The 55897-nt window shown below is 71.1% G+C and carries 55 protein-coding genes and 1 pseudogene (1 of these 56 running past the window's edge); 15 read left to right on the forward strand and 41 right to left on the reverse strand.

Annotated features, from left to right (window positions below; translation table 11 throughout):
* The 12 genes in view from nuoL to ACZ60X_RS32295 are tightly spaced (at most 15 nt apart) and all read right to left on the reverse strand, a layout consistent with a single transcriptional unit that may run on beyond the window.
* Positions 1-575: the beginning of an NADH-quinone oxidoreductase subunit L gene (gene nuoL / locus ACZ60X_RS32240; protein WP_469606048.1), read on the reverse strand. The gene continues 1372 nt to the left of window position 1, outside the view; only the first 575 of its 1947 coding nucleotides appear in the window; the start codon lies at positions 573-575; its stop codon lies off the left edge, out of view.
* A 15-nt stretch (positions 576-590) separates the two neighbouring features.
* On the reverse strand, positions 591-890 hold the full coding sequence (nuoK, locus tag ACZ60X_RS32245) for an NADH-quinone oxidoreductase subunit NuoK (protein ID WP_023547474.1): 300 nt from the start codon (positions 888-890) through the stop codon (positions 591-593).
* Entirely contained in the window at positions 887-1729 is an 843-nt protein-coding gene (locus ACZ60X_RS32250) for an NADH-quinone oxidoreductase subunit J (protein ID WP_469606051.1), read from the reverse strand. Before ACZ60X_RS32250 ends, nuoK begins: the two co-directional genes overlap by 4 nt.
* Entirely contained in the window at positions 1726-2367 is a 642-nt protein-coding gene (nuoI, locus tag ACZ60X_RS32255) for an NADH-quinone oxidoreductase subunit NuoI (protein WP_469606054.1), read from the reverse strand. Before nuoI ends, ACZ60X_RS32250 begins: the two co-directional genes overlap by 4 nt.
* Positions 2360-3727: an NADH-quinone oxidoreductase subunit NuoH gene (gene nuoH, locus ACZ60X_RS32260; protein WP_469606056.1), complete on the reverse strand. Its 1368-nt coding sequence runs from the start codon at positions 3725-3727 to the stop codon at positions 2360-2362. Before nuoH ends, nuoI begins: the two co-directional genes overlap by 8 nt.
* A complete protein-coding gene (locus ACZ60X_RS32265) occupies positions 3724-6228 on the reverse strand; it encodes an NADH-quinone oxidoreductase subunit G (protein WP_469606059.1) in 2505 nt (834 codons plus the stop codon). The genes nuoH and ACZ60X_RS32265 overlap by 4 nt, the downstream gene beginning before the upstream one ends.
* On the reverse strand, positions 6225-7574 hold the full coding sequence (gene nuoF, locus ACZ60X_RS32270) for an NADH-quinone oxidoreductase subunit NuoF (RefSeq protein WP_469606061.1): 1350 nt from the start codon (positions 7572-7574) through the stop codon (positions 6225-6227). Before nuoF ends, ACZ60X_RS32265 begins: the two co-directional genes overlap by 4 nt.
* Entirely contained in the window at positions 7571-8437 is an 867-nt protein-coding gene (nuoE, locus tag ACZ60X_RS32275; protein WP_469606063.1) for an NADH-quinone oxidoreductase subunit NuoE, read from the reverse strand. Before nuoE ends, nuoF begins: the two co-directional genes overlap by 4 nt.
* On the reverse strand, positions 8434-9774 hold the full coding sequence (locus ACZ60X_RS32280; protein WP_469606066.1) for an NADH-quinone oxidoreductase subunit D: 1341 nt from the start codon (positions 9772-9774) through the stop codon (positions 8434-8436). Before ACZ60X_RS32280 ends, nuoE begins: the two co-directional genes overlap by 4 nt.
* Positions 9771-10541 (reverse strand): NADH-quinone oxidoreductase subunit C, encoded by a 771-nt coding sequence (locus ACZ60X_RS32285; RefSeq protein ID WP_469606068.1) that lies wholly within the window; start codon positions 10539-10541, stop codon positions 9771-9773. The genes ACZ60X_RS32280 and ACZ60X_RS32285 overlap by 4 nt, the downstream gene beginning before the upstream one ends.
* Positions 10538-11092, reverse strand: coding sequence for a NuoB/complex I 20 kDa subunit family protein (locus ACZ60X_RS32290; protein ID WP_126885586.1), 555 nt, complete (start codon positions 11090-11092; stop codon positions 10538-10540). The genes ACZ60X_RS32285 and ACZ60X_RS32290 overlap by 4 nt, the downstream gene beginning before the upstream one ends.
* Positions 11093-11107: 15 nt before the next feature.
* Positions 11108-11467, reverse strand: a complete 360-nt coding sequence (locus ACZ60X_RS32295) for an NADH-quinone oxidoreductase subunit A (protein ID WP_003992243.1) — start codon at positions 11465-11467, stop codon at positions 11108-11110.
* 744 nt (positions 11468-12211) lie between these two features.
* Between ACZ60X_RS32295 and ACZ60X_RS32300 the strand changes: the two genes are divergently transcribed.
* Positions 12212-13033, forward strand: coding sequence for a C40 family peptidase (locus tag ACZ60X_RS32300; RefSeq protein WP_469606072.1), 822 nt, complete (start codon positions 12212-12214; stop codon positions 13031-13033).
* A 151-nt stretch (positions 13034-13184) separates the two neighbouring features.
* The gene (gene def / locus ACZ60X_RS32305; protein ID WP_469606075.1) at positions 13185-13811 is read left to right on the forward strand and encodes a peptide deformylase; all 627 of its coding nucleotides are present in this window, start codon (positions 13185-13187) and stop codon (positions 13809-13811) included.
* A gap of 6 nt (positions 13812-13817) precedes the next feature.
* Here the strand turns inward: def and ACZ60X_RS32310 are convergent, their stop codons facing one another.
* Positions 13818-15152: a geranylgeranyl reductase family protein gene (locus tag ACZ60X_RS32310; protein ID WP_469606077.1), complete on the reverse strand. Its 1335-nt coding sequence runs from the start codon at positions 15150-15152 to the stop codon at positions 13818-13820.
* Between the two features lie 47 nt (positions 15153-15199).
* Here ACZ60X_RS32310 and ACZ60X_RS32315 point away from each other — a divergent pair, with 47 nt between their 5' ends.
* Together ACZ60X_RS32315 and ACZ60X_RS32320 are read left to right on the forward strand one after the other, a co-directional pair.
* Positions 15200-15754, forward strand: coding sequence for a GNAT family N-acetyltransferase (locus tag ACZ60X_RS32315; RefSeq protein ID WP_469606080.1), 555 nt, complete (start codon positions 15200-15202; stop codon positions 15752-15754).
* Between the two features lie 109 nt (positions 15755-15863).
* On the forward strand, positions 15864-16172 hold the full coding sequence (locus tag ACZ60X_RS32320; RefSeq protein ID WP_469606083.1) for a PASTA domain-containing protein: 309 nt from the start codon (positions 15864-15866) through the stop codon (positions 16170-16172).
* A gap of 16 nt (positions 16173-16188) precedes the next feature.
* On the opposite strand, the gene ACZ60X_RS32325 is transcribed toward ACZ60X_RS32320, so the two are convergent.
* The 5 genes from ACZ60X_RS32325 to ACZ60X_RS32345 all read right to left on the reverse strand — a co-directional run bounded on the left by ACZ60X_RS32325 (position 16189) and on the right by ACZ60X_RS32345 (position 20830).
* A complete protein-coding gene (locus ACZ60X_RS32325) occupies positions 16189-16884 on the reverse strand; it encodes a demethylmenaquinone methyltransferase (protein ID WP_469606085.1) in 696 nt (231 codons plus the stop codon).
* 195 nt (positions 16885-17079) lie between these two features.
* Complete coding sequence (locus ACZ60X_RS32330) at positions 17080-17730, reverse strand: amidohydrolase family protein (RefSeq protein ID WP_469606088.1); 651 nt, start codon at positions 17728-17730, stop codon at positions 17080-17082.
* Positions 17731-17791: 61 nt separating this feature from the next.
* Entirely contained in the window at positions 17792-19006 is a 1215-nt protein-coding gene (mqnC, locus tag ACZ60X_RS32335) for a cyclic dehypoxanthinyl futalosine synthase (protein ID WP_469606092.1), read from the reverse strand.
* 78 nt (positions 19007-19084) lie between these two features.
* Positions 19085-19855, reverse strand: coding sequence for a prepilin peptidase (locus tag ACZ60X_RS32340; protein ID WP_469606095.1), 771 nt, complete (start codon positions 19853-19855; stop codon positions 19085-19087).
* A gap of 126 nt (positions 19856-19981) precedes the next feature.
* Positions 19982-20830, reverse strand: a complete 849-nt coding sequence (locus tag ACZ60X_RS32345; protein WP_469606098.1) for a menaquinone biosynthetic enzyme MqnA/MqnD family protein — start codon at positions 20828-20830, stop codon at positions 19982-19984.
* 287 nt (positions 20831-21117) lie between these two features.
* Between ACZ60X_RS32345 and ACZ60X_RS32350 the strand changes: the two genes are divergently transcribed.
* Both ACZ60X_RS32350 and ACZ60X_RS32355 read left to right on the forward strand, forming a co-directional pair.
* Positions 21118-21321, forward strand: a complete 204-nt coding sequence (locus ACZ60X_RS32350) for a cold-shock protein (RefSeq protein ID WP_004984723.1) — start codon at positions 21118-21120, stop codon at positions 21319-21321.
* A gap of 305 nt (positions 21322-21626) precedes the next feature.
* Positions 21627-22277, forward strand: coding sequence for a class I SAM-dependent DNA methyltransferase (locus ACZ60X_RS32355; RefSeq protein WP_469606101.1), 651 nt, complete (start codon positions 21627-21629; stop codon positions 22275-22277).
* Positions 22278-22501: 224 nt separating this feature from the next.
* Here the strand turns inward: ACZ60X_RS32355 and ACZ60X_RS32360 are convergent, their stop codons facing one another.
* On the reverse strand, positions 22502-23407 hold the full coding sequence (locus ACZ60X_RS32360) for a LysR family transcriptional regulator (protein ID WP_469606104.1): 906 nt from the start codon (positions 23405-23407) through the stop codon (positions 22502-22504).
* Between the two features lie 173 nt (positions 23408-23580).
* Positions 23581-25533 (reverse strand): AMP-dependent synthetase/ligase, encoded by a 1953-nt coding sequence (locus ACZ60X_RS32365; RefSeq protein WP_469606107.1) that lies wholly within the window; start codon positions 25531-25533, stop codon positions 23581-23583.
* 220 nt (positions 25534-25753) lie between these two features.
* Here ACZ60X_RS32365 and ACZ60X_RS32370 point away from each other — a divergent pair, with 220 nt between their 5' ends.
* Positions 25754-26638, forward strand: coding sequence for a MaoC/PaaZ C-terminal domain-containing protein (locus tag ACZ60X_RS32370; RefSeq protein WP_469606109.1), 885 nt, complete (start codon positions 25754-25756; stop codon positions 26636-26638).
* A gap of 182 nt (positions 26639-26820) precedes the next feature.
* Here the strand turns inward: ACZ60X_RS32370 and ACZ60X_RS32375 are convergent, their stop codons facing one another.
* The 8 genes from ACZ60X_RS32375 to ACZ60X_RS32410 form a co-directional block, all read right to left on the reverse strand.
* Positions 26821-27471, reverse strand: a complete 651-nt coding sequence (locus ACZ60X_RS32375) for a TetR/AcrR family transcriptional regulator (protein WP_469606112.1) — start codon at positions 27469-27471, stop codon at positions 26821-26823.
* Positions 27472-27680: 209 nt separating this feature from the next.
* A complete protein-coding gene (locus ACZ60X_RS32380) occupies positions 27681-27989 on the reverse strand; it encodes a DUF4229 domain-containing protein (RefSeq protein ID WP_469606114.1) in 309 nt (102 codons plus the stop codon).
* Positions 27990-28100: 111 nt separating this feature from the next.
* The gene (locus ACZ60X_RS32385; protein WP_469606117.1) at positions 28101-28625 is read right to left on the reverse strand and encodes a GNAT family N-acetyltransferase; all 525 of its coding nucleotides are present in this window, start codon (positions 28623-28625) and stop codon (positions 28101-28103) included.
* A gap of 83 nt (positions 28626-28708) precedes the next feature.
* On the reverse strand, positions 28709-29872 hold the full coding sequence (mqnE, locus tag ACZ60X_RS32390) for an aminofutalosine synthase MqnE (RefSeq protein ID WP_469606119.1): 1164 nt from the start codon (positions 29870-29872) through the stop codon (positions 28709-28711).
* 41 nt (positions 29873-29913) lie between these two features.
* Positions 29914-30369: an Lrp/AsnC family transcriptional regulator gene (locus ACZ60X_RS32395; protein WP_059251851.1), complete on the reverse strand. Its 456-nt coding sequence runs from the start codon at positions 30367-30369 to the stop codon at positions 29914-29916.
* A gap of 55 nt (positions 30370-30424) precedes the next feature.
* Positions 30425-31096, reverse strand: coding sequence for a UbiX family flavin prenyltransferase (locus tag ACZ60X_RS32400; protein ID WP_469606121.1), 672 nt, complete (start codon positions 31094-31096; stop codon positions 30425-30427).
* A gap of 72 nt (positions 31097-31168) precedes the next feature.
* Positions 31169-32071, reverse strand: coding sequence for a menaquinone biosynthesis prenyltransferase MqnP (mqnP, locus tag ACZ60X_RS32405; RefSeq protein ID WP_469606123.1), 903 nt, complete (start codon positions 32069-32071; stop codon positions 31169-31171).
* Positions 32068-33519 carry a menaquinone biosynthesis decarboxylase gene (locus ACZ60X_RS32410; protein WP_469606126.1) on the reverse strand — a complete coding sequence of 484 codons (1452 nt, stop codon included), beginning with the start codon at positions 33517-33519 and terminating at the stop codon, positions 32068-32070. Before ACZ60X_RS32410 ends, mqnP begins: the two co-directional genes overlap by 4 nt.
* A gap of 76 nt (positions 33520-33595) precedes the next feature.
* On the opposite strand from ACZ60X_RS32410, the gene ACZ60X_RS32415 reads away from it, so the two are divergent.
* The 3 genes from ACZ60X_RS32415 (at position 33596) to ACZ60X_RS32425 (ending at position 35028) form a co-directional block, all read left to right on the forward strand.
* A complete protein-coding gene (locus tag ACZ60X_RS32415; protein ID WP_469606129.1) occupies positions 33596-33898 on the forward strand; it encodes a PLDc N-terminal domain-containing protein in 303 nt (100 codons plus the stop codon).
* A 96-nt stretch (positions 33899-33994) separates the two neighbouring features.
* Complete coding sequence (locus ACZ60X_RS32420) at positions 33995-34678, forward strand: DUF6232 family protein (protein ID WP_469606131.1); 684 nt, start codon at positions 33995-33997, stop codon at positions 34676-34678.
* Complete coding sequence (locus tag ACZ60X_RS32425; RefSeq protein ID WP_469606134.1) at positions 34675-35028, forward strand: hypothetical protein; 354 nt, start codon at positions 34675-34677, stop codon at positions 35026-35028. Before ACZ60X_RS32420 ends, ACZ60X_RS32425 begins: the two co-directional genes overlap by 4 nt.
* A 29-nt stretch (positions 35029-35057) precedes the next feature.
* On the opposite strand, the gene ACZ60X_RS32430 is transcribed toward ACZ60X_RS32425, so the two are convergent.
* Positions 35058-36950, reverse strand: a complete 1893-nt coding sequence (locus tag ACZ60X_RS32430; RefSeq protein ID WP_469606137.1) for a serine/threonine-protein kinase — start codon at positions 36948-36950, stop codon at positions 35058-35060.
* 42 nt (positions 36951-36992) lie between these two features.
* The gene (locus tag ACZ60X_RS32435; protein WP_469606139.1) at positions 36993-37589 is read right to left on the reverse strand and encodes an LppU/SCO3897 family protein; all 597 of its coding nucleotides are present in this window, start codon (positions 37587-37589) and stop codon (positions 36993-36995) included.
* 83 nt (positions 37590-37672) lie between these two features.
* On the opposite strand from ACZ60X_RS32435, the gene ACZ60X_RS32440 reads away from it, so the two are divergent.
* From ACZ60X_RS32440 to ACZ60X_RS32455, 4 genes are all read left to right on the forward strand, one after another.
* Positions 37673-38275 carry a TetR/AcrR family transcriptional regulator gene (locus tag ACZ60X_RS32440; protein WP_469606143.1) on the forward strand — a complete coding sequence of 201 codons (603 nt, stop codon included), beginning with the start codon at positions 37673-37675 and terminating at the stop codon, positions 38273-38275.
* Positions 38276-38447: 172 nt separating this feature from the next.
* On the forward strand, positions 38448-39860 hold the full coding sequence (locus tag ACZ60X_RS32445; RefSeq protein ID WP_469606145.1) for a condensation domain-containing protein: 1413 nt from the start codon (positions 38448-38450) through the stop codon (positions 39858-39860).
* A gap of 112 nt (positions 39861-39972) precedes the next feature.
* Positions 39973-42075: a hypothetical protein gene (locus tag ACZ60X_RS32450; RefSeq protein ID WP_469606147.1), complete on the forward strand. Its 2103-nt coding sequence runs from the start codon at positions 39973-39975 to the stop codon at positions 42073-42075.
* Positions 42075-43631 carry a hypothetical protein gene (locus ACZ60X_RS32455; RefSeq protein WP_469606150.1) on the forward strand — a complete coding sequence of 519 codons (1557 nt, stop codon included), beginning with the start codon at positions 42075-42077 and terminating at the stop codon, positions 43629-43631. The genes ACZ60X_RS32450 and ACZ60X_RS32455 overlap by 1 nt, the downstream gene beginning before the upstream one ends.
* Before the next feature lie 10 nt (positions 43632-43641).
* Here ACZ60X_RS32455 and ACZ60X_RS32460 read toward each other — a convergent pair whose 3' ends face one another.
* The 8 genes from ACZ60X_RS32460 to hemL all read right to left on the reverse strand — a co-directional run bounded on the left by ACZ60X_RS32460 (position 43642) and on the right by hemL (position 51802).
* On the reverse strand, positions 43642-44043 hold the full coding sequence (locus ACZ60X_RS32460) for an SRPBCC family protein (protein ID WP_469606154.1): 402 nt from the start codon (positions 44041-44043) through the stop codon (positions 43642-43644).
* Between the two features lie 25 nt (positions 44044-44068).
* Entirely contained in the window at positions 44069-45169 is a 1101-nt protein-coding gene (ccsB, locus tag ACZ60X_RS32465; RefSeq protein ID WP_469606156.1) for a c-type cytochrome biogenesis protein CcsB, read from the reverse strand.
* Positions 45170-45172: 3 nt separating this feature from the next.
* On the reverse strand, positions 45173-46870 hold the full coding sequence (resB, locus tag ACZ60X_RS32470; protein WP_469606159.1) for a cytochrome c biogenesis protein ResB: 1698 nt from the start codon (positions 46868-46870) through the stop codon (positions 45173-45175).
* A 3-nt stretch (positions 46871-46873) separates the two neighbouring features.
* On the reverse strand, positions 46874-47644 hold the full coding sequence (locus tag ACZ60X_RS32475) for a cytochrome c biogenesis CcdA family protein (protein ID WP_469606162.1): 771 nt from the start codon (positions 47642-47644) through the stop codon (positions 46874-46876).
* Between the two features lies 1 nt (position 47645).
* A complete protein-coding gene (locus ACZ60X_RS32480) occupies positions 47646-48236 on the reverse strand; it encodes a TlpA family protein disulfide reductase (RefSeq protein WP_469606165.1) in 591 nt (196 codons plus the stop codon).
* A gap of 128 nt (positions 48237-48364) precedes the next feature.
* Positions 48365-49624 carry a polysaccharide deacetylase family protein gene (locus tag ACZ60X_RS32485; protein WP_469606168.1) on the reverse strand — a complete coding sequence of 420 codons (1260 nt, stop codon included), beginning with the start codon at positions 49622-49624 and terminating at the stop codon, positions 48365-48367.
* Positions 49625-49781: 157 nt separating this feature from the next.
* Positions 49782-50441, reverse strand: a complete 660-nt coding sequence (locus ACZ60X_RS32490; protein WP_469606385.1) for a histidine phosphatase family protein — start codon at positions 50439-50441, stop codon at positions 49782-49784.
* 44 nt (positions 50442-50485) lie between these two features.
* Entirely contained in the window at positions 50486-51802 is a 1317-nt protein-coding gene (hemL, locus tag ACZ60X_RS32495) for a glutamate-1-semialdehyde 2,1-aminomutase (RefSeq protein ID WP_469606387.1), read from the reverse strand.
* 559 nt (positions 51803-52361) lie between these two features.
* On the opposite strand from hemL, the gene ACZ60X_RS32500 reads away from it, so the two are divergent.
* Positions 52362-52799: a hypothetical protein gene (locus ACZ60X_RS32500; protein WP_003974483.1), complete on the forward strand. Its 438-nt coding sequence runs from the start codon at positions 52362-52364 to the stop codon at positions 52797-52799.
* A 152-nt stretch (positions 52800-52951) separates the two neighbouring features.
* Here ACZ60X_RS32500 and ACZ60X_RS32505 read toward each other — a convergent pair.
* The 3 genes and pseudogenes from ACZ60X_RS32505 to ACZ60X_RS32515 form a co-directional block, all read right to left on the reverse strand.
* Positions 52952-53074 (reverse strand): annotated as a pseudogene (locus tag ACZ60X_RS32505) (LmrA/YxaF family transcription factor); the annotation flags it as partial.
* Positions 53075-53532: 458 nt separating this feature from the next.
* Positions 53533-54162, reverse strand: a complete 630-nt coding sequence (locus tag ACZ60X_RS32510; protein WP_469606172.1) for a hypothetical protein — start codon at positions 54160-54162, stop codon at positions 53533-53535.
* 37 nt (positions 54163-54199) lie between these two features.
* The gene (locus ACZ60X_RS32515) at positions 54200-55633 is read right to left on the reverse strand and encodes an alkaline phosphatase family protein (protein WP_469606175.1); all 1434 of its coding nucleotides are present in this window, start codon (positions 55631-55633) and stop codon (positions 54200-54202) included.
* Positions 55634-55897 lie beyond the last annotated feature (264 nt).

Genomic DNA, 55897 nt, shown 5'->3' on the forward strand with positions numbered 1-55897 from the left:
GCGAACATCAGCATGATCGCGATCGACAGGCCCATGTCGCCGACGCGGTTGACCAGGAAGGCCTTCTTCGCGGCTGTCGCGGCGCTGGGCTTGTGCTGCCAGAAGCCGATCAGCAGGTACGAGGCGAGACCGACGCCCTCCCAGCCGACGTACAGCAGAAGGTAGTTGTCGGCGAGGACGAGCAGCAGCATCGCCGCGAGGAACAGGTTCAGATAGCCGAAGAAGCGGCGACGGCGCTCGTCATGCTCCATGTATCCGACCGAGTACAGGTGGATCAGGGAGCCGACGCCCGTGATGAGCAGCACGAACGTCATCGACAGCTGGTCGAGGCGGAGGGTGGCGTCGGCCTGGAAGCCGGCCACCGGGACCCAGCTGAACAGGTGCTTGATCAGAGTGCGGTGTTCCGCGTTCTTGCCGAGCAGGTCGGCGAAGAGGATCACACCGAACACGAAGGAGGCGGCCGACAACAGCGTGCCGATCCAGTGGCCGACGCGGTCCAGGCGCCGGCCACCGGTCAGCAGGACGGCCGCTCCGAGCAGGGGCGCCGCGATGAGCAGCGCGATCAGGTTCTCCACGATTCTTCCGACCCCTTACAGCTTCATCAGGCTGGCGTCGTCGACCGAGGCCGAGTGGCGGGTGCGGAACAGCGACACGATGATCGCGAGGCCCACCACGACCTCCGCGGCGGCGACGACCATCGTGAAGAAGGCGATGATCTGGCCGTCGAGGTTGCCGTGCATCCGGGAGAAGGTGACGAACGCGAGGTTGCAGGCGTTCAGCATCAGCTCGATGCACATGAAGACCACGATGGCGTTGCGCCGGATCAGGACGCCGGTCGCGCCGATCGTGAACAACAGGGCGGCGAGATAGAGGTAGTTGACCGGATTCACTTCGACGCCTCCTCGGACCGCTTGAACGTCGTCGGTTCGATCGCCGTGCGCTCCAGGCGCTCCTTCGCGCGCTGCTCCAGCGCCCGCAGGTCGTTCAGCGCCTCCGCCGACACGTCACGGATCTGACCGCGCTCGCGCAGCGTCTTGCTGACGGTCAGTTCCGACGGGGTGCCGTCGGGCAGCAGACCGGCGATGTCCACCGCGTTGTGCCGGGCGTAGACACCGGGGGCGGGCAGCGGCGGGACGTGCTTGCCCTCGCGGACACGCTGTTCGGCCAGCTCGCGCTGGGTCTTGGCCCGCTCGGTGCGCTCTCGGTGCGTGAGCACCATCGCGCCGACGGCGGCCGTGATCAGCAGGGCGCCGGTGATCTCGAAGGCGAAGACGTACTTGGTGAAGATGAGGGAGGCGAGGCCCTCCACGTTGCCGTTCGCGTTCGCCCGGCCCGTGCCGTCGAACTCCTTCAGGGAGGCGTTGCCGATGCCGGTGAGCAGCAGGACGCCGAAGCCGGCCCCGCAGGCGAGGGCCAGCCAGCGCTGCCCCTTGATGGTCTCCCGCAGCGAGTCCGCCGCCGTCACGCCGACGAGCATCACCACGAACAGGAAGAGCATCATGATCGCGCCCGTGTAGACGACGATCTGCACGATCCCGAGGAAGTAGGCGCCGTTGGCGAGGTAGAACACCGCCAGGACGATCATGGTCCCGGCGAGGCAGAGCGCGCTGTGCACGGCCTTCTTCATGAAGACGGTGCACAGGGCGCCGATCACCGCGACCGTGCCGAGCACCCAGAACTGGAAAGCCTCACCGGTGGAGGTGGTGTAGGCGGCGAGCTGTGCGGTCATCGGTCGATCACCTTCTCCGAGGCAGGCTCTTCCTCGCCGAAGGTCGAGGCGGCCTCCTGCGGGACCTCCCCCTTGGAGAGCGCGACCTGCCGGACCGTGCCGGGCGCGGCCTGCGTCACCAGGCCCCGGTAGTAGTCCTGTTCGTCCGTCCCGGGAAAGATCGCGTGGGGCGTGTCGACCATGCCCTCTTCCAGCCCGGCGAGCAGCTGCTCCTTGGTGTAGATGAGGTCGGCCCGGCTGGAGTCGGCCAGCTCGAACTCGTTGGTCATCGTCAGCGCGCGCGTAGGGCACGCCTCGATGCACAGCCCGCACAGGATGCAGCGGGCGTAGTTGATCTGGTAGACGCGGCCGTACCGCTCGCCCGGCGAGTAGCGCTCCTCGTCGGTGTTGTCGGCGCCCTCGACGTAGATCGCGTCGGCGGGGCAGGCCCAGGCGCACAGCTCGCAGCCGACGCACTTCTCCAGGCCGTCCGGATGACGGTTGAGCTGGTGCCGTCCGTGGAACCGCGGGGCCGTGGTCTTCTTCTGCTCCGGGTACTGCTCGGTCAGCCGCTTCTTGAACATGGCCTTGAAGGTCACGCCGAAGCCGGCCACGGGGTTCAGGAAACCGGGCTTGGTCTCCTTCGGCTCCTCAGCCATCGGACGCCTCCTTTCCCTCCGACGATCCGTCACTGACAGTGTCCGGCCCGCCACTGACAATCAGTTCCCGCTCGCCCCACCGCGGCCGGCGCCTCGGCACCGGCGGCAGCTGCTGTCCGGGCAGCGGCGGGACCGGGAACCCACCCGCCATCGGGTCGAATCCGGCCTCCTGTTCGGCGGGCTGCTCGGCCGTCTTCGCCTTCTCGCGGAACATGTCGGCGACGAAGGAGAGCAGGAGCAGCGCAAGGACGCCTCCGCCGACGTAGAGGGCGATGTCGGCGAAGTCGTAGTGCTCGTTGCGCAGGGCCCGTACGGTCGCCACCAGCATCAGCCAGGTCACGGAGACCGGGATGAGGACCTTCCAGCCGAGCCTCATCAACTGGTCGTAGCGGACCCGCGGGAGCGTGCCGCGCAGCCAGATGAAGAAGAACAGCAGCAGCTGGACCTTGATCACGAACCAGAGCAGCGGCCACCAGCCGTGGTTGGCGCCCTCCCAGAAGGCGCTGATGGGCCAGGGAGCGCGCCACCCGCCGAGGAACAGGGTGGTGGAGACCGCCGAGACCGTCACCATGTTCACGTACTCGGCGAGCATGAACATCGCGAACTTGATCGACGAGTACTCGGTGTTGAAGCCGCCGACCAGGTCGCCCTCGGACTCCGGCATGTCGAACGGGGCACGGTTGGTCTCGCCGACCATCGTGACGATGTAGAGGATGAACGAGACCGGAAGCAGCAGGATGTACCAGCGGTCGTGCTGCTGTTCCACGATCCTGGACGTCGACATCGAGCCCGAATAGAGGAACACGGAGGCGAACGCGGCGCCCATGGCGATCTCGTAGGAGATCATCTGGGCGCAGGACCGCAGGCCGCCGAGGAGCGGGTAGGTGGAGCCGGAACTCCACCCCGCCAGCACGATGCCGTAGATGCCGACGGAGGCGACCGCGAGGATGTAGAGCATCGCGATCGGCAGGTCGGTGAGCTGCATCGTGGTGCGGTGGCCGAAGACCGAGATCTCGTTGTCGGCCGGGCCGAAGGGGATCACCGCGATCGCCATGAAGGCCGGGATGGCCGCGACGATCGGTGCGAGGACGTAGACCACCTTGTCCGCGCGCTTGACGATGACGTCTTCCTTGAGCATCAGCTTCACGCCGTCGGCGAGCGACTGGAGCATGCCCCAGGGGCCGTGCCGGTTGGGGCCGATGCGCAGCTGCATCCAGGCGACGACCTTGCGCTCCCAGACGATGGAGAACAGCACGGTCACCATCAGGAAGGCGAAGCAGAAGACGGCCTTGACGACGACCAGCCACCAGGGGTCGCGGCCGAACATCGAGAGGTCTTCAGCGGCGAGGTACGGGCTCATGCCTCCACCTCCTTGGGGGCCTCTTCGGCGGCGGTCGCCGGGCCGATGCGGACGAGGGAGCCGGGCTGTGCCCCGGTGTCGGAGGCGACACCGGCGCCGGCGGAGTTCAGCGGGAGCCAGACCACCCGGTCGGGCATCTCGGTGATCCGGAGCGGGAGTTCGACGGTTCCGGCGGGGCCGGTGACGGCGAGGAGGTCGCCGTCCGCCACACCCGACTCCGCGGCCGTCGCCGCCGACACGCGCGCGTGGGCGGCGTGCCGGGTGCCGGCGAGCGCTTCGTCGCCCTGCTGCAGGACGCCCTGGTCGAGCAGCAGCCGGTGCCCGGCGAGCACGGCCTCTCCGGCGGCCGGACGCGGCAGCACGCCCGAGGACTCCTGGGGCTCGGTGGCGCGCGGGCCGTCCCAGGAACCGAGCCGGTCGATCTCCGCGCGCGTGGTGCGCAGATCCGGCAGGCCCAGGTGGACGTCCATGGCGTCGGCGAGCATCTGCAGCACGCGCGCGTCGGTCGGCGCGGGGCGACGGGTCATCTGGTCGGGCTTGAGCGCGGCCTCGAACAGCCGCACCCTGCCCTCCCAGTTGAGGAAGGTGCCCGCCTTCTCGGCGACCGCGGCGACCGGCAGGACGACGTCGGCGCGCTCGGTGACCTCGCTGGGCCGCAGCTCCAGCGAGACCAGGAACCCGACGCTGTCCAGCGCCTCACGCGCGCGTGCCGGATCGGGCAGGTCGGCGACCTCCACTCCGGCGACGACCAACGCGGACAGTTCACCGGTCGCGGCGGCTTCCAGGATGTGGTGGGTGTCGCGGCCGTAGCGCAGCGGGAGTTCGGCGAGCCCCCAGGCGGCGGCGACCTCCTCCCGCGCGCGCGGGTCCGTCGCCGGACGGCCGCCGGGCAGCAGCGACGGCAGCGCGCCCACCTCGACGGCACCGCGTTCACCGGCCCGGCGCGGGATCCACACCAGCTTCGCGCCGGTCGCGGTGGCGGCACGTACGGCGGCGGTGAGTCCGCCTTCGGCCGAGGCGAGCCGCTCACCGACGACGATGACCGCTCCCTCGCCGCGCAGCGCCTCCGCGGCGCGCGTGCCGGGCTCTTCCAGGCCGACGCCGCTCGCGAGGGCGTCCAGCCACTCGGTCTCGGTGCCGGGCGCGGCCGGCAGCAGGGTGCCGCCCGCCTTCTCCAGCCCGCGCGTGGCGTGCGTGGCCAGCGCGAACACCTTCTGCTTGCGCCGCCGCCAGGCCTTGCGCAACCGGAGGAAGACCCCGGGCGCCTCCTCCTCGGCCTCGAAGCCGACGAGCAGGACGGCGGGCGCCTTCTCCAGCAGGGTGTACGTGACGCCCGTACCGTCGAGGTCACGGCCGCGGCCGGCCACCTGGGACGCCAGGAAGTCGGCCTCCTCGCCGCTGTGCACGCGCGCGCGGAAGTCGATGTCGTTGGTGTCGAGCGCCACGCGCGCGAACTTGCTGTACGCGTAGGCGTCCTCGACGGTGAGCCGGCCGCCGGTGAGGACGCCCGCGCGGGAGCGGGCGGCGGCGAGGCCGCGTGCGGCCGCCTCCAGCGCCTGCGGCCAGGACGCGGGCTCCAGGACGCCGTCCGCACCCCGGACCAGCGGGGTGTCGAGGCGGTCCCTCGCTTGCGCGTACCGGAACGCGAAGCGTCCCTTGTCGCAGATCCACTCCTCGTTGACCTCGGGGTCGTTCTCCGCGAGCCGCCGCATGACCTTGCCGCGCCGGTGGTCGGTGCGGGTGGCGCAACCGCCGGAGCAGTGCTCGCACACGGACGGCGAGGAGATGAGGTCGAAGGGGCGGGAGCGGAACCGGTAGGCCGCCGAGGTCAGCGCGCCGACCGGGCAGATCTGGATGGTGTTGCCGGAGAAGTAGGACTCGAAGGGGTCGCCCTCGCCGGTGCCTACCTGCTGGAGCGCGCCGCGTTCGAGCAGTTCGATCATCGGGTCGCCCGCGATCTGGTTGGAGAACCGGGTGCAGCGCGCGCACAGCACGCACCGCTCGCGGTCCAGCAGCACCTGGGTGGAGATCGGTACCGGCTTCTCGTAGGTGCGCTTCTTGCCGTCGAAGCGGGACTCGGCGTTGCCGTGCGACATGGCCTGGTTCTGCAGCGGGCACTCGCCGCCCTTGTCGCACACCGGGCAGTCCAGCGGGTGGTTGATGAGCAGCAGCTCCATCACGCCGTGCTGGGCCTTCTCGGCGGCCGGGGAGGTGAGCTGGGTCTTCACCACCATGCCGTCGGTGCAGGTGATGGTGCAGGACGCCATCGGCTTGCGCTGGCCCTCGACCTCGACGATGCACTGGCGGCAGGCGCCGGCGGGGTCGAGGAGGGGGTGGTCGCAGAACCGGGGGATCTCGATGCCGAGCTGTTCGGCGGCCCGGATGACCAGGGTGCCCTTGGGCACGCTGATCTCGATGCCGTCGATCGTCAGCGTGACGAGGTCCTCCGGCGGGACCGCCGCCTGGCCCCCGCCCGCGGGGGCACTCGTGGTCACGGTCATGCGTTCACCTCCGGGCGGTCCGCCCAGGCCGTCGACTTGGCCGGGTCGAAGGGGCAGCCCCGGCCCGTGATGTGCTGCTCGTACTCCTCGCGGAAGTACTTCAGGGAGGAGAAGATCGGGGACGCGGCGCCGTCACCGAGGGCGCAGAACGACTTGCCGTTGATGTTGTCGGCGATGTCGGCGAGCTTGTCGAGGTCGGACCTGGTGCCCTTGCCGGCCTCGATGTCCCGCAGCAACTGCACCAGCCAGTACGTCCCTTCGCGGCAGGGCGTGCACTTGCCGCAGGACTCGTGGGCGTAGAACTCGGTCCAGCGGGTCACCGCCCGCACCACGCAGGTCGTCTCGTCGAAGCACTGCAGCGCCTTCGTGCCGAGCATGGAACCGGCGGCGCCCACTCCTTCGTAGTCGAGGGGGACGTCGAGGTGCTCGTCGGTGAACATCGGCGTCGAGGAGCCGCCCGGCGTCCAGAACTTCAGGCGGTGGCCGGGCCGCATCCCGCCGCTCATGTCGAGGAGCTGCCGGAGCGTGATCCCGAGCGGGGCCTCGTACTGTCCGGGACTCGCGACGTGGCCGCTGAGCGAGTACAGCGTGAAGCCCGGGGACTTCTCGCTGCCCATCGACCTGAACCAGTCCTTGCCGTTTTTCAGGATGGCGGGAACCGACGCGATCGACTCGACGTTGTTCACAACAGTCGGGCAGGCATAGAGCCCTTCGACGGCAGGGAAAGGAGGACGCAGCCGCGGTTGACCACGGCGGCCTTCGAGCGAGTCCAGCAGCGCGGTCTCCTCGCCGCAGATGTACGCGCCCGCGCCCGCGTGCACGGTGAGCTGAAGGTCGAGCCCGCTGCCCAGGATGTTCTCGCCGAGGTAGCCCGCCGCGTAGGCCTCGCGCACGGCCTCGTGCAACCGCCGCAGAACGGGGACGACTTCACCACGCAGATAGATGAAGGCATGCGACGACCTGATGGCATAACACGCGATCACAATGCCCTCGATGAGGCTGTGCGGGTTCGCGAAGAGGAGCGGGATGTCCTTGCAGGTCCCGGGCTCCGACTCGTCGGCGTTGACAACTAGATAGTGCGGTTTCCCATCTCCCTGCGGAATGAACTGCCACTTCATCCCGGTCGGGAACCCCGCGCCGCCGCGCCCGCGCAGACCGGAGTCCTTGACGTACGCGATCAGGTCGTCCGGCGACATGGCGAGCGCCTTGCGCAGTCCCTCGTACCCCTCGTGCCTCCGGTAGACGTCCAGAGTCCAGGACCGGTCGTCGTCCCAGAAGGCCGACAGCACGGGTGCGAGCAGCTTCTCGGGGCTGCTGTCCTTGAGTTCGGCTGCCACGGTCATCACTCCCCTCCCTCTGCGGTAGGCCCTGCCGGGTGGGACGGATCGGAGGCCGATGTCTCCTGCGGCGCGTCATGGGAGCTGAGGTGCTCGGCCGGCGAGGGCTCGTGCACCCTGCCCTGCGGTTCCTCATGCGGACCTCCGCGCGGATGGACCACGCGCGCGGGTGCGGCCTCTCCCCTGGCCAGGCGGAGGCCCACCAGCGACGCGGGTCCCGCACTGCCGCCCTCCTCGACGGCCCCGGGCCGCTCGTCGGGGAAACCGGCCAGAATCCGCGCGGTCTCCTTGAAGGTGCACAGCCGCGCCCCGCGCGTGGGCTGCACGGGGCGCCCCGCGCGCAGATCGTCGACCAGCCGCTTGGCGCTGCCGGGCGTCTGGTTGTCGAAGAACTCCCAGTTGACCATCACGACCGGTGCGAAGTCGCAGGCCGCGTTGCACTCGATGTGCTCCAGGGTGACCTTGCCGTCGTCGGTGGTCTCGCCGTTGCCGACACCCAGATGTTCCTGGAGGGTCTCGAAGATCTCGTCGCCGCCCATCACCGCGCACAGCGTGTTGGTGCACACGCCGACCTGGTAGTCACCGGAGGGCCGCCGCCGGTACATGGTGTAGAAGGTGGCGACGGCGGTGACCTCGGCCGTGGTCAGGCCGAGCATGTCCGCGCAGAACTGCATGCCGGTGCGTGTCACATGGCCCTCCTGCGACTGCACGAGGTGGAGCAGCGGCAGCAGCGCGGAGCGGGAGTCCGGGTAGCGCGCGATGACCTCGCGCGCGTCCGCCTCCAGCCGGGTCCGGACGTCGTCCGGGTACGCGGGCGCGGGCAGTTCGGGCATGCCCAGGCTGACGCCCCGCTCCGAAGAAGAGGTGGTCACCGGTCGACGCCTCCCATCACGGGGTCGATGGACGCGACGGCGACGATCACGTCGGCGACCTGGCCGCCTTCGCACATCGCCGCCATGGCCTGCAGGTTGGTGAAGGACGGGTCGCGGAAGTGGACCCGGTAGGGACGGGTGCCGCCGTCGGAGACGGCGTGCACGCCCAGCTCGCCCTTGGGTGACTCGACAGCCGCGTAGGCCTGTCCCGGCGGGACGCGGAAGCCCTCGGTGACGAGCTTGAAGTGGTGGATCAGGGCCTCCATGGAGGTGCCCATGATCTTCTTGATGTGGTCCAGGGAGTTGCCGAGTCCGTCCGGTCCCAGGGCGAGCTGGGCGGGCCAGGCGATCTTCTTGTCGGCGACCATGACCGGTCCGGGCTGGAGCCGGTCCAGGCACTGCTCGACGATCCCGAGCGACTGGCGCATCTCCTCCAGACGGACGAGGAAGCGGCCGTAGGCGTCGCAGGTGTCGGCCGTCGGGATCTCGAAGTCGTACGTCTCGTAGCCGCAGTACGGCTGTGCCTTGCGCAGGTCGTGCGGCAGCCCGGCGGAGCGCAGGATCGGGCCGGTGGCGCCGAGGGCCATGCAGCCGGCCAGGTCGAGGTAGCCGATGTCCTGCATGCGGGCCTTGAAGATGGGGTTCCCGGTGGCGAGCTTGTCGTACTCCGGGAGGTTCTTCTTCATCTTCTTCACGAACTCGCGGATCTGGTCCACCGCGCCGGGCGGCAGGTCCTGGGCGAGTCCGCCGGGGCGGATGTACGCGTGGTTCATCCGCAGGCCCGTGATGAGTTCGTAGAGGTCGAGAATCATTTCACGATCACGGAATCCGTAGATCATGATCGTGGTGGCGCCCAGCTCCATGCCGCCGGTGGCGATGCACACCAGGTGGGAGGAGAGCCGGTTCAGCTCCATCAGGAGCACCCGGATGATCTTGGCGCGCTCGGTGATGTCGTCCTCGATGCCGAGGAGTTTCTCGACGGCGAGGCAGTAGGCGGTCTCGTTGAAGAAGGACGTCAGGTAGTCCATGCGCGTGACGAAGGTGGTGCCCTGCGTCCACGTGCGGAACTCGAGGTTCTTCTCGATGCCGGTGTGCAGATAGCCGATGCCGCAGCGGGCCTCGGTGACGGTCTCGCCCTCGATCTCCAGGATCAGCCGGAGCACTCCATGGGTGGACGGGTGCTGGGGACCCATGTTGACGACGATGCGTTCGTCGTCGGCGCGGGTCGCGGACTGGACGATCTCGTCCCAGTCGCCGCCGGTGACCGTATATACGGTGCCCTCGGTGGTCTCGCGCACCGATGCGGCGTCGGCCGCGGATGTGGACTGCGTGCTCACGAGTACGACCTCCGCTGGTCCGGAGCCGGGATCTGGGCGCCCTTGTACTCGACGGGGATGCCGCCGAGGGGGTAGTCCTTGCGCTGCGGGTGGCCCTGCCAGTCGTCGGGCATCATGATCCGGGTCAGGGCCGGGTGGCCGTCGAAGACGAGGCCGAAGAAGTCGTAGGTCTCGCGCTCGTGCCAGTCGTTGGTCGGGTAGACCGAGACCAGGGACGGGATGTGCGGGTCGGCGTCGGGGGCGCTGACTTCGAGGCGGATCAGCCGGTTGTGGGTGATCGAGCGCAGGTGGTAGACGGCGTGCAGCTCGCGGCCCTTGTCGTTCGGGTAGTGGACGCCGCTGACGCCGGTGCACAGCTCGAAGCGCAGGGCCGGATCGTCGCGCAGGGTGCGGGCGACGCGGACCAGGTGTTCGCGTTCGATGTGGAAGGTCAGCTCGCCGCGGTCGACGACCGTCTTCTCGATGGCGTTGCCGGGGAGGAGTCCCTGTTCCTCCAGGGCGCCCTCCAGTTCGTCGGCGACCTCGTCGAACCAACCGCCGTAGGGGCGACTCGCCGGTCCCGGGAGTCGGACCGAGCGCACCAGACCGCCGTAGCCGGAGGTGTCGCCGCCGTTGTTGGCGCCGAACATGCCGCGCTGGACGCGGATCTCCTCGCCGCCCTGGCCGCGCCGGCCGGGAAGGTTGGCGGCCGAGAGGTCCTTCTCGGGGTTCACCCCGTTCGCGGAGCCGTTCACACCGCTCGTGCCGTTGCCGGTCGCGTCGCTCACCGCAGCAGCCCCTTCATCTCGATCGTGGGCAGGGCCTTGAGCGCCGCCTCCTCCGCCTCGCGGGCCGCCTCCCGTGCGTTGACGCCGAGCTTGGAGGACTGGATCTTCTGGTGGAGCTTGAGGATCGCGTCCATCAGCATCTCGGGACGGGGCGGGCAGCCCGGCAGGTAGATGTCGACCGGGACGATGTGGTCGACGCCCTGGACGATCGCGTAGTTGTTGAACATGCCGCCCGAGGAGGCGCAGACGCCCATGGAGATCACCCACTTGGGGTTGGGCATCTGGTCGTAGACCTGCCGCAGCACCGGCGCCATCTTCTGGCTGACCCGGCCGGCGACGATCATCAGGTCGGCCTGGCGCGGTGAGCCGCGGAAGACCTCCATGCCGAAGCGCGCCAGGTCGTAACGACCGGCGCCGGTGGTCATCATCTCGATGGCACAGCAGGCGAGGCCGAAGGTGGCGGGGAAGACGGACGCCTTGCGCACCCAGCCCGCGGCCTGTTCGACGGTGGTCAGCAGGAAGCCGCTCGGCAGCTTTTCTTCGAGTCCCATGTCTGTTGAGGCCCCTCAGTCCCATTCCAGGCCGCCGCGCCGCCATACGTACGCGTACGCGACGAAGACGGTGAGCACGAAGAGCAGCATCTCCACGAGCCCGAAAATCCCCAGGGCGTCGAAGGTGACGGCCCAGGGGTAGAGGAAGACGATCTCGATGTCGAAGACGATGAAGAGCATCGCCGTCAGGTAGTACTTGATGGGGAAGCGCCCGCCGCCGGCCGGCGTGGGGGTCGGCTCGATACCGCACTCGTAGGCCTCGAGCTTGGCGCGGTTGTACCGCTTCGGACCGATCAGCGTGGCCATGACCACGGAGAAGATCGCAAAGCCTGCCCCGAGGGCTCCCAGTACGAGGATGGGCGCATAAGCGTTCACCGCTCCTCGCTCCTCTCAGTCGGCGCTGACTGCTGGCGGTTGCACAGGGCTCACAAGCGCCTCACCGGTCCCACGAGCCCCGCTCGTCCCGGGCGAAGATCGAGAACATGTGAAGCAGGTCACAAGCCCAACTGCCTCGCATCTTATGCCCGCCACTCTGTGATCTGCGACACGGGGTATTCCACAAGCTTTGTGATCTCCACCACCTGACGAAGGATCATGAAGTCGGATGATGAGTGATCTTCATACGCGAAGCGTTCACTTGATCACTAGAAGTGACAATCCCGCCTGTCACCGCAGGCCGGAGAGGGCGTCTCCATATCAAGAGACTTCACTTGCATGCAAATTGGCGCTGGGCGTGCGCCCCTGATAGTGGGCTCCGTTCACACATCAGAGGGAGCGGCGGGTGTGATGTGGACGAGGAGCCGGGTGCGTGCACGCGTTCACGAGCGCCGCGCGCACGGGACGCCCCCTTTCCGGTAACCGCTCCGTGACCTCCACCACATTCGTGAGAGGCCTCTGAGAACAGGACTTGGCCAACCATCTCAAGCAGTGGTAGGCGAGGGGCAATTCGGGCGTAATGATCAAAGACCGTGATCAAGGGCTTGATCATCGACGCCCGTAATGTCCGTTACGGCGTCAATAAAGAGCGACACGCCCGGGATTCATGGTCTCGATTGAGCAACTGTGGCGCAGCACACGTTTCTTGAAGATATGAAGGAGCCCCTGGTACCCGTTGTCCTCATGTCCCACACCGCTCACATACGCAGCCACCGGAAGCCCCGCCGCAGCGCGTCGACCCTCGCGATGCGGGCCGGAGTTGCCGGTGGCGTCCTCGGTACCCTGGCCGTCGCCGGGGCGTCCGGCTCGGCGAACGCGGCCGAGCCGGTGACGCAGACGCTCGAACTGCCCACCCTGACGGCCGACCTGGCCGCCCAGGCGGCCCAGTCCGCGGACGCCACGCAGCAGGCCGCGGCGAACTACCAGCTGCAGGCCGAGCGTGACGCGGCCGCCGCGCATGCCGCGAAGCAGGCCGACGCGGACCTCGCCGCGGCCAAGCAGAAGGCCGCGGAGGCCAAGAAGAAGGCCGACGAGGAGGCCCGCAAGGAGGCCGCCGCGCGTGCCTCGCGCAACGCGGAGCGCACGACGCTCTCCGCCTCGTCGAGCACCGACGTCTCCGTCTCCACCTCCACCGGCTCCTCCACGGCGACCGGTTCGGCCGCGGCCGTCGTCTCCTTCGTGGAGGCGCAGATCGGCAAGGCGTACGTCTCCGGCGCCACCGGCCCCTCCGCCTACGACTGCTCCGGTCTGGTGCAGACGGCCTTCAAGCAGGTGGGCATCAGCCTGCCGCGCGTCTCCCAGGACCAGTCGACGGCCGGCACCCAGGTCTCGCTGAGCAACCTCCAGCCGGGCGACATCCTGTACTGGGGCAGCGCGGGCAGCGCGTACCACGTCGCGGTGTACGTGGGCGACGGCATGTTCGTCGGCGCGCAGAACCCCTCCAGCGGCGTCGGGGAGCACCCGCTGTCGTACGACCCGCCGACCGGCGCCGTACGGGTGCTCTGAGAGCGTCCAGCACGTCTCCACGCGCGTAGGGCCGCAGCCGCTCGGGGGCAGCGGCCCTTGCGCCGTTGACCCCACCCAGGGCTGATCTTCCTGAGATGCTCGGCTCGGGCCGTCGTACGGCGGCCCGTCCACGAGCGAAGGAGACAGTGCGATGCCACGCGTGTTCGTGCAGGGGAACCCCGCCGACTACTACCCGCGTCACGCCCCCGAGGCCCGACGTGGTGCGGTGCGCCGTATCACCGAGGTCGGTGAAGAGGTGCTGCACAAGCCGTGCCGGGACGTCACGGAGTTCGGACCCGACCTCGCCGCGCTCATCGACGACATGTTCCTCACCATGTACGCCGCCGACGGGGCGGGGCTGGCGGCGAACCAAGTCGGGGTGGATCTGCGCCTTTTCGTGTACGACTGCCCCGATGACGACGGAGTCCGGCATGTCGGACACGTCGTCAATCCGGTGCTGGAGACGCCGTCGAGTGGGCGGCGGCTGTTGGACGAGTCCGAGGCCTGCCTGTCGGTACCGGGTGCCGTGATGGCGCTGCCGCGGCCGGACCGGGCCGTCGTGCGCGGACAGGACAAGGACGGCAACCCCGTCGTCATCGCGGGCACGGGCTACTTCGCGCGCTGCCTGGCGCACGAGACGGACCACACCCACGGGCACGTCTACCTGGACCGGCTCTCCCAGCGGGAGAAGAAGGACGCGCTGCGGCAGATGGCGGCCCGGCGGGACGAGGTGTTCGCCCGCCGGGCCGCCCGTGCCGAAGAGCTGAGCCGCGGCTAGGGGAGGCTACGCCTTCGGCGCGACCTTGCTCAGGCCGTTGATGACCCGGTCCATCGCGTCGCCGCCCGTGGGGTCGGTGAGGTTCGCGAGGAGCTTGAGGGTGAACTTCATCAGCATCGGGTGCGTGAGGCCGCGCTGGGCGGCGATCTGCATGACCTTCGGGTTGCCGATGAGCTTCACGAAGGCGCGGCCGAGGGTGTAGTAGCCGCCGTAGGTGTCCTTCAGCACGCGCGGGTAGCGCTGCAGGGCGATCTCGCGCTGGGCGGGCGTGGCCCGCGCGTGTGCCTGGACGATGACGTCGGCGGCGATCTGGCCGGACTCCATGGCGTAGGCGATGCCCTCGCCGTTGAAGGGGTTCACCAGGCCGCCGGCGTCGCCGACGAGCAGCAGTCCGCGCGTGTAGTGCGGCTGGCGGTTGAAGGCCATCGGGAGGGCCGCGCCGCGGATCGGGCCGGTCATGTTGTCGGGGGTGTAGCCCCAGTCCTCGGGCATGGAGGCGCACCAGGCCTTGAGGATCTCGCGCCAGTCCAGCTCCTTGAAGGAGTTGGAGGTGTTGAGGACGCCGAGGCCCACGTTGGAGGTGCCGTCGCCCATGCCGAAGATCCAGCCGTAGCCGGGCAGGAGGCGGTCCTGGGGGCCGCGCCGGTCCCACAGTTCCAGCCAGGACTCCAGGTAGTCGTCGTCGTGCCGGGGCGAGGTGAAGTACGTGCGGACCGCGACACCCATCGGGCGGTCCTCGCGGCGGTGCAGCCCCATCGCGAGGGACAGGCGGGTGGAGTTGCCGTCGGCGGCGACGACGAGCGGCGCGTGGAAGGTGACCTCGCGCTTCTCCTCGCCGAGCCGGGCCGTGACGCCGGTGATGCGGCCGGTGCGGTCGTCGACGACGGGGCCGTTGACGTTGCAGCGCTCGTACAACCGGGCCCCCGCCTTCTGGGCGTTGCGGGCGAGCTGCTCGTCGAAGTCGTCGCGCTTGCGGACGAGTCCGTAGTTCGGGTAGGCGGCGAGTTCCGGCCAGTCCAGCTGGAGGCGGGTGCCGCCGCCGATGATGCGCAGCCCCTTGTTGCGCAGCCAGCCGGCCTCCTCGGAGATGTCGATGCCCATGGCGACGAGCTGCTTCACCGCGCGCGGGGTGAGGCCGTCACCGCACACCTTCTCGCGCGGGAACTCGGTCTTCTCCAGGAGCAGGACGTCGAGACCGGCCTTGGCGAGGTGGTACGCGGTCGTGGAGCCGGCTGGCCCCGCGCCGACGACGATCACATCGGCGGTGTGGTCGGAGAGGGGCTCGGTCACGGCGGGATCTCCCCAAGGTTCGAAATCTGCGTGCCGACGGGCACTGGACATGGGCAGTCTATTCAGCGGTACTGATCACCCGGCTGAAGGGCTGCCCTGTGAACCGACCTCTCCCCGCGGTACGGCTGCGCGTCCCCACGCACGAGGACGCGGTCGCCTGGCACCGGGTCTTCGACGATCCCGAGGTCATGCGGTTCTACGGCGGCAGGCCGGCCGCGCTGTCGGTCTACGAGGAACTCACCGCGCGCCAGCGGCGGCACGACGCCGAGCACGGCTTCTGCCTGTGGACACTGCTGGACGAGGCGGGCGAGGTCATCGGCTTCACCGGCGCCCAGCCCTGGCGGCCGGACTGGGGGCCGGTCGGCGAGACAGAGATCGGCTGGCGGCTCGGCCGCGCGCACTGGGGCCGGGGGTACGTCACGGCGGCGGCGCACGAGACGCTGCGGCGGGTGGGCGCGGCCGGGGTGAAGGAGGTCGTGGCGGTGGTCCGGCCCGGCAACGAGCGGTCGGTCGCGGTGACGCGGCGGCTCGGCATGCGGCCGGCGGAGACCTATCCGCATCCCACGCTGGACGAGGAGGCCCTCTGCTTCCGGCTGCGCCTCGATCGGGAGAACCCCCTCGGTCAGCCCCGCCCAGCCGGACACGCAGAGTAGTCGTCTATCACAGAACGACACCGGCGCCTTCCGGCCGGGGGGCGCGGGAGTTACCCTGCCAGTACCGCTGGGGGTGACATCTGTGCGCATAACACCCAAAACACCTGAAGTGCGCGTGCCACGGCTGGTCGGAATGATGGCCGTGGACGCGCGCGAAACGGCCCGGGCGCAGGGCCTGTCCCTCAACGCGCCGGACCGCCCCGACTTCCACCTCGCGGTCGTCGACTACGTCGTACGCCAGTACCCGCAGCCCGGCGCCGAGGTGCCGCGGGACTCGATGGTGTACGTGTGGTTCGACTTCGGTGAGGGCGAGGGTGGCGGAGGCATGCGCGAACCGCGCGTGCCACGGCCGCCCACCGGTGGTCTGCGACGCGAACTCGGGGAACCCGGCGACGCCTTCGAGATGACCAACCGCTGAAACCCGCCGGAGGCCCTCAGCTCTCCTTGAAGCCCCGGTGCAGCGCCACCACACCGCCGGTGAGGTTGCGCCACGCGACCTTCGACCAGCCCGCCTTGCGCAGCCGTTCGGCGAGGGCCGGCTGGTCGGGCCAGGCGCGGATGGACTCGGCGAGATAGACGTAGGCGTCGGGGTTCGAGGACACCGCGCGCGCGACCGGCGGCAGCGCCCGCATCAGGTACTCGGTGTAGACGGTGCGGAACGGCGCCCAGGTCGGCGTCGAGAACTCGCAGATCACCACGCGGCCGCCGGGGCGGGTCACCCGGTACATCTCCCGCAGCCCCGCGTCGAAGTCCTGGACGTTGCGCAGCCCGAAGGAGATCGTCACCGCGTCGAAGGTGTCGTCCTTGAACGGCAGCCTCGTCGCGTCCCCGGCGGTGAACGGCAGCCAGGTGTGCTTCTTCTTGCCGACCTGGAGCATCCCGACGGAGAAGTCGCAGGGGACGACGTACGCGCCGGTCCGCGCGAACGGCAGCGAGGAGGTGGCCGTACCGGCCGCGAGGTCGAGGACCTTCTGGGCGGGGCGCGCGTCGACCGCCTTCGCCACCTCCTTGCGCCAGCGCCGGTCCTGGCCGAGCGACAGCACGTCGTTCGTCAGGTCGTACCGTTCCGCCACGTCGTCGAACATCGAGGCGACTTCGTGCGGCTGCTTGTTCAGGGAAGCGCGGGTCACCCGCCCATTGTTGCAGCCCGCCCGTCCGGGACGAGTCGCGGCTTCCTCCCGGCCGTGCCGCACCAGGCCCAGCCGACGGTGTGGCAGGTCACCACCTGATCAGGGGCGCCGCCCAGCGCTGCGCGCACCGTTGTCCAGCGCGACCGGCCGCCCGCGTTCTCCCGGCGGTCCCACCGCGGGCCGAGGCCGGCGGGGTCAGCGGCGGCGGTACAGCAGGCGGCCGCCGAGCACCGTCGCCACGCACGTGGCGGCTCCGCGCGAGACGAGGGCGGCCTCGTCGGGGACGTCGAAGACGGCGAAGGCCGCGTGCGCCTGCGCGTACGCCGTCATCGGCAGCGGGATCGCCTCGGTCAGGGACCGGCGTCCGGCCAGCGGGTCGAGGGACGGCGGGCCCGCGGGCTCCTCGAAGCGCTCCTCGCAGGTCAGCCCGGAGCGGTGCACGGCGTCGGCCACCGCGGGCCGCCGCAGCGCCCCGGCCACCGCGACCGTCCCGTGCGCGAGCATCCGCTGCACTCCGCGCCGGGCGCTCGCACCCCACCGGGCGTCGGTCATGTCCAGGGCGGCCAGCGCGTCGCCCGTGAGCGGTTCGGTGCCGAGTTCGGCGGCCTCGCGCGGATCGGGATGGTAGGCCCGCTCCAGGAGTTCGGGACCGTACGGGTTGAGCAGGCCCGGCGCGATGAGGCCGGGCCAGCGGCGCACCCGGGCCGAGGGGCGGGCGGCCGCCAGCTCCTCGTACGGGCCGACGGACGCGATCACCCCGCCCTCGACGAGGATCGCGCCCCCGGGCACCGGCGACCGCCGCGGATCCCCGGTGAGGAGCAGGTCGGCGGTGTGGATCGTCAGCACGGAAAGCCCTGTCGGCTGGTGGGGCCCGGTCGGCGCGCGCGGCTCGGTGGACGGGTCCGGCTCAGTCGGACGCCAGCAGCTTCAGCTCGGGGTGGGCCGTGCCGCCCTCGATGGCCGTGGAGGAGATGTGGGAGACCACGCGGTCGTCGACGGGGTCGTTCGCCGGGTCGTCGTGGACGACCAGGTGCTCGTACGTCGTCGCGCGCTGCGCAGGGACGCGGCCCGCCTTGCGGATCAGGTCGATGATCTCCAGGCGGTTGGAGCGGTGCTTGGCGCCGGCCGAGGAGACGACGTTCTCCTCCAGCATGATCGAGCCGAGGTCGTCCGCGCCGTAGTGCAGCGACAGCTGGCCGACCTCCTTGCCCGTGGTCAGCCACGAGCCCTGGATGTGCCGGACGTTGTCGAGGAACAGGCGGGCGATCGCGATCATCCGCAGGTACTCGAAGAGGGTGGCCTGGGTACGGCCCTTCAGGTGGTTGTTCTCAGGCTGGTAGGTGTACGGGATGAACGCGCGGAAGCCGCCCGTGCGGTCCTGGACGTCCCGGATCATGCGCAGGTGCTCGATGCGCTCGGCGTTCGTCTCGCCCGTGCCCATCAGCATGGTCGAGGTCGACTCCACGCCCAGCCGGTGCGCGGTCTCCATGATCTCCAGCCAGCGCTCGCCGGACTCCTTCAGGGGCGCGATGGCCTTGCGGGGGCGCTCGGGCAGCAGCTCCGCGCCCGCGCCCGCGAAGGAGTCGAGGCCCGCCTCGTGGATCCGGGTGATGGCCTCCTCGACGGAGACCCCGCTGATCCGGGCCATGTGCTCGACCTCGGACGCGCCCAGCGAGTGGATCACCAGCTGCGGGAAGGCTTCCTTGATGGCCCGGAAGTGCTTCTCGTAGTACTCGACGCCGTAGTCCGGGTGGTGGCCGCCCTGGAACATGATCTGGGTGCCGCCCAGCTCGACCGTCTCCGCGCAGCGGCGCAGGATGTCGTCGAGGTCGCGGGTCCAGCCCTTCTCCGTGTCCTTGGGGGCCGCGTAGAAGGCGCAGAACTTGCATGCCGTGACGCACACGTTCGTGTAGTTGATGTTGCGCTCGATGATGTACGTCGCGATGTGCTCGGTCCCGGCGTACATGCGGCGGCGTACGGCGTCGGCGGCGGCGCCCAGCGCGTGCAGCGGGGCGTCCCGGTAGAGGGCGAGCGCCTCTTCGGGGGTGATCCGCCCACCGGCGGCGGCACGGTCGAGGACGGCTGTGACATCCATGGAGGTGAGGTCGGCCTTCTCGGTCACCGGGCGCCCCTTCGCAAGGTTCGTAAGGGTTGTGGACGGACCGGAACAGCCTACGCCAGCCGCCTTCCGCCGCCGTCGTCAGGCCGCGTACGCGCCGATCAGCAGCCCGGCGAGCGCTCCGGCCAGCAGGAAGGGACCGAACGGGATCGCCGTCCGGCGCCCCGCCCGCCGGGCCACGACGAGCGCACCGCCGTAGAGCGCGCCCAGCAGGAAGCCGGCGAAGGCGCCGAGCAGCACAACGGACCAGCCGTACCAGCCGAGTACGGCGCCCATGCCCACGGCCAGCTTCACATCACCGAATCCCATGCCTGCGGGGTTGGCGAGGAACAGCACGGCATAGCCGGCGCCCAGCGCGAGGGCCCCGTACAGCGCGGTGGGCCAGTGGCCGGCGTGGCCGGGCAGCAGGGCGGCGACGCCGAGCAGGGCGAGGGCGGCCGGGGCGAGCGGCAGGGTCAGCGGGTCGGGCAGCCGCCGTACCCGGACGTCCACCACGGCCAGCAGCACGCCCACGGGCGCGAGCAGCAGCCAGACCGCCAGCTCGGGGCGGGCGCCGGTGGCGGCGGCGAGCGCGGCGCAGATCAGGGCGGTGAGCACGGCGCAGGTGACGGCGGTGACCGACGGCGCGCGGGAGCCCCGACCCGTCTCTTCCGTCCGCGGCCTGCCCGCGCAGGTGCCGCACACCGCGGTGCCGATCCAGCCCCGGACCGGGTGCCCGGCCGGGCACCGGTCCCGCCAGGGCTCGTCGTGCGGTGCGGCGAAGCGGTGCGCGGCGCGCGGCAGCAGGGCGCCGGCCAGCGCGCCCCACAGCGCGGCCGGTACGGCGCCCGCCGCCACCGCTCCCGCGCTCACCCGCGCACGCTCCGCCACCCGCGCCGACCGCGCCGCCCGCATCGCACCATGGCCGCTTCCTACCCCGCCCGGACGGCGGGCATGGCGCGGATCCCCGGAGGTCGACAGGGCGCGGCGGCCGGTCTCTTACGGCGTCAGCAGGTCGACCGTCACATCGGCCGGGAAGCCGGTGGTGGGGCCGACACGGCGGGCGAACTCGGTGACGGCCGTCAGCTGCGGGGCGCCGAAGCTGAAGTCGAGGGTGGTGAAGTACTGGGCCAGGGTCGCCTCGTCGAAGTTCTCCCAGCGGGCGGCCTGTTCGGCGACCTTGCCGACCTCTTCCAGCGAGAGGTTGCGGGAGTCGAGGAAGGCCTCGTGGACCTGGCGGGTGATGAGCGGCTCGCGCTCCAGGTACTCCCTGCGGGCCGCCCAGACCGCGAAGACGAACGGCAGGCCGGTCCAGTCCTTCCACATCTGGCCGAGGTCGTGCACGGTCAGGCCGTAGCGCGGGCCGTCGAGGAGGTTGGCGCGCAGCGCGGCGTCCCCGATCAGGACGGCGGCGTCGGCCTCCTGCATCATCAGGCTGAGGTCGGGCGGGCAGGTGTAGTACTCGGGCTGGACGCCGTAGCGCTCGGCGAGCAGCAGCTGGGCGAGCCGGACCGAGGTGCGGGAGGTCGAGCCGAGGGCGACCCGGGCGCCGTCGAGGCGGTCGAGGGGGACCTGCGAGACGATCACGCAGGACATGACGGGGCCGTCGCAGCCGACGGCGATGTCGGGAAAGGCGACGAGGTCGTCGGCGTTGCGCAGGAACTCGACGAGGGTGATCGGACCGATGTCGAGATCGCCGCGCACGAGCTGCTCGCTGAGCTTCTCCGGGGTGTCCTTGGTCAGCTCGAAGTCGAGGAGCGTGCCGGTTCTCGCGAGCCCCCAGTACAGGGGCAGGCAGTTCAGGAACTGGATGTGGCCGACGCGCGGCCGGGTGCGAGAATTGTCCACATCGCGAGACTAGACCCCGTGCGGTACGGTGCTTGGACCGACCCCGCCGTCGAACGGACTAACAGCCGTTCAAACATCCGGGTGAAGTGATCTTGACCTCTATTGCTTTCGGGTGCCCGCATGCTAGGCTCGCCGCAAGTTGCAGTTTGGTTTCCCTTGCAGTACAGAGCCTGCGGAGCATGTGACCGCGGGCTCTCGTCGTTTTCAGACGAATGCAGTTGTGCAGCACCGTTTCGCACGTGCAGGTTCTGGAGCAGGGCAACCCTTTGTGAGCCCAAGGAGGGCTTATGGCTACCGGAACCGTTAAGTGGTTCAACGCCGAAAAGGGCTTTGGCTTCATCGCCCAGGAGGGCGGCGGCCCCGACGTCTTCGTTCACTACTCCGCGATCAACGCCACCGGCTTCCGCTCCCTCGAGGAGAACCAGCAGGTGTCGTTCGACGTGACCCAGGGCCCGAAGGGTCCGCAGGCGGAGAACGTCACCCCCGTCTGATCACTGCCTGATCGCAGAACCTGAGTGCAGTACCCAAGGAGCCCCGCGCCGTAAGGCGACGGGGCTCCTGCCTTTTCCGGCCGCGCGGCCGAATTGTCATTTCCCGTTCACTCGTGCCGCATGTTCAGGACGAACGCCCGGGAGCCGGTTGCCCGGGGCGCGTCTCCTCACCGGCGAGGCGGTCGCCTCCTGCCGGCGAACAGGCCGGGTCCTGAGATCCAGAACGCCCCGCGCCGCCGCGCCGGACCGGGGAGGGTGCCGTACGCCCCGCCGGTTGTCCGTGGGGGCCGGTACGGTCCCTGCCCATGACCGACACCCAGGACTTCCTGACCGCGACCCGGAGCTTCTACGACGCCATCGCCGACGACTACGCCGAGCACTTCCAGGGGGAGCTGACGCATCGGCCGCTGGAAAAGGCGCTGCTCAGGCTGTACGCCGAGCTGGTGGGGCCGGGCGGGGCGGTGGCGGATCTCGGGTGCGGGCCCGGGCGGACCACCGCACGGCTCGCCTCGCACGGCCTCGACGTCTTCGGGCTCGACCTGTCCGCGTCGATGCTCGCGGTCGCCCGGCGCGAGAATCCCGGGCTGCGCTTCGAACAGGGCTCGATGCTGGATCTCGACGTCCCGGACGGCTCCCTCGCCGGAGTCGTGTCCTGGTACTCCTCCATCCACACCCCCGACGGACAACTCCCATCCCTCTTCGCCGAGTTCCGGCGCGTGCTCGCACCCGGCGGCCATCTGCTGCTCGCCTTCCAGGCCGGCCGGGAGCCGCGCCGGCTGGAGCGTCCCTTCGGGCACCCGGTGACGCTGGACTTCCTGCGCCGGGACCCGGACGACATGGCCGAGCTGCTCACGGCCGCCGGTTTCACCCTCAGCTCCCGCGCCGTCCGCGAGCCCGAGGAGCGCCTCGCCGAGAACGTCCCGCAGGCCTTCCTGTTCGCCCGCAAGGACGCCTGAGCCCCGGCCGAGAAGGCGCTGCGGCCCGCTCGGGAGCGGCCGATGACCCGACACCCACCGTGTCGGCGAAGGCCCGGGCGGGCGCAGCGCGTCCCAGCCGCGCACCGCCCAACCCACCGGCAGCAACCGCAGCCGCAGCCGCCGGCGGGCACACGCTACCGATCCACACCCGCACGCCCCGGGGCCGGACGCCCACCGCGGCGACAAAGGCCCAGGCAAGCGGGCTAACGATCCGCTGCCGGGCCGGCCGATGATCCGACACCCACCGTGTCGGCGAAGGCCCGGGCGGGCGGGCTCAGGGCGTCCCAGCGGCGTACCGCCCAGCCGACCGGCAACGGGCGCAGGCCGGGCAGCGGGATCAGCCGCAGGGGACCCTCGCCGGGCACGGGCAGCCCGGGTACGGCGGGCACGACGGCACGGCCCGCGCCCAGTTCGGCGAGCAGCAGCGCGGTGTCCCAGTCGGCGACGGAGGCGTCGTAGGCGAAGCGGACGCCCGACTCGGCGCAGGCGGCGTCCAGGTGGGCGGCCGAGGCGGAGTTGGGCGGCAGCCGGATGAGCGGGACGTCGGCCAGCTCGGCCGGATCGAGCCGGGACCGGTCGGTCAGCGGGTCGTCACCCGGCACGGCGAGCACCCACGGCAGCTCGACCACGGTGCGCTGCTCGATGCCCCGCACCGGAGGCCCGAGGGTGATCCAGGCGAGGTCGAGGGTGCCGTCGGCGAGCGCGTCGAAGGTGCCCCGGCCCGAACTGACCGTGCGGAACTCCAGGTTGACCTTGGGGTGCCGGCGGCGGAAGGCGACGACGGCGTCGGACATGAAGTGCCGCACGGTGGTGGCACCGGTGGCCACGCGGACGTGCCCGCTGTGCCCGTCGAGCAGATCGCGCAGCTGCCGTACGGCGGAGTCGAGCCCGGATATGCCCTCGGCGGCCGCGGCTTCCAGGATCCGCCCGGCCTGCGTCGGCACGACCCCGCGCGGCTGGCGCTCCAGCAGGGCGAGGCCGGTCTCCCGCTCCAGCCGTTTGACGTGCTGGCTGACGGCGGACTGGGTGCAGCCCAGGTCGCGGGCGACGGAGCTGAGGCTGCCGGCCCGGCACACGGCCACGAACACGCGAAGGTCCTCCAGGGTCACAACCCCCAAGCTAACACTGGGGTTTGCGGAGGAATCCCAAGGATTGACTCAGCCCCGGGCGCGATACGAGGATCGGTACCGGGCCGCGACCGACCCAGGCGGCAACCCGCTCTCCGCAGCACCCGGGCGTCCGGACGTGCGGCGTGCGCCGGCCGGGGAGCGGGTGCCGACCCTCACCGGGAGGCCGCGTACAGCGCCTCCACCTCCTGCGCGAAGTCCCGCGCGATCTGCTCGCGGCGCAGCTTCATCGAGGGCGTGAGATGGCCGTCGGCCTCGGTGAAGTCCCTCGGCAGCACGGCGAAGCGGCGGATGGACTCGGGCCGGGAGACCATCTTGTTGGCCTCGTCGATCGCGCGCTGCAGGACCGCCTCCAGCTCGGGGTCGCCGACGAGCAGTTCCGGCGGCACCGGGTGCTTGCCGAGCATCTGGCGCCAGTGGGTGGTGCCGTCGGGGTCGAGGGTGATCAGCGCGGAGACGAAGGGGCGGCCGTCGCCGACCAGCATGACCTGGGAGATCAGCGGGTGCTGGCGCAGCCAGTTCTCCAGCGGGGCCGGGGCCACCGACTTGCCGCCCGCCGTGATCAGCAGCTCCTTCTTGCGGCCGGTGATGGTGAGGTAGCCGTCGTCGTCCAGCTCGCCGATGTCGCCGGTCGCGAGCCAGCCGTCGCGCGTCGCGGGCACGACACCGCCGGCCTGCGGGTCCCAGTAGCCGCGCAGGACGTGGTCGCCGGCGACGAGGATCTCGCCGTCGGCGGCGATCCGGACGCGCGTCCCCGGCAGCGGCCAGCCGACCGTCCCCAGCCGGGGCCTGAGCGGCGGGGTGCAGGTGGTGGCGGCGGTGGTCTCCGTCAGGCCGTACCCCTCGAAGATCTCGATGCCGGCACCGGCGTAGAAGGCGGCGAGGCGCCGGCCGAGCGGGGAGCCGCCGCAGATGATGTACCGGACCCGGCCGCCCATCCCGGCCCGGATCTTGCGGTAGACGAGCGGGTCGTAGAAGGTGCGGGCCGTCTTCAGCGAGCGGCCCGGGCCGCCGCCGGCCCCGGTCTGCCGGGCCTCCAGCGCCTCCCCGTAGCGGACCGCCACGGCCGCCGCCCGGTCGAAGACGGCGACCCGGCCGCCCGACTCGGCCTTCGCGCGGGCCGAGTTGTAGAGCTTCTCCAGCATGTAGGGGATGGTCAGCAGGGCGGTCGGCTTGAAGGCGGCCAGGTCCGGCAGCAGGTCCTCGGCGGCGAGACTCGGCGCGTGCCCGAGCCGGACCCGCGCCCGGACGCAGGCGACGGCCACCATCCGTCCGAACACATGGGACATCGGCAGGAACAGCAGTACCGACGGGTCCTCGTCCCGTGCCTTGAAGACCGGGTAGAGCAGTTCGACGGCGTTGTCGACCTCGGCGAAGAAGTTGCCGTGCGACAGCGCGCAGCCCTTGGGCCGGCCGGTGGTGCCGGAGGTGTAGATGAGCGTGGCGAGGGTGTCCGGGCCCAGCATGCCCCGGCGCACCGCGACCTCGCCGTCGGGCACCTGAGCGCCCGCCTCCGCCAGCCGGTCCACATGCTCCTTGTCCATCACCCACACATGGCGCAGGTCGGGCAGGTGCGGCAGCTCGGGCCCGAGGGCGGCGGCCTGCCCGGCGGTCTCGGTGACGAGTGCGCGGGCGCCGGAGTCGTGCAGGATCCACCGGGTCTGGAAGACGGAGGAGGTCGGGTAGACGGGCACGGTGACGAGCCCGGCCGCCCAGGCGGCGAAGTCGAGCAGGGACCACTCGTACCGGGTCCGCGCCATGACGGCGATCCGGTCCCCCGGCACCAGCCCCTCGGCGATCAGCCCCTTGGCCACCGCGAGCACCTGCCCGGCGAAGTCGGCGGCCGTCACCTCCGTCCAACCGCCGTCCGGCATACGGCGGCTGAGCGCGATCGCGTCGGGAGCGGCCTCGGCGTTGTCGAACGGCAGGTCCGCGAGCGAGCCATGGGTGACCGGGGGTACGAACGGCGGTACGTGCACCTCGCGTACGGCACCGTCCAGCCGCTGGATCCAGGGTTCGACGAGGACGGGCTTGCCGTCGTAGTCGACGGCGGAGACGGCGGGGGAGGCGGAGGAGGAGACGGGGGTGTTCGGGTACGGGGTGGACACGGGCGGCTCCTCTGGCGTGCAGACACCTGCGGTGGGCCTCGGCAGAAAGGAGTTACCGCTGGTTAGGCAGGTGATCGTACGGGCCCGCTGTGAGGGGGTTGTGCGGGTTCGGGGGTGGTCCGGGGTCGGGGATGTGCAACCTCGGGGGGTTTTGCGACAGGGGCTCACGTTAGACTTACCGGCGGTAACCTTACTCCTGAGTAAGCGCTGGGGGCTGGACATGACAGGCGAGTTGCTGCATCTCATAACGGGCGCCCTGCGCTCGCCGTTCAAACGCCCCTCCCCCGAGGCCGGACTTCCGCGCACCCGGCTCGTGCTGCCGGGCGTCCGCGTCGACCTGGCCCGCCTGGCCGCGTACGAGCGGATCTGCGGCTTCCCCACCGGCGAGACCGGCCTGCCCGTGACGTACCCGCACGTCCTCGGCTTCCCGCTGGCCATGCGGCTGATGAGCGACCGCGCCTTCCCGTTGCCGCTGCTGGGCCTGGTCCACACCTCCGTCGACATCGTCCGGCACGCCGACGTACCGGCGACGGAGGAGTACCGACTCGCCGTGCACGTCGACGGGTTGGCCCCGCACCACCGCGGCACCCAGGCCACGGTGGTGACGCGGCTGTCCGCGGGCGGCTCCGACAGCCCGGACGGCTCGGACGGGGACGTGCTCTGGGAGTCCCGCAGCACCTATCTGGCCCGGCACCGTACGGAGGCGCCCGCCGCGCCCCGGGAGCGGGAGCCGGTGCCGCCGTTGCCGGTCGTCGACGAGTGGCGGCTCGCCGAGGACGTCGGCCGCCGCTACGGCGCGGTCTCCGGCGACCGCAACCCCATCCACCTCCACCCCCTCACCGCCCGCCTCTTCGGCTTCCCGAGGGCCATCGCGCACGGCATGTGGACGGTGGCCCGCTGCGTCGCCGCGCACGGCGTGCCGCCGGGCAGGGCCGCGCTCGCGGCGCGCTTCAGGTCACCGGTGCTGCTGCCGGGGGCGGTGGCCTACGGCGCGGACGCCTCCGGCCGGTTCGAGCTGCGGGACCGGGGCGGGGAGCGGCTTCACCTGAGCGGGGAGGTGCGTCAGGCGGCACAGCCGCACATCGGCCCAGACCCGCGCCCCTAGGGGTGTGTCGTCCGATCATCCCGGCGTCGCGGGGCCCTGGCACGCGCGTCTGCGGCGTTGACTCGCCGACCGCGCGGGGACCCCCTCGCGCCGACTTCCCCACCGCCTCGCATCCGCACGCACCAGACCCCGCTCGGGTCCGCCAGGCCGCACCCTTCGCCCCGGCCGGCCTGATCCGAACGTCACCCCTGTCCGGCCGGCGGCGTCCACCGGCGGCCGGCCATCAGACTGCCCAGCCCCGACCACGCGAAGTTCATCAGCGTCACCGCGCTCTGGCGGGCGGTGGCCCCGGGGGTGCTGTTGGCCCACGCGGCCAGCGATTCCGCGGCGCCCACCAGGGCCTGCGCCAGACCCGCGACCTCGTCCTCCGGCAGGTCGGGGGCCCCGTGGGCCTCCCGGGCCGCGACGGCGACCAGGCGGGTGACGAAGGCGACGATCTCCGCGCGCATCGCCGCGACCTCGGAGGCGAAGGGCTCGCCATGGGTTCGGGCCTGGAGGTGGAGGACGGACCAGGCGTCCGGGTGCTCGGCGGTGTGCGCGAAGAAGGCCAGCAGGCCGTCCCACATCTGGCGGTCGGCGGGCAGGTCCGGGCGGACCCCGGCGCGCACCGCCCGCGTCAGCGCGGCGGCCTCCCGGCGGATGCAGGCGGTGAAGAGGTCTTCCTTGGAGTTCAGGTAGAGGTAGACCAACGGCTTGGAGACGCCCGCCAGTTCGGCTATCTCGTCCATCGACGCGGCCATGTAGCCCCGTCGGCCGAAGATCCGCACGGCGGCGTCGAGCATCTGCTGCTCCCGCACCGCGCGCGGCATCCGCTTGGTCCTCGCCCCACCCATGGGGCCAGACTAGTCGGCGGCTAGTGCCCGGGCAGGCAGCGTTCGCCCCGTCGCGACGCCCGGCACGCTCCCCCGCTGCGCGGGAGGTGCCCCCACTCGCCGCACCGGCCGAAAGCCCACGTACGCCCAGTACGAGGACTTCCGGCCGCCACGCCGACAGCACGCACCGGACACCGCTCCCTGACGGGCAGACGTCGCCTGCCGGGGCACTAGTTGGAGGTCGCCGCCTCGCCCCGCGCGCGGGCGGTGTCGTCGGCGATGTCCTCCTGGCTGCGGTTGGCGTCCAGGTTGGCCTTCATCCGGTCGACCTTGTTCACGATCTGCACCGAGGCCCGTTCCCGCTCCCTGCGCAGCACGACCCAGCTGATCGGCGCCGAGAGGACCAGGGAGAGCAGCAGCACCCACAGGAAGTTCGAGTCGCCGAAACCGCGCGGGAAGATGCCGGAGTAGACGGCTCCCCAGACGACCACGAGGCAGCCGGCGAAGATGCCGAGGCGCATCAGCGTGTAGCGGAGCATCTCAATCCACTCGTCCGATTCCAAAAGGGTCAGCGTCCAGTGAAGCACGACCGGAGGGCGATCTTGCAAGGGGGGCGCGGGCGGGCGGGTGCTGCGGGCGGCCGCAAGGGGTCAGGTGAGCGGCAGCAGCATGGTGATGTCGTCGCGGTCGTCACCCGGCGCGACCCGGATGGCGCCGGGCACCCGGCCGACCTCCTTGTAGCCGCAGGAGGCGTAGAACCGCTCCAGGCCCAGGCCGCCCCGGCAGGTGAGCCGGATCGCCTCGATGCCGTCGAGCGCGCCGGCCGCGTCGGCGGCGGCCGCGAGCAGGTCCCGGCCGTAGCCCTTGCCCTGGTGGCGGGGGTGGACCATCACCGTGTACAGCCACACCCAGTGCGTCATCAGCCGGTGGGCGTTGAAGGTGAGGAACGCGGTCGCCGCGACGCGCCCGTCCTCGTCGTGCCCGACGAGCAGCCGGGTGCGGCCCTCGGCGAGCTGGGTGAGGTACCGCACGACCTCGGGGCGTATGTCCTGCGCCGTCACCGGCGGCACGAAGCCGACGGCGCCGCCCGCGTTGGAGACCTCCGTCCACAGCTCCAGGAAGCCGTCGCGCAGGTCGGGGGTGACAGCCGGGTCCAGGGTGAAGGTAAGGGGCATGCGGGGATGCTATCCATTACCCACACGCCCCCTCCAGGGAATGCGTCACACCGCGCAGCGGCGTGCGCGAGGTCACACCCGCGTCACACCCGCATCGGCTGCGGGGTGTCCCGGCGGGCCGGGTCCGGGCCGTCGAACTCGCGGATGATCTCGTAGCGCGTGTTGCGCTCCACCGGACGGAAACCGGCGTCCCGGATCAGCTCCAGCAGGTCCTCGCGGGTCAGCTTGTTCGGGGTGCCGAAGTTGTCCGCGTCGTGCGTGATCTTGTACTCGACGACCGAGCCGTCCATGTCGTCGGCGCCGTGCTGCAGGGCCAGCTGGGCGGTCTGCACGCCGTGCATCACCCAGAAGACCTTGACGTGCGGGACGTTGTCGAACAGGAGGCGGGAGACGGCGAAGGTCTTCAGCGCCTCCGCGCCGGTCGCCATCTGGGTACGGGCCTGGAGGCGGTTGCGGACCTTGCCGTCCTTCACGTCCACGAAGTCGTGCTGGTAGCGCAGCGGGATGAAGACCTGGAAGCCGCCGGTCTCGTCCTGGAGTTCACGCAGGCGCAGCACGTGGTCGACCCGGTGGCGGGGCTCCTCGATGTGGCCGTAGAGCATGGTGCACGGGGTCTTCAGCCCCTTCTCGTGCGCCAGGCGGTGGATGCGGGACCAATCCTCCCAGTGGGTGCGGTGGTCCACGATGTGCCGGCGGACCTCCCAGTCGAAGATCTCGGCACCGCCGCCGGTCAGCGACTCCAGACCGGCGTCGATCAGCTCGTCGAGGATCTCGCTCGCGCTCAGGCCGGAGATCGTCTCGAAGTGGTGGATCTCCGTCGCCGTGAAGGCCTTCAGCGAGACGTGCGGCAGGGCCGCCTTCAGCTCCCGCAGCGAGCGCGGGTAGTACCGCCACGGCAGGTTCGGGTGCAGCCCGTTGACGATGTGCAGCTCGGTGAGGTTCTCCGACTCCATCGCCTTCGCGAGCTTGACGGCCTCCTCGATGCGCATCGTGTACGCGTCCTTCTCGCCCGGCTTGCGCTGGAACGAGCAGTAGGCGCAGGAGGCCGTGCACACGTTCGTCATGTTGAGGTGCCGGTTGACGTTGAAGTGCACGACGTCACCGTTCTTGCGGGTGCGCACCTCATGGGCGAGACCGCCGAGCCAGGCCAGGTCGTCCGACTCGTACAGCGTGATGCCGTCCTCACGGGTCAGCCGCTCACCGGAGCGGACCTTCTCCTCCAGCTCGCGCTTGAGCCCGACGTCCATGCCAACACGCCCTTTCTACGACAGCACGGCCAACGGTATCCCTAGACCTCCTCGGGCAGCTCCCCGACCCGGTTCTCCCACTTGGTGGAGAGCACGATGGTGGTACGGGTCCGCGAGACGCCCTTGGTGCCGGACAGCCGCCGGATGATCCGCTCCAGCCCGTCCACGTCCGTCGCCCGGACCTTGAGCATGTAGGAGTCGTCACCGGCGATGAACCAGCAGTCCTCGATCTCCGGCAGGTCCCGCAGGCGCTGGGCGACGTCCTCGTGGTCGGCCGCGTCGGAGAGCGAGATGCCGATCAGCGCGGTGACGCCGAGACCGAGCGAGGCCGCGTTCACCGTGGCGCGGTAGCCGGTGATGACCCCGGCCGCCTCCAGCCGGTTGATGCGGTCGGTGACGCTGGGTCCCGACAGGCCGACGAGGCGCCCCAGCTCCGCGTACGAGGCCCGGCCGTTCTCCCTCAGGGCCTGGATGAGCTGCCTGTCCACCGCGTCCATGCGATCGAAGCCTTCCGGTGAAAGTTCCTGAAGTGATGAGAGGTACTGCCACGGGCTACCCGGGCGTGCCGCCGCCCAGCTCGCCCTTCCAGCGCCGGTACAGCCCGTGCTCGACACCCGCCGCGTCCAGCACCCGCCCGGCGACGAAGTCCACCAGGTCCTGGATGTGGGTGGCACCGGCGTAGAAGGCGGGCGAGGCCGGTACGACGGTGGCGCCGGCGTCGTCCAGTGCCACGAGATGACGCAGCGTCTGCCCGTTCAACGGGGTCTCGCGCACGGCCACCACCAGCGTCCGCCGCTCCTTGAGGGTGACGCTCGCCGCACGCTGGAGCAGGTCCTTGGACAGCCCGAGCGCGACACCCGCCACACACGCCGTGGACGCGGGCACGATGAGCATCCCCTTCGCCGGGTACGACCCCGAGGACGGCCCGGCGGCGAGGTCCCCCGCGCTCCAGTACCGCACCCCGCTGACGTCCGCATCGAAGGTCCCGGGCTTGCCGTCGGCCCCCCGGCCCAGCCATTCCCGCAGGTCGTCCCGCCAGTGGGCGTCCCGGAACGAGATCCCCGTCTCGTCCAGCAGCGTCAGCCGCGAGGCCCGGCTCACCACCAGGTCCACCGGCTCGCCCGCATCCAGCAACGCCCGCAGCACAGCCGCCGCGTACGGCGTCCCGGAAGCTCCGGACACCCCCACGATCCAAGGCGCGCGCTGCGTTTCTCCTGCGTTCACACCTTGAGCGTACCGGTGGGTCGGGCAGGGCTCAGGCCGGGTGGGGCGCTGCGCACCGGGGGACGCGGTGCCTCACACACTCAGGCCCCGGACGAGGAGATCGAGCAGAGCACACACGAACAGGGCAATGCCGATGAAGCCGTTGACCGAGAAGAAGGCGCGGTTGAGGCGGGACAGGTCGTGGGGGCGGACGATGCGGTGTTCGTAGAGGAACGCGCCCGCGACGATCAGCAGACCCAGCCAGAAGAAGGCACCGGCGTGCGTGGCCACCGCGTACCAGACGAACAGGGCCGTCGTCAGGGTGTGGCAGGCGCGCGCGCCCCAGATCGCGGCCGGGATGCCGAAGCGGGCCGGGACCGACATGACGCCGATCTCGCGGTCGGTCTCGACGTCCTGGCAGGCGTAGATCAGGTCGAAGCCGCCGATCCAGATGCCGACGGCGAGGCCGAGGATCACCGCGTCCCAGTTCCAGGTCCCCGAGACGGCCAGCCAGCCGCCGACCGGGCCCATCGCCTGGGCGAGGCCCAGGATGGCCTGCGGGAAGTTCGTGAAGCGTTTGCCGTAGGGGTAGACCACCATCGGGACCACCGCGATCGGGGCCAGCGCCAGGCACAGCGGGTTCAGCAGGGCCGCCGCGCCGAGGAAGATCACGAGCGCGATCAGGGCGCCGGTCCAGGCGTGCCGCACCGACATCGCCCCGGTCACCAGCTCCCGGTGCGCCGTGCGCGGGTTGCGGGCGTCGATCTCGCGGTCGATGATCCGGTTGACCGCCATCGCGAAGGTGCGCAGCCCGACCATGCAGACCGTGACCAGCAGCAGCCGGGCCCAGTGGATGTTCTTGTCCCACTCGTACATCGCGGTCAGCGAGGCGATGTACGCGAAGGGCAGCGCGAAGATCGAGTGCTCGATCATCACCAGACGCAGGAAGGCCTTCGTGCGCCCCGGCTGGGGGATGGCGGCGGAGGCGCTGCTCACAGCCCGTACTCCTTCCAGCGGCGGTCCACCAGGGCCGCCGTAGCGGGGTCGGACAGGACCATGTCCGGCCAGCCCCCGTCCCGTGTGTACCCCTCCTCGGGCCACTTCCTCGTCGCGTCGATCCCCGCCTTTCCACCCCAGAACTGCTGGTAGGAGGCGTGGTCGAGGTGGTCGACGGGGCCCTCGACGACCGTGAGGTCGCGGGCGTAGTCGGTGTTGCCGAGGGCGCGCCAGGCGACCTCGTGCAGGTCGTGGACGTCGCAGTCGGAGTCCACGACCACGATCAGCTTCGTGAGGGACATCATGTGCGCCCCCCAGATCGCGTGCATCACCTTCTGCGCGTGCTTCGGGTACTTCTTGTCGATCGAGACGATCGCGCAGTTGTGGAAGCCGCCGGCCTCGGGCAGGTGGTAGTCCACGATGTCCGGGACGATGATCTTGAGCAGGGGGAGGAAGAAGCGCTCCGTGGCGCGGCCGAGCGGGCCGTCCTCCGTCGGCGGGCGGCCGACCACGATGGACTGCAGCAGCGGGCGCCTGCGCATCGTCACGCAGTCGATCTTCAGGGCGGGGAACGGTTCCTGCGGCGTGTAGAAGCCGGTGTGGTCGCCGAAGGGCCCCTCGGGCAGCATCTCGCCCGGCTCCAGCCAGCCCTCCAGGACGACCTCGGCGTTCGCCGGCACCTGGAGCGGGACCGTCTTGCAGTCCACCATCTCGATCCGCCTGCCCGCGATGAACCCGGCGAACAGGTACTCGTCGATGTCGCCGGGGAGCGGGGCGGTGGAGGCGTAGGTCACGGCCGGCGGGCAGCCGAAGGCGATCGCGACCGGCAGCCGCTCGCCCCGGCGCGCGGCCACCTGGTAGTGGTTACGGCTGTCCTTGTGGATCTGCCAGTGCATGCCGATGGTGCGCTTGTCGTGGCGCTGGAGGCGGTAGAGCCCGAGGTTGCGGATGCCCGTCTGCGGGTCCTTGGTGTGCGTGAGCCCCAGGTTGAAGAAGGAACCGCCGTCCTTCGGCCAGGTGAACAGCGCCGGGAGCCGCTCCAGGTCGACCTCGTCGCCGTGCAGCACGACCTCCTGCACCGGGGCCTCTTTGACCTTCCTCGGTGGCACGTGGGCCATCGCGCCGAGCTTCCCGAAGGCCTCGCGCACCCCGACGAAGCCGTGCGGCAGCTCGGGGCGCAGCAGTCCGCCGATCTTCTCGCTGATCTCGCCGTACGACTTCAGCCCCAGCGCCTTCAGCAGCCGGCGGTCGGTGCCGAAGACGTTCATCGCGAGGGGCATCGCCGAGCCCTTCACGTTCTCGAAGAGCAGCGCCGGGCCGCCGGACTTCTGCACCCGGTCGACGATCTCCCCGACTTCCAGATACGGGTCGACCTCGGCCTTGATGCGCTTGAGGTCTCCCTCGCGCTCCAGCGCCCGCAGCAGGGAGCGAAGATCGTCGTAAGCCATGCGTCCCAGTATCCGTCACCCGCTACTCTGACCCGGTCACCGGGCCCGCATCACACTCGTCGGGGGATCGCACGCCATGCTCAGGTATCTGCCGTTCCTGCTGGTCCTGGCCCTGTGGATCTACGCCTTCGTGGACTGCCTGAACACTCCCGAGGAGGAGGTGCGGCATCTGCCGAAGGTGGTGTGGGTGATCATCATCCTGCTCTTCGGCGAGGTGCTGGTGGGTCCGGTCGCGTGGCTGATCACCGGCAGGGCGCGGGAGGGCGCGGCGGCGGCAGCGGAAGGGGGCGCCGCCCGCTGGGTCGCGCCCGACGACAACCCCGAGTTCCTCAGGTCGCTGGGCAAGGACAAGCCCCAGGGCGGCCCCCAGCCCGAGTGAGCGGCCCAAACGACTTGCCATCCCCGAACTGACCTGTGGTTAATGGTCGTTACCGAGTCGCGAACGATCGCCTGACCTCTGGGGGACCACAGAATCATGCATCCGGCCCAGGACCCACCCGGCCCGCCGACCACACCACCGCCCACGCCGTTCACCGCACCCGCCGCGCCGACCGCGCCCCCGGCCGCCCCGGCCCAGGCGCCGTTCATGCCGGACGTGCCCGCGCCGTCGCCGCACCCGGCTCCCACCCGGCTCGAACTCCGGGTCAGCCAGCGGATCCTGTGGATCGGCGCGGCGGTCTACCCGCTGCACAACATCGCCCGCGTCTACACCTTCGTCATGCGCCCCAAGCGCAAGGCGGCCGTGCTGAGGTTCCTGTTCTCCAGCGCGGGCATGCTGGTCACCGGGTTCCTCGCGATGCTGCCCGGGGTGATCGCGTCGGGCGGGGGCAGCTCCGGCGCGGCCGGTTATGTCACCTTCGTGTGGATCGTGGCCCTCGTCGTCGAGATCTACTTCCTCATCGAGCTGTTCCGGGTGCTGCTGGCCGCCGACCAGCACGTCCTCGCGGTCGAGACCTCGGGCGCGTCCACCGCGCTGGTGACCAGCCAGGACCACCGGTACCTGGACCAGATCGTCGGCCAGATCTCGTACGCCATCGACCACCCGGACGCCGAGTTCAAGGTGACCGTCGAGAGCCTCCAGGTCTCGCCCAGGAACTACTACTTCGGCGACAACGTCAACATGTACGGCGGCAGCGGAAACGTGGGGATCAGCGGATGAGCGGCGGCAACCACTACTACGGCGACAACGTGACCATGCACGGCGGGCAGGGCAACACGGGCATCGTCAAGAACTACGCGGCCCCCGGCACCGACCGGCAGGATCCGGCCCTGGTCGCGGCCCTCACCGAACTGAACCGGCTCGTCGGTGAGTTGCGCGCCCGCGTGCCGGCGGCCGACGCGCAGCTGCTGGACGACACCCTGCCCGCCCTCAGCCCCGACGCCGCCGTGCCCGCGCAAGAGCGCCGGGGTGCGCTGATGGCCATCGCCGGGATCGCGAGCACCGTCGGCGCGGTGGGCCAGCCGGTGGCCGAGGCGGTGCGCGCGATCGTCGGCATGATCAGCGGCTGAGCGGGGCGGACCGTCCTGACGGCGGTGCCTCAGCTCCTGGCCCAGCTCTGGGCGGCAGCGCCGGACTCGCAGGTCTGCGTGGCCACGTTGCCGCCGAAGGAGAGGGCCAGGCAGCCCCCGTCGAACACCGTGCTCAGGGAGTTGCCGGCGCCCGTGCGCCACTGGAGCGCGGAGTTGGCGGTGCCGCAGTCCTCGACGAAGACCGACTGGCCCTTCATGTTGGCGCTCAGACAGGCACCCGTCGAGACGTTGACGACCTTGACGCTGCCGCCGGCGGCGCTGCGGAAGGTCCAGGTGGCGGTCGAGTCCGCGCACGAACCGAGGCCCGCGGAGCCGTAGACCTGGATCAGGCACTTGTCGTTCTCGCCGTTCCTCAGCCGGAACGACCCGGAGCCGCCGCTGCCGCCACCGCCGCCGCCGGACGAGCCGCCCGAACCACTCGAGCCGCCCGAACCACTCGAGCCGCCCGAGCTGCCCGAGCCACCGGACGTGCCGGAGCCCCCCGAGCCGCCGGAGCCCGGCCCCGGGTCCGGGCCTCCGCCGTTCCCGCCGCCCCCGCCGCCTCCTCCGCTCCCGGAGCCGGCCGCGCCCTTCCGGCCCGGCGCCGCGTCCTTCCCGCCGTCCGTCTTCTTCGCGCCCGCCGGGGAGGACGAGCCCGTCCCGCTGGGCGTCGGCGACCCGGAGGGGGCCGCCGAGGAGGCGCCGGAGCCGGGGTCGGCCGACGCGGAGACCGGGGCGCCCGGGGTTCCGGCGGCGCCGCTGCGGCGGGTGTCGGTGGTGTACGGCGCGAGCTGGAAGGCCAGGGTCGCCACACCGGCGCCGACGACGATCGGCACGACGGCCAGGACGACGCGCCTGCGCCGCCGCGTCCGCTCCCGTTCCGGCCGCCGCCCCGCACCGGGGCCCACGACGACCTCGGGCTCCCTTCCGGCACCGGTCGCCGCGGCGGTCGGACCAGGGGTCTCGACGGCTTCCGCGGACCCCTCCCCCTCCCCCGCCTCCGGCACATCGGCCGCGAACCCGGAGCGGCGTTCGAGGTGGTCGGTGACGGCCGGCGGCCACAGCGGGGCGGCGGTGCCGGCGGGGAGGCGGGCGGTGGTCAGTTCGACCAGTTCCTCGGCGGTCGGGCGACCCTCGGGGTCCTTGTCCAGGCAGGAGGCGACGAGGGACGCCAACTCCCGGTCCACCGTGCGCAGTTCATCCAGGTCGGGCTGCTCGTGCACGATGCGGTACAGCACCGCGTGCCCGGACTCGTCGCCGAACGGCGGGCGCCCGCAGCCCGCGTACGCCACCACGGACCCGAGCGCGAAGACGTCCACGGCGCCGGTCGGCCGGCGGGCGCCGGCGGCCTGCTCGGGCGACATGTAGGCGGGGGTGCCGACCACCATGCCGGTCCGGGTCAGCTGGCTCTGCTCGGCGGCGCGGGCGACGCCGAAGTCGATGAGGGTGACGCCGTCGAGGGTCAGCATGACGTTGGACGGCTTGACGTCCCGGTGCACCATGCCCAGCGCGTGCACCTCGGCGAGTCCGGCGGCGGCCCGGTGCAGCAGCAGCCACAGCGATTCGGCCGGCAGCGGTCCGCCGTGCGCCTCCACCGCCTCGCGCAGGGTCAGGCCGGGCACGTACGCGGTGGCGAACCACGGCGGCACGGCGTCCCGGTCCCCGGCGAGCAGCGGTGTGGCGGCCCCGGCGGGCAGCCGGGCGAGGTTGTCCAGCTCGTGTCCGAAGCGGCGGACGAAGTCCTTGTCCTCGCCGACGACCGACGGCAGGACCTGCTTGACGGCGGCGTACCGCCCTTCGTGCACACCGAGGTAGACCCGCCCCATCCCGCCGGACCCGAGGCGTCCGACCAGCGGGATCGACCCGATCCGCCGCGGGTCGTCGTCCCCGAGCGGCTCGACTCCGACCTGTTCCCCGTTCAACTCATTCCCCCTGTACCTCCGTTGGCTTGCCGCAACCTACAGTCAGCGCGCGTACGACCCGAGGCCCACCAGGCAGTAGACGTACGAGTTGACGGTCGCGCCGTTGATCGTGTAGCGGTACGAGAAGGCGTACTGGGTGCGCGGGTTGTCGTTGCAGCGGCTCAGGTCCGTGGTCAGCGGGACGGTCTCGATGACCTCGTAGTGCGCGTCGGACGCGGAGCACGAGACCTCCTCCACACCGCTGACGGACTGCGCGGTGGTGGAGTCCGGCAGGGTGCCGTCGAGGCAGGTGCCGGAGGTGTACGGGCTGGGCTCGGGGCTCGGGCTGCTGTACGGGTCACCGGTCGGCGTGTACGGATCACCGGTCGGCGTGTACGGGTCACCGGTCGGCGTGTACGGATCGCCGGTCGGCGTGGCGGGGTCGTTCGTCGGGGCGTACGGCTCGTACGTCCCCGAGTACGAGACCGACGGCGACGCACCGGCGCCGTCCGACGAACCGCCCCCGCCGCCCAGGTGGTTGACCACCGCCAGAAGGATCACGACGAGGACGGCGACCCCGAGCACGCCCAGACAGGCCACGCCCTGCCGCGGCTTCTGCTGGGGGGACTGCGGAGGCTGGGGGGACTGCGGTGACGACATCGGCGGCTCCTGGTGTGAGGATGGCACCCGTGTGGTGCGCCAGAGCACTGTTCTAAAATACGTTTCTAGAAAAGCATTCCAGTATGAGCCCGAAACAACAACGCGGTGAAGCGACCGTAGAGACCGTCCTGGACGCCGCCCTGCGCGTGTACGCCGAGGGGGGCGACCAAGGCATGACCGTGGGTGCCGTCACGAAGGCGAGCGGGGTGAGCCCGGGCAGCCTCTACCACCACTTCGGCAGCATCGACGGGCTGACCAACGCCCTGGTGACGCGCTGGCTGGGACGGCTGCTGGACGAACTGGTCAAGGCCCTGGAGGGCACCCGCACGGCCCACACCGGCATCCGCGCGCTTATCGGGGCGTACCTGGACTTCGTGCAGGAGCACCCGGCGGCGGCCCACCTGCTGCACTCCTCCTACGCCGACCGCCGGACCATGGCCGACGCCGAGCGCCTGCGGGACGCCCAGGAGGCGCGGCTGTCCCCGCTGGCCCAGTGGGCCCAGCGGTACGTCGACGCCGGCGAGCTGGCTCCGCTTCCGGCGCCGTTGCTGGAGGCGCTGATCCTGGGCCCGGTGACCGCGCTCGCGCGGCGCCGGCTGGCCGGGATGGACGACGTGGACCTCGACCAGGCGGCGGTGCTGCTGCCGGAGCGCATCTGGCAGGCCGTGCGGACGGACTCCGCGTAGCGGCGCGGCCGGCGAGTGGACCGCCCGGCCTCACCCTGCGTTAATCAATCCCGCGTTCGCCCCACCACCCGTTCCGCTGAAATGAACCGATCACGCATGTCCCCGCGCCCGTCCTCGGCATTGCCATGAAGGGGGCCCGCAATCAGGGGCCCTCTTCTGTGATGGGAGACGCGTGCGAATCACTGACATCCAGCGCTGCGAGGTCCGGCCGGGACGGCTCGTCGAGTGGACGCTGAGCCCGGCGACCGTCGCGGCCGCGGCGGCGCTCCCGGACGACACCCGGCCACCCGCCTACATCCAGGAGTCGCACATCCGGACCGCCAGGAGCGTCCGGGAGGACGGGCTGTTCGTGCCGACCTGGCTCGGCACCGCCTTCGACATCCCGGGCCCGGTGGACCTCGACGCCCTCCAGGACGCGCTGCGCGCCTGGACCGTGCGGCACGAGACGCTGCGCAGCGGCTTCCGCTGGGCCGGTGACGAGTTGCGGCGGTTCACGCTCGACGCCGCCGACGTGTCCCTGCGGCGGGAGGACATCGGTGACTTCCCGGACGCGGACGCGCTGGTACGGCATCTCCAGGACCGGTTCGACACCGTCGCGGACGCGCTGCGCTGGCCCAACCTCATCTACACGGCCGTCGTACGGGACGACGGCGCCAGCGTGTACATGGCCTTCGACCACAGCAACGTCGACGCGTACTCCCTGCTGCGGCTCCCGGCCGAGGTGCGGGAGCTGCACGCGGCGGGGCCGGGCGCGCGGCACGACGGCGACTGCGCCCCCGCCGTGGCCAGTTACGTCGACTTCTGCCAGATCGAGCGGGCGGACGCCGACGGCATCGACGCCCGGCACGCGGTCGTCGACCGCTGGCGCGCCTTCATCCGGCGCTGCGAGGGGACGCTGCCCGGCTTCCCCGTCGACCTGGGTCTGGAGCCGGGCGGGCCGCTGCCGCGCCAGCGCATGGTGTGCGAGCCGCTGGCGGACGCGGCCGCGGCGGCGGCGTTCGAGGCGTACTGCCGGCCCTACGGCGGCAGCCAGGTCGGGCTGCTGGCCGCGACCGCGCTGATCGTGCACGAGCTGGGCGGGCAGCCGGTGTACCGGACGGTGGTGCCGTTCCACACCCGGGTGAAGTCGCGCTGGAGCGACTCGGTCGGCTGGTACGTCGGCGGCGCCCCGATCGAGGTGCCCGTCGGGGCGACGACGGAGTTCCGGGACGCGATGCGGACGGTCCGCGACGAGCTGCGCGCCGGCCGGCCGCTGTCCCGGATGCCGCTGGCCCGGGTGCTGAGCCTGCTCGGCGCGGACTTCCGGCCGACCTCGCCGGACCTGTACTCGATCGTCTCGTACTGCGACGCCCGCTCCGTCCCGGGCGCCGAGCACTGGGCCGAGCAGCGGGCGCACGGGCTGATCCGGGTGTCGTACGGCGACCAGGTGTGCGTATGGGTCAACCGGCTGCACGAGGGGCTGTGGCTGGCCGGCCGGTACCCCGACACGGACGTCGCGGCGAAGAACCTGCGGCTGTACGTGGAGCGGCTGCGCGACCGCATCGCCTCGGTCGCCACGCACGGCAGTCTGACCGCCGTGTCGTGACGCGACGCACGGTGTCGTTTTCGTAACCCAACGGACATCACAACCCCTGGCCCGGAGCAACTGCCCCTTCTTACACTGCTGTTAGGGGGCGATCGTTGAGGGGGGCGATCGGGTGGGCAGACGGTTGTACGGACGCGGGGCGCTGTTCGACGTCGAGCCCGCCGGTCTCGCACCGCGGCACATCGGCCTGCGCCCCTGGCACCACCGCCCCGACCGGCTGGAGTATCCCGACGAGCCGCCCTTCGTCGTGCTGACCGGCGCCCGGGGACTCGGCAAGAGCGCGGTCCTCGCCGAGCTGCGGGACGCCTACCGGGGGCACACGCCGGTCGCGCTGATCGACTGCGCCGAGGAGCAGTTCGCCGGGCCGCCGGCGGCCCGGCCCGCCGACTCCTGGTCGCCGCTCTCGCAGGCGCTGCTGGTCCTCGCCGAGCAGCTCGCGGCACCGGTGACGGGCGCCGGCCGGATCCCGTTCCCCCGGCTGATGACGGGCCTGGTCGCGGTGGCCGCCGGCGGCTGGGGCGACGCCGACTCGGAGCAGATCCGCCGGGAGGTGGAGCGGATCCTGCTGCTCCACGAGGGCGGCTCGCGGTTGGGCGGGTTCGCCGGGCGCTGGGCGGGGAAGGTCGCGGCCAAGGTCGTCGCGGCCGCCACCGGCACCGGGCCGCTGGTGTCCGGCGCGATCGAGGCGACCCTGGAGGCGGTCTCGGAGGGCTTCTCGGGGCGGCGGCGCCAGAAGGCCTCGGAGTGGTACCGGACGTATCCGAACGCGGGCGACAGCGCCCAGCGCGGGCTCATCCTGCTCTCCCGGCACTTCCGGGAGAACGGCCCCGCGCGCGAGCACGCCGAGCGGTACCTGGTGCGGGCGCTGCTGGCCGACCTGAGCGAGGCCTACGCGGGCGTGCTGCCGCGGATGCAGCGGCTCGGCCGGCCGCTGGTGCTGCTCGACAACGCGCAGTCGGCGCCCGGCCCGGGGCTGGTCGCGGCCGTGCTGCGGGACCGCGCCGAGGGCGTCCGCGACCAGGTGGCGTTCGTGGCGGCCCGGCTCGGCGAGGCCCGCGAGGACCTGCCGGCGGCGGTGCGCAGGCGGCTGCCGGAGGTGGCCCGGCGCTCCGGCTGGGCCCCGGGCGCGGCCCCCTCCTCCCGGGCGCTGCTGGTGGCCCTGCCCCCGCTGAGCGCCGACGACACCCTGCACCTCGTCGGCGCGGTCCGCGGCGACGGCGTCGTACCCGCCGGGCTGCCGCACGCCATCCACCGGCTGACCGGCGGGAACCCGCTCGGTGTCGAGCTGCTCGCCGCGTCTGCCGCACAGAACCTGCCGCGGGTCTCCTCGCTGGGCCGGCTGCTCACGGCGGACGTCCGGCCGGCCGAGGACCTGCCCGGCCGGCCCACCTACCGGGCGCTGCTGGACGAGCTGGTGCCCGAGGCGCACCTGGAGGAGCTGACCGTGCTGGCCGCCGCGCACGACCACGGCTCGGCCTGCGCGCTGGCCGCTCAGCTGCTGCCGGCCACCTTCGGGCCGGCGAGCGTACGGGAACTCCAGGCGCTGCTCGCCGAGGAGGGGCTGCCCGCGGTGCCGGGCCGGTTCGTCGGGGACCCGTTCGTGCGCACCCTGCTGCTGCTCCGGCTGCATCTGTGGGAGGACGACCACACGTCCTGGCGCACCGCGCACGAGCAGCTCGTCGCGTACTACGCCGCGCCGGAGGACGCCCGGTACCGGCTGCACCACGAACTGGCCCTCGGCCGCACCGACGCGGCCGTCGCCCATCTGCGGGACACCTTCGCCACGGCGCAGACCCGGACCTGGCTGCGCACCCTGCTGTTCATCGCGTCCGCGCCGTACTTCCACGCGCACGACGCCGAGGGCCGCGACTTCACCGGCCGGGCCGACGAACGGGCCGCCGTCGCGCTCGGCCACACGGACGCCGCGCATCCCGTGCCGGAGGGCGCGGACCCCGTACTGCACCGGCTGGTGCGGCGCCTGCTGCACGCGGTGTGGCAGCTGGCAGACCCCCTGGCGCTGCCCGACCGGCAGGTGTGCGCCCGGCTCGGCTTCGAGTTGGAGCAGCTGTCGAACCTGCAGCCGGCGGGCAACGCCCTGCTGTGGCGCGCCTCGCGCGACTGGCCGGCGGCGGCGCTCGCCGGGCGGCCGATGACCGGCCCCGAGGACCCCGGGGACAGCGACGACGGCCCGGACGACCGGAGCGGGGAGGCGTGATGGCGCGCGTGGGGACCTGGTTGCGGGAGGGCGTGTGGGCGATCCCGCTGCGCCGCTACGTGGCCCTGCTGCTGGCGGCGGCCCTGACCGCGGGCCTGGTGCTCGTGGTCCGGGTCCTCGTCCACGACGACCGCGGCTGCGCGCCCGGGGTGTCCCGGCCGCAGGGCAGCGACGAGTGCGTGGGCGTGGCGACGGGGCCGACGGCGTACGACTTCGGGCAGGACCGGCTGACGGACGCCGTGCGGGCCATCGCGCGGGAGAACTCGCAGCTGAAGCCCGGGCATTACGTGACGGTCGCGCTGATGCTGCCGTTCACCGCCACCTCCGCGACGATGCTCAACGACATCCAGCACCAGCTCCAGGGCGCCTACCTGGCGCAGTACCAGGCCAACCACGACTCCAACGGCCAGACCCCGCCGATCCGGCTGGTGCTCGCCAACCCCGGCGCCACCGGGGCGTACTGGCCGCGGACGGTGGACCGGCTCCGGCGGATGACGACGAGCGCGGACGCGCTGCGGGCGGTGGCCGGCATAGGGCAGAGCACCCCGAACAACACGGCGGCCGTCGCGGCGCTGGCCAAGCTGGGCATCCCCGTGGTCGGCTCCTCCATCACCGCCGACGACCTCGCCAACGGCCGGCCCGGCAAGAACCCCGACCCCTACCCCGGCCTCGCCCGGGTGGCGCCGACCAACACCGACGAGGCCAGGGCCCTCACCAACTTCGCCAAGGTGAAGCAGGGCAGGGCGCTGCTGGTGTACGACAAGCCGGGCGACCCGTACACGATCACGCTGCAGAAGTCGTTCGCGTCGCTGATGACGAACCCGAAGTACGAGCCGCAGCCGTTCACCCCGCCCGCCGACCGCAGCCAGGAGGGGACGACCCCGAACACCTTCCGGCAGATCACGGACCTGGTGTGCGACACCGATCCGGGCACCGACACGATCCTGTTCGCGGGCCGGCACGTGCAGTTGCGGCAGTTCATCAACGCGCTCGGGGCGCGCGGCTGCCAGGACCGGAAGTTCACCGTGCTCACCGGCGACGAGGCGTCGTACCTGACCTACGAGAAGGCCCTGAACCGCGACGCCCTGCGGCACAACCTCTCCGTGCTGTTCACCTCGCTCGCCCATCCCGACGCCTGGGTGCAGAGCCCGCCGGCGACGGGCGGCTCGGCGGCGGACTTCGCCACGCTGCAGAACCTGCTGACGGCCGCGAAGGGCTCGACGGTGGGCCCGATCGGCACGGTCGCCCTGGACGACGGCCAGCTGATCATCGGCTACGACGCGCTGCGGCTGGCGGTGCACGGCATCCGCGAGGCGGTCCAGCCGGGCCAGTCCCTCCCGGCCCTCGCGGACGTGGGCCTGCAGTGGCCGCAGATCAAGGGGAAGTCGCTGCGGGTGAACGGGGCGAGCGGCTGGATCTGCCTGGACGTGCACGGCAACCCGTACGACAAGGCCGTGCCGATCGTGCAGCTGACCCCCGAGGGCGGCGCGCAGTTCGTGAGGATCGCCTGGCCGGCGGGCAGGCCGCCGTCGCAGGAGTGCCTGCCGCCGGCCTAGGACGACCGGGCTACCACGATCCAAGCAGCTCGATCAGCCGTTCGAATCGGGTGCGCCATCCGGCCTCGGACTCGCCCTCGCCCCGGTACTCCCGGGTGAAGCGGAGCACGCTGGCCGCGTCGCCGTCCCGCTCCAGATGGAACCTCAGCCGCCCGCCGCCCTCCAGGGTGTACTCGGCGACCCGGTCCACGTCCCAGGCGGTGACCCGGCCGGAGCCCAGCTCCCGCAGGACGACCGCGCCGTCGAGCCGGGGCTGGAGCACGTCGACGGCGGTGCACCACCCGGAGAGCCCCTCCGGGGTGGCCACCGCCGGCCAGACGTCCTCCATGGGCTGCGGGAGCCGCACCAGGAAGTGGAGTATGTGCGTGTTCCCGTGGGTCTGGCTGGTGCCCTGTGCGATGGAACCGCTCATGACACCAGTGTCACCGACCCGGCGGCTACACGCCCGCGTACGAGTGCTTGCCCGTGACGAAGATGTTGACGCCGTAGTAGTTGAACAGCCAGCAGCCGAAGGCGATCATCGCCAGGTAGGCGGCCTTGCGGCCCTTCCAGCCGGCCGTCGCGCGCGCGTGCAGGTAGCAGGCGTAGGCGACCCAGGTGATGAAGGACCAGGTCTCCTTCGGGTCCCAGTTCCAGTAGCGGCCCCAGGCGTCGCCCGCCCAGATCGCGCCCGCGATGATCGTGAACGTCCACAGCGGGAAGACGGCCGCGTTGACGCGGTAGGCGAACTTGTCGAGGGACGACGAGGCGGGCAGCCGCTCCAGGACCGAGGTCGCGAAGGCGCCGGGCTTGCCGCCCGTCTGGAGCTTGTTCTCGTAGGAGTCCTTGAAGAGGTACAGGATCGTGGCGACCGCGCCCACGTAGAAGACCGCGCCGCAGAAGATGGCCGTCGAGACGTGGATGTACAGCCAGTACGAGTGCAGGGCCGGGACCAGCTGGTCGCTCGCCGTGTAGAGGACGGTGACCGCGAGGCCGAGGTCCAGCAGGACCGTGGTGATCAGGAACAGACCGAGCCAGCGGACGTTCTTCTTCAGGGCCAGCAGGGTCAGGTACACACCGACCGCGACCGTGGAGAAGGTGATGTTGAACTCGTACATGTTGCCCCACGGGGCACGCTCCACGGAGGCCGCGCGGGCGACGACACCGCCCAGCTCCACGAGGAACGCGAGCACCGTCAGGGACACCGCGATCCGGCCGTACAGGTCGCCCTGGACGTCACCGCCGTGCGCGCCGGGGCCGTCGGGCACGTCCCGGGCGCCGGAGGCGGAGCGGACGACGACCTTCGGCCGCTCCAGTACGGCGGTGCCGCCGGCCTTCTTGACGGTGACCGCGGGGGCGCTCGCCTTCGCCTCGCCGGCTTCGGTGAGCGCGTTGGCCGTACGGCCGACCTTGCTGCGGCTTCCGAAGATCCATTCGAGGATGTAGGCGAAGAAGGCCAGCGTGTAGACGGCCATGGACGAGTAGATGAGCGTGTTGCTCATGCTCGCCAGATGTTCGTTGGTGGCGGCGGCCAGCTCGGTTGCGGCGGCGGGAGTCACTTCTTACGCCCCTTCGGATACGACGGAAGTTTCGGTGGAGTCGTCGTCGGCGCCGGGGTCCGGTGCCCCGGGCGCCTGGTCGTAGAGGGTTCCGGCGAGGTCACCCAGCTCCTCGGGCACCTTGGCGGACTCGCTGCGGCCGAGCCCGGCCATCTCGACGACCGTCACGCCGTCGGCGCCGCGCACCGCGCGCACCCACACCCGGCGGCGCTGGATGAACAGCGAGGCGGCGAGACCGAAGATCGCGGCGACGGCACCGCCGAGCGCCCAGCCGCTGCCCGGCTCCTGGACGATCTCGAAGCCGGCCCACTGCTTGATGTCCTTCTCGAAGGTGATGGACCCCGCGCCGTTCGGCAGCGACATGGTGTCGCCCGGCTGCAGGAGCTTCTTCAGCAACTGGCCCTTGCCGTCCTTGAACGCCTTCATGTGCGTCTTGTCCAGCTGGTAGACGCTCTGCGGGATACCCGAGTCCACGCCGAGGTCGCCGTGGTAGGCGTTCACCGCGAGCAGCGGGTTCACCAGCGCCGGGAACTGCGAGAGCATCGTGCCGCTCTTCGGGTCGAAGGTCGGCACGAAGAAGGCCTGGAAGCCGAGCTGCTCCGAGACGCCCTGGGCGTTCTTGTAGCCGTCCATCACCTTGATCACGCCGTTGGAGGTGACGTTGCCGTCGAGCGGCAGCAGCGGCACGGCGTCGTGGTAGACGACCTTGCCCTTGCCGTCGCGGACGGTGATGACGGGCGCGTAGCCGTGGCTGACCAGGTAGACCTTGGCGTCCCCGATGTGCAGCGGCGAGTTGACCTTGATGGTGCTCTGCTGCTGCTTGCCGTACGCGCCCTGGCTGTAGTCGATCCTCGCCTGGTAGGTGCGCGGGGTGCCCCGGTTGGGGCCGCTGACCTCGTACGTGCCCGTGAACTTCTGCAGGTCGAAGCTGAACGGCACCAGGTCGTCGTTGCGGAACATGCTGCCGGACTTGAAGTCGTCGTACTGCAGGATCGAGTTGGAGAACCCGTCGCCCTCGACGACCAGCTTGGTGCCGTCCGACTTGTACATCTGGCCCCAGGCGAAGGCGACCAGCAGCACGATCAGGGCGACGTGGAAGGCCAGGTTGCCCAGCTCGCGCACATAGCCCTTCTCGGCGGCGACGGCGTCACCGGCGACATGGGCGCGGAACCGCTTCTTCCGCAGCAGCGCGAGCGCGGCCTCCCGGACCTTCTCGGGGTCCTCGGTGGTGCGCCAGGTGGTGTAGGCGGGCAGCCGGTCCAGCCGCTTGGGCGCGCCCGGCGGCCGGCCGCGCAGCTGGCCGACGAACTGCCAGGCGCGCGGGACGATGCAGCCGATGAGCGAGACGAACAGCAGGATGTAGATCGCGGAGAACCACACCGAGCTGTAGACGTGGAAGAGGCCGAGCTTGTCGTAGACCGGCGCGAGCGTCTTGTGGGCCTTGCGGAAGTCGTCGACCTTGTTGAGGTCGGCGCCGGACTGCGGGATCAGCGAGCCGGGGATCGCGGCGAGCGAGAGCAGCAGGAGCAGCAGCAGCGCGACCCGCATGGAGGTCAGCTGCCGCCAGAACCAGCGGGCCCAGCCGATGACGCCGAGGCCGGGCGGGGCGGACGTCTCCTCCCGCGGGGCGGTGGACAGCTGGGAGCCCGCGGCGCCCAACTCCTCCTGGTCCCGGCTCTTGTCGGTTTCCGTTGCGCTCATCGATCAGATCCCCACAGTGAAGCCGTTGGACCAGGTCTGCATCTGCTGCACCAGGCTGTCCCAGGCGCCGGTCAGCAGCAGCACACCGGTCGCGATCATCATCGTGCCGCCGATGCGCATCACCCACACATAGTGGCGCTTGACCCAGCCGAACGCGCCGAGCGCCTTGCGGAAGGCGACGGCGGTGAGAACGAAGGGAACACCGAGGCCGAGACAGTAGGCGACGGTCAGCAGCGCGCCCCGGCCGGCGCTCGCCTGCTGCGAGGACAGGGCGATCACGGAGGCGAGGGTGGGGCCGATGCAGGGCGTCCAGCCTATGCCGAACAGGGCGCCGAGGAGGGGCGCTCCGATCAGGCCGGCGGTCGGCCGCTTGTGGAAGCGGAACTCACGCTGGGTCAGCCAGGGCATCAGCCCCATGAAGAACACGCCCAGCAGGATCATCAGCACGCCGAGCACCTTGGACAGCGTGTCCTTGTACTCCTGCAGGGTGGAGCCGAAGAAGCCGAAGAGCGCGCCGCCGGAGACGAAGACGGCGGTGAAGCCGAGGACGAACAGCGCCGCTCCGGTCGTCATCCGCCCCCGCCGGGCCTCCGCCAGGTCGGTGCCGGCGACGCCCGTGACGTAGGAGAGGTAGCCGGGCACCAGCGGCAGGACGCAGGGCGAGAAGAAGGAGACGAGCCCGCCGAGCAGGGCGACCGGCAGGGCGATCAGCAGCGCGCCGTTGAGCACGGTCTGGTTCTGGCCCGTCGCCGCGAGCGTCACGAGCGCGCTCACGTCACTTCTCCGCCAGGACGGGCTTGAGCATCTTCAGCAGGGCGGTGTCGTCGAGCGCCTCCAGGGCGCGGGCGGCGACCTTGCCGTGCCTGTCGATGATGAGCGTCGAGGGGATCAGCTGCGGGTTGAGGGTGCCCTTCTGGAAGCGGAGCATGAGCTTGCCCGTCGGGTCGTACAGGCTCGGGTAGGTGATCCCGTGCTCCTTCTCGAAGTTCACCGCGGGCGTGGTGCTGGTGTCGCGGGTGTTGATCCCGACGAACTGCACGCCCTTGCCCTCGTACTGCCTGGAGACCTTCGCGAAGTACTGCGCCTCTTCACGGCACGGGCTGCACCACGAGCCCCAGACGTTGACGACGACCACCTGGCCCTTGTAGTCGGCGACGTTCAGGGTCTTGCCGTCGATGGTCTCGCCGGACAGGTCCGGGGCCGCGGCGCGCTTGCCCGCCGGGGCGGTGTCGATGCCGCTGTTGCCGGTGACGAAGTTGGTGTTGCCACCGCCGCCGGAGGTGCCGCCCTTGCCGCACGCGGACAGGGTCAGGGCCGCGACAGCGGCCACGGCGCTGAGCAGGGCGGCGCGGCTACGGGTACTCATGTGAAAAGTTTCGCATGTCGGTTCCGGGGATCTCGCGCGCCCCCCTGCCGGGCGGAAAACCGCATTTCAGGGCGTATTTACACGGGACATTTCCGGCAAGGGAGCGGTCCCCGCGACCCCGGGCGGCACTAGGCGAGGAACGTCTTCCAGCCGCCCGCGGGCGCCTGCCCGGGAGCCAGCGTGCGCAGCTTGGCGAGCACCTCGGGCTTCTGCACGTCGATCCAGTCGGCGAACTGCCGGAAGGAGACCAGCCGGACGTCGGCGCCCTTCTCCTTCGCCTGCGCGATGTGCTTGAAGGCCTGCTCGACGGCGTCCATGTAGATGCCGCCGTTCCAGTGCTCCATGTGGTTGCCGATGAAGAACGGCGCCCGGTTGCTGAAGTAGGCCCGCCTGAAGCCGGCGATGTACGCACCGGCCGCCTGCTCCCGCCAGGCCGGGTAGTTGTAGGCCGGCGCCTTGGTCGAGTACTGCGACTGGTTGAACATGATGTTGTAGTCCATCGAGAGGACCTGGAACTTCTTGCCGGGGAAGGGGATCGACTGGAGCGGGAAGTCCCACAGCCCGTGCTTCTTCGTCGGCCACATCTGCAGACCACCGGACGAGGAGGCGTCGTAGCGCCAGCCCAGCTCGCGGGCGGTGGGCAGCAGGTTCTCCTGGTTCAGCAGGCAGGGCGTACGGCCGCCGACCAGTTCCTTGTCGTAGTCGAACGGCAGGGCCGGCATGTCGGTGAAGCCGGTGTTGGTCTTCCAGTTCTTCACGAAGGACTTGGCCTGCTTGATCTCGCTGTGCCACTGCTCGGGCGTCCACCACTTGACCGAGGTGTGGGCGTCACCGCAGAAGTGCCCGTTGAAGTGGGTGCCGATCTCGTGGCCTTCGAGCCAGGCGCGGCGGACGTTGGTCAGCGTGGCCTTGATGTGCTCGTCGTTGAGGTAGCCGATGTCGGAGGCGCCGGGCTTGTTGTTCGGCGGCAGGTACATCCGCTTCTTCGACTCGGGCAGCAGGTACAGCCCCGAGAGGAAGAAGGTCATGCTCGCGCCGTGCTCCTTGGCGAGGTCCAGGAAGCGCGGGAAGAGGCCGTTGCCGACCTCGCCGGCGCCGTCCCAGGAGAAGACGACGAACTGCGGCGGGGTCTCGCCGGCCTCCAGCGGCCGGGGCGCGTCCGGCTGGTGCGGCTGCTTGCCGGTGAAGGAGGTGGAGCCGTCGCCTATGAGCTTGCCCTGGGGGGCGCTGCCCGCGTCGCCGCCCTGCCCGGAGTTTCCACTGCCCGAGCCGGCGGCCCCGTCGGACGACTTCTGACTCCCGCAGCCGGCGAGGGTCGCGGCCGCGGCCGCGCCCGCGCCGAGGCCGAGTATTCCCCTGCGGGAGAGGGTGCGGGAGACGGTGCGCATGGAAGATCCCCGATTCGTCGCGCCTTTGTGGGTCACTCACAGAGAGGGCACAGCGATCGGGGAGGTTCCGATAATTCTTATGTTTTTCGCAATAGTTACGGCAATAACGATCTAAGAGCAATCAAACGGGCCGTCAGCGAACGGTGTTCGTCGCCCGTCAGGCCCCGAAGGCCTTGCCCTGAGCGGCGTTCCTGCCCGACTGCGGCTTGGCACCGGCTCGCAGATGGGCCGGTACGAGATCGATGGCGGGCTCGCTGTAGCCGACCGACACGATCTTGTCGCCGAGGTAGGTGAACGACGTCAGGGAGGCGAGGGTGCACTGCCGCTTGCGCGGATCGTGCCACAGCCGGCGCCGCTCCACATAGGACCGGACGATCCAGATCGGCAGCTGATGGCTGACCAGCACCGCCTCGTGCCCGCGCGCCTTGTCCTTCGCCGCGTTCAGCGCGCCCGTCATCCGCACGACCTGGTCGACGTACGGCTCGCCCCAGGACGGGCGGAACGGGTTGACGAGGTGCTTCCAGTTCCCGGGCCGCTGCAGCGCGCCGTCCCCGACGCCGAAGGTCTTGCCCTGGAAGACGTTCTCGGCCTCGATGAGCCGCTCGTCGGTGTCCAGGTCGACGCCGTGCGCCTTGGCGATCGGGGTGGCCGTCTCCTGCGCCCGCTCCAGCGGCGAGGCGCAGACATAGGTGATGTCGCGGGGCGCGAGGTGCTCGGCGACCCGGTCGGCCATCCGCCGCCCCAGCTCGGACAGGTGGTAGCCGGGCAGCCGACCGTAGAGGACGCCGGTCGGGTTCTCGACCTCGCCGTGCCGCATCACGTGGACGACGGTGACGTCCTTGCCGCCGTTGACGGGGGTGCTCACGCGGTGGCCTCCGCAGCCGCTCGGGCCGCCGCCGGGAGGGCGTCGGCGATCTTCTGGACGGCCCGCTCGTCGTGGGCCGTGGAGACGAACCAGGACTCGAAGGACGACGGCGGCAGGTAGACGCCGTTCGCGAGGAGGGAGTGGAAGAACGCGGTGAAGCGGAAGGACTCCTGCCGCTTGGCGTCCTCGTACGTCCGCACCCGCCGGTCGGTGAAGAAGACGGAGAACATGTTGGAGGCGCTCTGCACCCGGTGCGCGACACCCTCCTTGGTCAGCGCCTCGCTGACCAGCGCCTGGACCTGCGCGGAGACGGCGTCGACCTTGTCGTACGCGGCGTCGTCGAGCAGCCGCAGCTGGGCGAGCCCGGCGGCGGTGGCGACGGGGTTCCCCGACAGCGTCCCGGCCTGGTACACGGGGCCGGCTGGCGCGAGGTGAGCCATGACGTCGGCCCGCCCCCCGAAGGCGGCGGCGGGGAAGCCGCCGCCCATGACCTTCCCGAAGGTCATGAGGTCGGGCCTGACCCCCTCCACCCCGTACCACCCGGCACGGCTGGTACGGAAGCCGGTCATGACCTCGTCCGAGATGAACAGGGCGCCGTTCTTCCGGCAGGCGTCCTTGAGCCCCTGGTTGAACCCGGGGTCCGGCGGCACGACGCCCATGTTCCCGGGCGACGCCTCCGTGATGACGCAGGCGATCTCGCCGGGGTGCCGGTGGAACGCCTCCTGCACGGCCTCCAGGTCGTTGTACGGCAGCACGATCGTGTCGCCGGCCTGGGCGCCGGTCACGCCGGGCGTGTCGGGCAGCGCGAACGTGGCGACGCCGCTGCCGGCCGCGGCGAGCAGCGAGTCGACGTGCCCGTGGTAGCAGCCGGCGAACTTGATCACCTTGGACCGCCGGGTGAACCCGCGCGCGAGCCGGATGGCGGACATGGTCGCCTCGGTGCCGCTGCTGACGAGCCGCACCTGCTCCACGGGCTCGACCCGGGCGACGATCTCCTCGGCGAGCGCGACCTCGCCCTCACCGGGCGTGCCGAAGGACGTACCGCGCGCGACGGCCTCCTGGACGGCGGCGATGACCTCGGGGTGCGCGTGCCCGAGGATCATGGGCCCCCAGGAGCACACGAGGTCGACGTACTCCCGCCCGTCGGCGTCGGTCAGGTACGGCCCCCGGCCGGACACCATGAAGCGGGGCGTGCCGCCGACGGCGCGGAAGGCACGCACCGGCGAGTTCACACCGCCGGGCGTGACGGCGCAGGCGCGGTCGAAGAGCGCCTGGGAGGCGGGTGCGTCGTAGGGATAGGGCGTTTCGCTCAGGGCACTCATGACGTGCGGCTTCTCCGGCTTCTCGGACTCCGGTGACGTGGGTGACCTCCCCAGGGTAGGCCGCGGGGCGCGCGGGGCGTGGCCCGCCTCGGGATCAGCCGCCGCCGTCACCCCCGTCGTGATCCGCCATCTGCGAGACTGAGACCTGATACACACAGCTCTTACGCACGTAATGATCGGAAGATGCTCAGGGGCCGGTAAGAACCCGATGGCTGTTGTTCCACCGCACGTTTCGGCGGGCGGCCGTGGGGGAGGTCACTGACACGATGATCGGGTTGCACGGCGGGGGCCACGCGCCCTAGAAAAGCAGTCGGGTGGAGATATGCATCGCGGTGGCGGACTGGGCGAGGGGACCGATGACCTGGGTCCTCGACGTGCCCGGCGGGGAAGGCACCGGCGCGACGCGGAGGAAACGACCGAGGCACGGCAGAGCGACGCACGTCAGACACAGGGTGGACCGGGTGAGCCCGAGCGGTACGAGCGGCAGATCGACCGCCGGCTCGACCACCGGGCCGACCGCCTCGCGGCGGGGAGCAGGAATGGTGGTCGGGTGGGGGTGACGTACAAATACTTCGGCGCGCCGGACGGCGCGACCGCGGCCCGCGTCCCCATCTCGATGCGTCCCGAGGAACTCGGCGGCGACGAGCTGGGCATGAACGGCATGTTCACCAAGATCAAGCCGGAGACGATGGCCGCGATGGTCCTGACCGGCATCGAGGGCGTCCCCCTGCACAAGGTGCCACCGCTCGAACTGGTCGTCCTGCACCCCGACTACGCCGTCGTCAAACTCCCCATGACCGTCGTCGACCCCCTGCGCGGCATCGGCGAGGAAGCGGTCGGCGCGGCGGCCTTCATCTGGTCCACGGTCCCGGACCGCGGCGGCCCGCGGGACGCGTTCAATGTGTATCAGCTGCTGCACGAGTGGCAGGACTTCAGCCACCGGCTGCATGAGGCGGGGCATCAGCCGTACTGCCTGGTTTGGCCCTGAGCTGGGGTCTCGTGGGGTGGGGCCGGGGTTTCGGAGTCATCTCCCTCCTGGACAGCGGCGTGTTCACCGAGGAGAGGACCAAGGCCGTCCGGGCCGCGCTCGGTGCCTGACCCAGGTCTCGCGACTCGGCCGCGCCCCCTCCCGCGCGGGCGTCAGCGCTTGATCGCGCCAGCGATGAGTGCCTGCGATTGCTCGGCGGTGCGGTCGAGCGGCTCGGTGCTGCGTTTGGCCCGGCACAGGGCGACCGTGCCCTCGACGGCCGCCACGACGAGCGTGATCCGCTCGAGCACGTCATCGACTGGGACGACCTGCGAGCGCCCTCCCGGAAAAGCATCTGAAGCCGGTCTTCGTACGAGCAGACGGCTGACCGCCCCAGCACACCAAGATGCCCGATGCACACGTCCCTCACCGACGCGCCGGCACACCGGCACACCGGCACACCGGAGATGGAACGCCGAAAGGCGGCCACCACCCGCCTCGGCGACGAACTGCGTGTCCCGCCAGGGTCTTCCACGGCGAACCGCGCCCTGCCACTGCCTGACCGCTGCCGCCGCCACAACCGACTGCTCCGACCAGAACGGATCCAGCACACATGACGGGCGGCCGTAGGACGTTCGTGGAGTGCGCCGTCAGCGGACGCGTTCGAGATCGCGGGCGACCGGATCAGGCGCGTCCGGGCGGTGCGCGATCCGAGAGGCTGCGGCCCTGGCGGATCGGCTGAGGAGGGGCGGGGTCAGTCGAGTTCGATGGTGAAGTCCCAGACGGCGATGGTCCTGTCGTCGTGGCGCCAGGTGAGTTCGGCGGCGCCGGCCTCGTAGGTGCCGGAGAGGGTCAGGGTCGCGGGCCGGCCGGGGCCGGCCGTGACGGTCGCGGGGCCGTGGGCGGAGAGGGGGACGGCCTTGCCGTTCTCGTCGCGCGAGGTGAAGTCGGCCGCGTGCAGGGTGAGCGGGCCGGTGGCCTCGCGGACGGTGACGGTGATCGTGCCGGTGGCGTGGTCGGGGACGCCGTGGGGCTTGGCGATCGGGTCCTCGGCCGGGCCGCCGGCGGTCACCACGGCGTCGGCGCCGGGGAGTCGGGCGTGCACGGAGTAGCCCATGGCCAGCAGTTGGAGGTGCTTCTCACCGGCGGTGGGGGTGGCCTGTGCGGTCGGCGGGCCGGGGATCGGCACGGCGCCCAGGCGCCTGACGGTGTTCGCCGCGTCGTCGGTCGCCTTCGCGGTGGCGTGGCCGCCACCGCATCCGGTCAGGGCCAGGGCGAGGCCGGTGCAGGCGAGGGCGGCCAGGACGGTCTTCGGGTGGGTGCGCCACGCGCCGGGCCGGCAAAGGCCGGCCCGGCGTGGTGCCGCGGTGCGTGCGGTGGTCATCGACGGCAGGTCTTTCCCTTGCGGTTGGCTGCCCGGGTCACGGTTTCTTGGTGACGGGGTGCTCGGGGTCGGCGATGCGGGCGACGGCCGGGTAGACGACACTGCCCGAGGGCGCCGGCGGCAGGGCCTTGCCGGAGGGGTTGTTGTAGACGTCCGCGCCGAACGGGCGCAGGCCGTCGGCGGCCGCGTAGCCGAGGTGGCCGTGACCGTCGGTGCCGCCGCTGCGGACGCCGAACAGGTCCTCCATGCTGCGCAGCCACGAGTAGTGGTTGTAGGGCTGCTCGCTGACGGAGCCCGGCTTGATGTAGCGGGAGAGGAACACCGCGCCGGTGATGCCGCCGCCCGGGGTGGTGTCCTGGCCGAACGCCTGGTCACCGGGCTGCGTGGTGTTCGGGCCGGGCAGCTCGTTGCAGCACGCCACGACCGACTGGGCCGTGTCGGTGGGGGTGTTGAGCGAGGTGTCGGTGTTGCCGGCGTAGTCGGCGACGGAGTTGCCGTACATCTTGTAGGGCGGGAAGGCCTCGTCGAAGATGATCTGGATCATGCCGTCGTGCTGGTACGCCGGCGAGGCCATGATCTGGGGCACGACCTTCTCCAGGAACCGGTCCGAGGCGTACAGCCCGCCCTGGTGGTTGTTCGGGTCGCCGGAGAGGTTGTCGCCCTTGCAGGTGGCGTCGTGCGCGTCGGAGCAGTTGTTCGGGCTGATCCAGGAGAAGTGCGGCGTGGTCTTCTCGCTCTTCAGGTCCTGGGTCAGGCTGGAGACGGCCGCGTGTCCGGCCGTGGCGGGGAGGCCGTCGAGGGGGGCGACCCTGGCGCAGTCCCCGGGGTGGTCGATCAGCGCGTGGAACCAGGGCGCCGGGTTGTGCTTGGGCACGTACTGGTCCTGCGGGGTCGCGCCGCCCGGGTCCGGCACACCGGCACCCGAGGGGTCGCCGGGGATGCCGCAGCGGTAGGCGTTCTCGCGGGTGGGGGTGTTGCCCATGTCCTGGGCGTACACCTTCCACGGGATCTTCTTCGCGTCGAGCTGGTTGAACAGGGTCTTCACCGAGGACGGGTAGACACAGCCCGTGGTGGCGTTGACCTGGCCGTCGGCGGCCGGGGTGCCCGGGGAGACGTTCGTGTACCGCGGACAGTCGTCCTGGTTGTCCGGAGCCGGGGCCTGGCCGGACACCAGGCTGATGTAGTTGTCCAGGCTGTAGTGGCCCGTGCCGTAGTACTGGGTGAGCAGCTCGCCGTAGGACGGGAGCGTCTTCCACAGATAGCTGTTCTGGTTGAGGCCGGTGAAGGTGGCCTCGTACGACTTGTTCTCCAGGATGATCGTCCACACGTGGCCGATCCTGTGGGCCGTGGGGTGGTGCCGCTCATGGGCCGATGCCGAGGCCGGTGCCAGTGTGACCGCGGCGATCGCGCCCACGACCGCCGCCCCCGCCGCAAAGCGCCACTGTCTGCGCCCGCGTATGAACCCTGCCATGTCGCTCCCTCGTCGAAGGCAACGCGCGGCGAAGACCTCCCCCGCCGCCCGGGGCACTGTCCACCCACAGGCGACACACGTCCCGACTCCGCCGCCAACTCCCGGCGTCCCGCCGGGGAACAGTGGCGGTACGGGGAGTTGTCGGTTCGTCAAGAAGTCCCCGGATACGGCAAAGAGGGCCGCGGCTCCTGGCCGCTCCGGCGAAGTCCGGTGCGCTTCGCCAGCGCCCCGGAGGGGCGCGGGGCCGTGCCCATACGCGGCTCC

It is taken from the genome of Streptomyces sp. NPDC104106 (assembly GCF_055584345.1).

What these genes read in the sequence shown, in the direction of transcription:
- ACZ60X_RS32490 (WP_469606385.1), bottom strand. Translation starts at nt 50,441, where the DNA reads ATGCGGCACGGCGAGGTCGAGAACCCGACCGGCGTCCTCTACGGTCGG.
- ACZ60X_RS32355 (WP_469606101.1), top strand. Translation starts at nt 21,627, where the DNA reads ATGACCGACACCCAGGACTTCCTGACCGCGACCCGGAGCTTCTACGAC.
- ACZ60X_RS32310 (WP_469606077.1), bottom strand. Translation starts at nt 15,152, where the DNA reads ATGTCCAGTGCCCGTCGGCACGCAGATTTCGAACCTTGGGGAGATCCC.
- ACZ60X_RS32425 (WP_469606134.1), top strand. Translation starts at nt 34,675, where the DNA reads ATGAGCGGCGGCAACCACTACTACGGCGACAACGTGACCATGCACGGC.
- ACZ60X_RS32370 (WP_469606109.1), top strand. Translation starts at nt 25,754, where the DNA reads ATGACAGGCGAGTTGCTGCATCTCATAACGGGCGCCCTGCGCTCGCCG.
- ACZ60X_RS32395 (WP_059251851.1), bottom strand. Translation starts at nt 30,369, where the DNA reads ATGGACGCGGTGGACAGGCAGCTCATCCAGGCCCTGAGGGAGAACGGC.
- ACZ60X_RS32485 (WP_469606168.1), bottom strand. Translation starts at nt 49,624, where the DNA reads ATGCGCACCGTCTCCCGCACCCTCTCCCGCAGGGGAATACTCGGCCTC.
- ACZ60X_RS32415 (WP_469606129.1), top strand. Translation starts at nt 33,596, where the DNA reads ATGCTCAGGTATCTGCCGTTCCTGCTGGTCCTGGCCCTGTGGATCTAC.
- ACZ60X_RS32435 (WP_469606139.1), bottom strand. Translation starts at nt 37,589, where the DNA reads ATGTCGTCACCGCAGTCCCCCCAGCCTCCGCAGTCCCCCCAGCAGAAG.
- ACZ60X_RS32385 (WP_469606117.1), bottom strand. Translation starts at nt 28,625, where the DNA reads ATGCCCCTTACCTTCACCCTGGACCCGGCTGTCACCCCCGACCTGCGC.
- nuoH (WP_469606056.1), bottom strand. Translation starts at nt 3,727, where the DNA reads ATGAGCCCGTACCTCGCCGCTGAAGACCTCTCGATGTTCGGCCGCGAC.
- ACZ60X_RS32380 (WP_469606114.1), bottom strand. Translation starts at nt 27,989, where the DNA reads ATGCTCCGCTACACGCTGATGCGCCTCGGCATCTTCGCCGGCTGCCTC.
- nuoI (WP_469606054.1), bottom strand. Translation starts at nt 2,367, where the DNA reads ATGGCTGAGGAGCCGAAGGAGACCAAGCCCGGTTTCCTGAACCCCGTG.
- ACZ60X_RS32250 (WP_469606051.1), bottom strand. Translation starts at nt 1,729, where the DNA reads ATGACCGCACAGCTCGCCGCCTACACCACCTCCACCGGTGAGGCTTTC.
- mqnE (WP_469606119.1), bottom strand. Translation starts at nt 29,872, where the DNA reads ATGGACGTCGGGCTCAAGCGCGAGCTGGAGGAGAAGGTCCGCTCCGGT.
- ACZ60X_RS32460 (WP_469606154.1), bottom strand. Translation starts at nt 44,043, where the DNA reads ATGAGCGGTTCCATCGCACAGGGCACCAGCCAGACCCACGGGAACACG.
- ACZ60X_RS32300 (WP_469606072.1), top strand. Translation starts at nt 12,212, where the DNA reads ATGTCCCACACCGCTCACATACGCAGCCACCGGAAGCCCCGCCGCAGC.
- resB (WP_469606159.1), bottom strand. Translation starts at nt 46,870, where the DNA reads ATGAGCGCAACGGAAACCGACAAGAGCCGGGACCAGGAGGAGTTGGGC.
- ACZ60X_RS32510 (WP_469606172.1), bottom strand. Translation starts at nt 54,162, where the DNA reads ATGACCACCGCACGCACCGCGGCACCACGCCGGGCCGGCCTTTGCCGG.
- def (WP_469606075.1), top strand. Translation starts at nt 13,185, where the DNA reads ATGCCACGCGTGTTCGTGCAGGGGAACCCCGCCGACTACTACCCGCGT.
- ACZ60X_RS32480 (WP_469606165.1), bottom strand. Translation starts at nt 48,236, where the DNA reads ATGAGTACCCGTAGCCGCGCCGCCCTGCTCAGCGCCGTGGCCGCTGTC.
- ACZ60X_RS32515 (WP_469606175.1), bottom strand. Translation starts at nt 55,633, where the DNA reads ATGGCAGGGTTCATACGCGGGCGCAGACAGTGGCGCTTTGCGGCGGGG.
- ACZ60X_RS32350 (WP_004984723.1), top strand. Translation starts at nt 21,118, where the DNA reads ATGGCTACCGGAACCGTTAAGTGGTTCAACGCCGAAAAGGGCTTTGGC.
- ACZ60X_RS32440 (WP_469606143.1), top strand. Translation starts at nt 37,673, where the DNA reads ATGAGCCCGAAACAACAACGCGGTGAAGCGACCGTAGAGACCGTCCTG.
- ACZ60X_RS32290 (WP_126885586.1), bottom strand. Translation starts at nt 11,092, where the DNA reads ATGGGACTCGAAGAAAAGCTGCCGAGCGGCTTCCTGCTGACCACCGTC.
- ACZ60X_RS32410 (WP_469606126.1), bottom strand. Translation starts at nt 33,519, where the DNA reads ATGGCTTACGACGATCTTCGCTCCCTGCTGCGGGCGCTGGAGCGCGAG.
- ACZ60X_RS32455 (WP_469606150.1), top strand. Translation starts at nt 42,075, where the DNA reads ATGGCGCGCGTGGGGACCTGGTTGCGGGAGGGCGTGTGGGCGATCCCG.
- ACZ60X_RS32265 (WP_469606059.1), bottom strand. Translation starts at nt 6,228, where the DNA reads ATGACCGTGACCACGAGTGCCCCCGCGGGCGGGGGCCAGGCGGCGGTC.
- ACZ60X_RS32420 (WP_469606131.1), top strand. Translation starts at nt 33,995, where the DNA reads ATGCATCCGGCCCAGGACCCACCCGGCCCGCCGACCACACCACCGCCC.
- ACZ60X_RS32375 (WP_469606112.1), bottom strand. Translation starts at nt 27,471, where the DNA reads ATGGGTGGGGCGAGGACCAAGCGGATGCCGCGCGCGGTGCGGGAGCAG.